Raw genomic sequence first — 55,030 nt, forward strand, 5'->3', positions numbered from 1 at the left:
GAACAGCGTGGAGCGGATGCGCGACACGGTAACGACGACCCCTGAATCGCGCGCCCTCCCCGATCCCGATGGGAATCGCGGCCGGGCGCGGCATTTCCACGGCGACGGCCGGGGCGGTTTCGGGCTATGGCGAAGCCGCCGCGCCGTCGCGCGCAGGTTCCTTTAAACCTTTTCCGGCCTCACGCGAGCGGATCGATCGTTGCGCCTCACCGTCACCACCTGGAACATCAACTCGGTGCGCCTGCGCATCGACCTCGTCCTGCGCTTCCTCGCCGAAGTGCAGCCCGATGTCCTGTGCCTGCAGGAGACGAAGTGTCCCGATGACGCCTTCCCCCTCAAGGCCCTACGCGGGTCGGGCTACGAGAACGCTGTCTTCGCCGGGCAGAAGGGCTACAACGGCGTCGCGATCCTGTCGCGGTTTCCCCTGATCACCCGCGACTGCATGGCCTTCTGCGACCGCGCGGATGCGCGCCACATCTCGGCGGCGCTGGGGCCGGAGGCCGGCAAGGCCGCGGGAATCGTCCTGCACGATTTCTACGTGCCGGCCGGCGGCGACGTGCCCGACCGGGCCCTCAATCCAAAATTCGCCCACAAGCTCGATTTCCTCGCCGAACTGCGGGCCTGGGGCGGGCGGCGCCCGTCCGGTCCGGCGATCCTGGTCGGCGACCTCAACGTCGCCCCCCTCGAACACGACGTGTGGTCGCACAAGCAACTCCTCGACGTGGTGAGTCACACACCCATCGAGACGGAAGCCTTTGAGACCCTGCGGGGCGAGGCGGGCTGGATCGACACGGCCCGCCTGCTCGTGCCCGAGCCCGAGAAGATCTACACGTGGTGGAGCTATCGCTCGCCCGATTGGGCCGCGGCGAACAAGGGGCGGCGCCTCGACCACGCCTGGGTCTCGCCCGACCTCGCCGGAACCGTGCGCGATCTCACCGTGGCTCGGCACGCGCGTGGGTGGGAACGTCCCTCCGACCATGCGCCGGTGACCCTGACCCTGGAGCTTTAGGCTCGAACCACGGAACGGGAGCCGTCTCACGCGCATTGGTCCTGCGAAATGCCGCGCCCGCGCGGCCAACCCGGAGTTCCCATGCGCAAGCTGCTCGTCGCTTTCCTCCTGCCCAAGCTCGTGTCGTACCTCCGTCGCCGCTATTCCGGTGCGCCGAACCGCCGCTCCATCTGAGGCGTCCGCCCGGTCACCCGGGCAGCGCAACCAACACGAGACGATCGAACGGGTCCTGAGGGGCCCGTTCTGCTGTTCGGCCGAGGGCAGGCCGGAAGGTCCCGCCCAGGTTGTGGGGCGGTCGCGGCTCTGTTAAATTCCGATCCGCATCAAGAGTCGGGCCGACGCCTGACGCCAACCTGCTCCCGGGCAAGGTGGCGCTCTCCCGATCCGGGAGGGGATGTGGCCGGACCGGCAACAAACGGGTTTCGCCACACGTCGTCGTCCCGCTCACCCTGCGGCCTCAACGACGATAGGCGAATCCAGCGATGCCCCTCGATCCACCCTCCGCGTCGCCCCAGCAATTCGCGAGCGACAACTACGCTGGCATCTGCCCGGAAGCCTGGGCGGCGACGCAGGCCGCCAATGCCGGTTCGATGCCGGCCTATGGCGAGGACCCCTGGACGGCCCGCGCGGCGGACGCGTTTCGGACCCTGTTCGACAAGCCCGATGCCCAGGTGTTCTTCGCCTTCAACGGCACCGCCGCCAACGCCCTGGCGCTGGCCTCCCTGTGCCAGTCGTATCACAGCGTCATCTGCGCGGCCTCGGCCCATGTCGAGACCGACGAGTGCGGGGCGCCGGAATTCTTCTCGAACGGCTCGAAGCTTCTCGTCGCCCCCACGGAGAACGGCAAGCTCACCCCGGCCGCCGTGCGTGCGCTCGCCACCGGCCGCTCGGACATCCACTTCCCGAAGGTCCGGGTGGTGACCATCACGCAGCCCACCGAGACGGGGCAGGTCTATACGCTTCCCGAGATCCGCGCCCTGTCGGCCACCTGCCGGGATCTCGGCTTGCGCCTCCACATGGATGGGGCGCGCTTCTCCAACGCCTGCGCGAGCCTCGGCTGCGCACCGGCCGACATGACCTGGCGGGCGGGCGTCGATCTCCTGTGCTTCGGCGGCACCAAGAACGGCATGGCCGCCGGTGAGGCGATCCTGTTCTTCGATCCGGTGATGGCTGAGGATTTCGGTTATCGCTGCAAGCAGGCGGGGCAGCTCGCCTCGAAGATGCGGTTCCTCTCCGCGCCCTGGGTCGGGATGCTCGAAGGCGGCGCCTGGCTCGTCCATGCCCGGCACGCCAATGCCTGCGCCCAGCGGTTGGCCGCCGCGGTGTCCGGCCTGCCCGACTGGTCCGCGATGTTCCCCGTCGAGGCCAACGCGGTGTTTCTCAGGGCGCCCGCCGACCGTTTGGAGGCGCTGCGCGACAGGGGCTGGCGCTTCTACACCTTCATCGGCGGGGGCGCCCGGTTCATGTTCGCCTGGGATTCCGACCCCAAACGGGTCGACGCCCTCGCGCAGGATATCCGGAGCCTCGGCCGACGCGCGGCCTGAGGCGCGCCAATGAAGAAGGGCCAGCCTCGCGGCTGGCCCTTCTTCGTTCTCGTGCCGAGTCGGTCGCTTATACCAATTCTCAGTGAGACCGACCCATAGGTCGGTCTCACTGAGGTCCGGCGGACGACCGCCGCCGCGCCGTCGCGCGGACAGGCCTCGATGAGTCGGGCTCATCAAGGTCAGGTATTACTCGGCCGCGCTCATCTCGGGGGTGAAGTGACCGCACCAATCGGCGGCGCCCACCACCGGCCACAGGCCGTGACCCTGCGGCTCCGGCTGGCTCACCGGGGGGTTGAACCGGCACAGACCCTCGTCGGCGGCCGCAGCCGCGCCATTGACCTTGTGCTCGTCGAAGAACTTGCAGCTCTCACACTTGGCGTTCGCCATGACGGTCGCTCCTGATCGAAATCGGCAGCGTCGCTGCCCGCAGTTGAGAATTAGAACAGATCCAATCTGGCAGTCAACGGGCTTGTTGACGGGCGGTTCCCATGAGGGGATTGGGGGCGGCATCCTCGTTCGGTATTCATCGCGCAGGCGGCCGAATCCCCTCGCCGGAGCGGTGCGACGCAACCCCGACGCGGCCACGATGGCATCCTGCACGGGGTGGCCTGCCAGGGTCGGGAATCCAGGGGGTATGGCGAGGGGTGGCACGGCCTGCGCTTTCGTGTATGTTGCGCGCGCTTCGACCCGTGTGAACGGGGCCGGGGCACAAGCTGCTTGTGGACTGACCGTGCTGGACGACATCCCGGCACCGGCCTCCCGCAAGTGTTCGCGGCCCCCTGGTTCGCCGGGGCCCGCACGATCCGAAAAACCCACCGAAAGGGATAGCGATGTCGATCACGGCAGAGCGCAAGACCGCGCTCATCAAGGAATACGCGAACGGCGGCAAGGACACCGGATCTCCGGAGGTCCAGGTGGCGATCCTCACCGAGCGGATCACCAACCTCACCGGCCACTTCAAGACCCACGGCAAGGACAACCATTCCCGCCGCGGCCTCCTGAAGATGGTTTCGCAGCGCCGCTCGCTGCTCGACTACGTCAAGGGCAAGGACGAGGCCCGCTACCGCAGCCTCATCGAGCGACTCGGCATCCGCCGCTAAGCCGGCGTTCTCCACGCGGTTCCGGGCCCGGCCCGGGGCCGCGTTTCCATAGATCGGGATGCCGGAATGGGTCCGGCCCCCCGAAACCCGGGTGACTTGAAGGCGTGCCGGCCGGGGACAGGATCGCGAGGGGCTTTTCGGACACCGAGAAAGCCCCTCGCCATCTTGCCCCTGGCGGCGCCGGGTCCGCCCGACCGCATGATGGCAAGGACAAAAGAATGTTCGACGTACAACGCGAAGAGCTGATGTGGGGCGACCGCAAGCTCGTCCTCGAGACGGGCAAGGTCGCCCGCCAGGCCGACGGCGCCGTGATGGCGACGTACGGCGAGACCTCGGTGCTCGCCACCGTCGTTTCGGGCAAGGAGCCCAAGGCCGGTATCGACTTCCTGCCGCTCACCGTGAACTACCAGGAGCGTGCCTACGCCGCCGGCCGCATTCCCGGCGGCTACTTCAAGCGCGAGGGCCGGCCCTCCGAGAAGGAGACCCTGGTCTCCCGCCTCATCGACCGCCCGATCCGCCCCCTCTTCGTCGAGGGCTGGCGCAACGACACCCAGGTGGTGGTCACCGTCCTGACCCACGACCTCGAGAACGATCCCGACATCCTCGCCATGGTGGCGGCGTCCGCGGCGCTCACGCTCTCGGGCGTGCCGTTCATGGGCCCCATCGGCGCCGCCCGCGTCGGCTACGCCAACGGCCAGTACAGCCTGAATCCCCTGGTGGCCGATCTCGAGGCCTCCTCCCTCGACCTCGTCGTCGCCGGCACCACCGACGCCGTCCTGATGGTCGAGTCCGAGGCCAAGGAGCTGAGCGAAGAGGTTCTGCTCGGCGCCGTGATGTTCGGCCACAAGCACTTCCAGCCGGTCATCGAGGCCATCGTGCGCCTCGCCGAGAAGGCCGCCAAGGAGCCGCGCAACTTCTCCGCGCCCGAGAACGGCGATGTCGAGGCCGCCGTGCTCGGCGTCTGCGAGGCCGAGCTGCGCGAGGCCTACAAGAACACGGTCAAGCAGGAGCGCTACGCCGCCGTCGACGCCGTGAAGGCGAAGGTGATCGCCGCCCTGTGCCCGGCGGACGGCGAGCAGAAGTTCGCGCCCGAGAAGGTCAAGGCCGCGTTCAAGGAAGCGCAGTCGAAGGTCGTGCGCTGGAACATCCTCGACACCGGCTCGCGCATCGACGGACGCGACGTGCGCACCGTGCGCCCCATCGAGTCCCAGGTCGGCGTGCTGCCCCGCGCCCACGGTTCGTCGCTGTTCACCCGCGGCGAGACCCAGGCCCTCGTGGTCGCCACCCTCGGCACCGGCGAGGACGAGCAGTTCATCGACGCGCTGGAAGGCACCTACAAGGAGACCTTCCTGCTGCACTACAACTTCCCTCCCTACTCGGTGGGCGAGACCGGCCGCATGGGCTCCCCGGGCCGCCGCGAGATCGGCCACGGCAAGCTCGCCTGGCGCGCCATCCACCCGATCCTGCCCCCGGCCCACGAGTTCCCGTACACGATCCGCGTCGTGTCCGAGATCACCGAGTCCAACGGCTCGTCCTCCATGGCCTCCGTCTGCGGCGCCTCGCTGTCGCTGATGGATGCCGGCGTGCCGCTCCGCCGTCCGGTGGCGGGCATCGCCATGGGCCTCATCCTCGAGGGTGAGCGCTACGCCGTGCTGTCCGACATCCTCGGCGACGAGGATCACTTGGGCGACATGGACTTCAAGGTGGCGGGCACGGAAGCCGGCATCACCTCGCTGCAGATGGACATCAAGATCGCGGGCATCACCGAGGAGATCATGAAGGTCGCCCTGCATCAGGCGCAGGAAGGCCGCGTCCACATCCTGGGCGAGATGTCCAAGGCCCTGACCGATGCCCGTCCCGAGCTCGGCGAGTACGCGCCGCGCATCGAGACCATGCAGATCCCCACCGACAAGATCCGGGAAGTGATCGGCACCGGCGGCAAGGTGATCCGCGAGATCGTCGAGAAGACCGGCGCCAAGATCAACATCGACGACACCGGTACGGTGAAGATCGCCTCCGCCGACGGCAAGGCCATCAAGGCGGCCTACAACTGGATCCGGTCGATCGTGGCGGAAGCCGAGGTCGGCATGATCTACGACGGCACCGTCGTGAAGTGCATGGAGTTCGGCGCCTTCGTGAACTTCTTCGGCGCCAAGGACGGCCTCGTCCACATCTCGGAGCTCGCCGCTAGCCGAGTCGCCAAGGTGACCGACGTGGTCAAGGACGGCCAGAAGGTGAAGGTCAAGTTCCTCGGCGCGGACGATCGCGGCAAGATCCGCCTGTCCATGAAGGTCGTCGACCAGGAGACCGGCGAGGACCTCACCGAGAAGCTCAAGGCCGAGCGCAACGCCGAGCAGGACCGCGCCCGCGCCCCGCGCCAGGACGCGTAAACGAGCGTCGCCCGGGTGCGCCACGGCGCATCCGGTCACCGAACGAAGGGCGCGGCTTCAGCGGGAGCCGCGCCCTTTTTCGTCTGCGCCGGCCGATCCCGGATCAGACTCCCGGCTGCCTGCGCCTGCGGCGGACCCGCTCCGCGCTCGGAAGGGCGTCGGGCACCAGCGTCGCGCTGACGGGGTTGGGCGTATGGACCATGGCCGCGCCCGTATAGGCATCGACACCGACGCCGATGAGGCCGCCGGCCAGGAGGTTGCCGGCCATGCCGGCGGCTCCGGCGCCTGCCACCTTGGTCCGCACGGGGACCATCGCCGGCCGGTAACCCGGCTTGAGGAAGGTGACGTCGAACTCGTCCGAACGCTCCACGTCGAGGGAGCATGGGGTCGCCGGGCAGGCATAGCCCTTGGTGGTGGTCATCGCCGCCCCCGAAGGCTCGGACAGGAAGGCCATCTTCTCGGTGGTGCCACGCGTGATGCTTCCGCACGCGCCGACGCCCGCGGCGCACAGCACCGCCACGGACGAGCCCAGGATCTTCATCGAAATGGCTCCCCTGCCGCGTTCTCCGGCGGCGGAGACGTTGTGGGCGTAGGGCGGGAATTCGACAAGGTCGACGCAATCAAGGCGTGTGATCCGACCGCCGCATGCGTGAGACAATCGCCGTCGCGGAGGTGTGCGCCGTCCCGGAGGTGTGCCGTCCTGCCCGGGGGTGGGCGGGGCACGGCGATTCGCTTCGCGCGGAACGCCAGCCCTCACACGGCGTTCGCCTCGCGACGCACCATGAGCACGTCGCAGGAGCACATTCCAGAATGTCCGATCCGATGATCCCGAGCCTCTTCGAAGGTGAAGCCAACCTGACCACCACCGAGCGGGCCGTGTCCGTTGTCCTCGGCCTCGGCATCGCCGCCGCCGCGGCCCAGCCGCGCCCGAACAAGTTCCTGAGTCTCGCCGCCCTCATCATCGGCGCCGGCCTCGCCATCCGTGGGGCCACGGGCCATTGCCCGGTCAAGCAGCTGAGCCACACGGCCTGAACGAAGAAAGGGGCGCCCGAGGGCGCCCCTTCCACGTTCCGGCCCGGAAGGATCGGATATCAGAACGTGTTGGTGGTGCGGCGGCCGGCGATGAAGCCGTAGATGGCGAGCACCACGATGGCACCGACGACGGCGCCGATGAACCCTGCGCCCTGGTTCGGGCCGTACCAGCCCAGCGCTTGGCCGAGGAAGGTGGCGACGAAGGCGCCGACGATGCCGAGGATCGTCGTCATGATGAAGCCTGCGGGCTCCTTGTCGCCCGGCATGATGAACTTCGCGACGACACCGGCGACGAAGCCGATGATGATGGTCCAGATGATACCCATGGTGTGATCCTCGATACGCCGACGCCCAGACTTGGCCGTTCTGTGATCATGAAACGCCGCACCGCAGCACTGGTTGCGCCGGGAGTGGCAAGATTGTCGCAACGCGACCGTGCGGAGGCCGTCGCCCCCTTTACGGTCGCCCCCGGGACGCGGCACAACGCAGGCCCGTGGCCCGCGATGGATGGGCCGGCAGCCAAGGCATCTCGCTCAGCATGACGATCCAGCGCTTCGAATCCGGCCCGCGCATGAGCCAGGCGGTCACCTACGGCGACATGGTGTATCTCGCCGGCCAGACGGCCAACACCACTGTCGGCGCCGGCGTCACCGCGCAGACCCAGGAGATCCTTTCCAACATCGACCGGCTCCTGGCGCTGGCCGGCAGCGACAAGAGCCGCATCCTGCAGGCGACGATCTACCTCTCCGACATCGCGACCTTCGCGGAGATGAACGCGGCCTGGGAGCCCTGGGTCTCGCCCGACGACAAGCCGGCCCGTGCCACGGTGGAAGCCCGCCTCGCCGGCCCCGAATACCTCGTCGAGATCGTCGTCGTCGCCGTCAAGGCCGCCGCGTGATCCGCGCGCGCACCCGCCGCAGCCTCGTCGCCGGGACGCTGATGGCCCTGGCGGCGGGCTGGGGCGGTCCTGCGCGCGCGCAGACCGCACCCCCCGAGCGCGTGATCAACATCTACAACTGGTCGGACTACATCGACCCGAAGATGCTCGATGCCTTCACGAAGGAGACGGGCATCAAGGTCGTGTACGACACCTACGACAACAACGAGATTCTCGAGACCAAGCTGCTGGCCGGCCGCTCCGGATACGACCTCGTGGTGCCGTCGGGCCCGTTCCTGCAGCGCCTGATCCGGGCGGGGGTGTTCCAGCCCCTCGACAAGGCCAAGATCCCGAACCTCGTCCACGCCTGGCCCGAGATCACGGGACGGCTCGCCGCCTACGATCCCGGCAACGCCTACGCCGTCGACTACATGTGGGGCACCACTGGGATCGGGGTGAATCTCGGCCTCGTGCGCGAACGCCTCGGTGCGGCCCAGCCCCTCAACACCTGGAATCTCGTCCTCAACGGCGGCCTGCTGAACAAGCTCAAGGATTGCGGGGTCATGCTCCTCGATTCGCCCGAGGATCTGATCCCGAGCCTGCTGCCGGCCTACGGCCTCAAGCCCGACACCCGGCGCTGGGACGACATCACCCAGGTCACCGACGCCCTGTTCAAGGTGCGCGGCGCCGTGCGCAAGTTCCACTCGTCGGAATACATCAACGGCCTCGCCAACGGCGACCTGTGCTTCGCGGTGGGCTATTCCGGCGACGTGATGCAGGCCAAGAAGCGCGCCGAAGAGGCCAAGAACGACGTCGAAATCGCCTATTACGTGCCGCGCGAGGGGTCGCTCATGTGGTTCGACGCGTTCGCGATCCCCAAGGACGCCCCCCATGCGGCGGATGCCCACGCCTTCATCGACTACATGATGCGGCCCGAGGTGGCGGCAGCCAACACCAACTTCGTTTCCTATGCCAGCGGCAACGCCGCCGCGAAGAAGTTCGTCAAGGCGGAGATCCTGGGCAATCCCGGCATCTACCCGGACGACGCCACCCTGCAGCGCCTGTTCGTCAACACCGCCTGGGACGACCGGACCCAGCGCTTCGTCACCCGGGCCTGGACCCGGGTGCGCACGGGGCGCTGACGCGCCGCTACGCGACGGCCGGCGGCTCGTCGGCCTCCGGACCCGTCGGTGAATTCAGGATGTCCTCGAGTTCGTCCACGAGCCGATCGATCTGATCGGGCGTCGCCAGGACCTTGAGGGTCTGGCCGTCCTGCGTCGCGAAGGCGAGTTCGATGTCCTCGCCCGAACGGGCGGCGAGGATGCGGGCGAGGCGGTGGGTGGCGCTCATTGGGATCTCCGGGGGTGAGGCGTTATCGGACGAGGAGGGCCACGGCCACGGCCGGGCCGCAGGTGGAGGCCCAATCGGCCCCCGTCGCGGGAAGCCGGTCGGCGATGAGGTCGGTGAGCGCCACGGCCGGACGGCCGAGGCGGGTCGCCAGACGCTCGGCGACGAACCGCCCGGCGCCGCAGACCACCAGGGGGGCGTCCGCCGGCAGGTCGCTGCGCGACAGCAGCAGCGCCGCCGCATCGTGGAGCGGGCGCAGCTGCGCCTCCGCGAAGTGGGCGGCGAGCGCCCGCCAGTCCGCGGGATCGCCCTCGCCGTGGTCGCGGCCGATGATGCGGGCGAGCCGGATCTCGCTCTCGGCCAGGGATTTGCCCTTGCCGTCGGCGCTCTGCTGCTGATCGGCGGCGTCGGGCAGGTCGCCGGTGATGCGGTAGACATCCGCCATCGTGGCGAAGGTCTCGGCCATGAGCCGGGTGCGTCGGCCCCGGAACGGGGCATGGTCGCAGAGCGCGATGAGGTGGGAGCGCACCACCCCCGTGTAGACGAGTTCGCCCGTCTCCAGGCGCTCGGCATCGCTGTAGCCCGATGCCGCCGGCGTCCCCCCGACGACGGGGATCAGGTCGGCGGTGGTGGAGCCGATATCCACGAGGAGCGCGTGGGCGTGGTGCCGGCCGACCAGGGCGGCCGTGGCGTGCCAGTTGGCCGACGCGATGTCGGCGGCGGCCGTGCGGGCGTATTCCGGCGCGAGGAGACCGGCGCGGCCGCCGTAGATCCGTACGGACCCTTTGAGATGGGCGGCGGCCCAGCCGGCGAGTTGCGCCACGCCGTCGGCCCGATCGGAAAAACAGTCGGTGAGTTCGCCCGTCATGGTGACGACGTGGTCGGCGGGAGCCCGCGCCCAGTCGGGGAGCTGGGCGAACGTCTCGTCGAGGGCCGGCAGGCCGCGCCACAGGCGGCACGGCGCCTGCACCACGGTCTCGACCCGGCCGCCGCACACGAGGGCCGCCTTGACATGGACCCCGCCGAGATCCCAGCCGATGACGGGCGTTTGTGCGGGGGCGGATGCTGCTGACACGGAGGCGGGCCTGGGAACGGAGAGCGGGATGGCGGACGGATTCGAGATCATTCCGGTGATCGACCTGCGCCACGGGCAGGTGGTGCGGGCACGGGCCGGCGAGCGCGCCTCCTATGCCCCGATCGTGACGCCGTTGGCAAAGGAATCGTCGCCCGGGGCCGTGGCGCGCGGACTCATGGCAGCGGTGCGAGCGACCCGCCTCTACGTCGCCGACCTCGATGCGATCATCGACGGCACCCCGCCCGACCGGGAGAGCCTGGAGGCGATCCGGTGTGCCTGCCCGGATGCGCGGCTCTGGGTCGATGCGGGCTTTTCGCACGCCGCCGGGGTGGACGCGTTTCTCACCGCCGGCCTCGGGCGGCCGGTGATCGGCAGCGAGAGCCAGACGGATGCCGGCTTGGTGCGGGCGCTCGGCGGGCGGGCCGTGTTCTCCCTCGACACGCGGGGGAGCGAGCGGCTCGGGCCGGATGCGCTTCACGACGAACCGGCCCACTGGCCGCGCGACGTGATCGTGATGACCCTGGGCCGGGTCGGTGCCGGGGCCGGGCCGGATCTTGACCGGCTTGCCGCCCTGCGGGCTTCGAGCCCGGCGACCCGCCTCTATGCGGCGGGGGGCGTACGCGGCCCGGCGGATGTGGCGGCCCTGGCGGGGATCGGCGTCGCCGGCGCCCTCGTCGCCTCCGCGATCCACGATGGTTCGCTCGGGGCGTAGTGCAAAAAGAAGGGGCGGCCGAAGCCGCCCCATCCGAAGAGTTCATCGTCCGAGGAAGATGGATGCCAGTCGCTGGATCAGGCCCCGCGGTGCGGGCGGAGGCTCACTCTGCCCAGGACTGCCCCCAATCTAAGCGTTCGACGCGAAGGGGTGCGAAGCCGAGTTGCGCTGCTCGGTGGCCTGAGCGGCGGTGGGCTCGCCCTTGACGGCGCGCTGGATGGACAGCTTGACGGCGTCGTAGTTGTACTTCTGGATCTTGGCGTCGTCGGCCGCTTCCCAGTGAATGAACACGCCGACCAGGATGAACAGGTCGTCGGCCTCGTCGGCGGGGATGATACCCTCGGCGACGGCGTCCTGCACGGCCTTGGCGACGCCGTGCTGGGCGGGGCCGAACATCTGGACGGCCTGACGGGCGTCGTTGATGGTGACCTTGTTGAACATCAGGGTGTTCGGCTTGCAGGGCAGGTTCGGCGCGATGACCGCGAGCAGGCTGGTGAAGCCGTGCTTGTTGTTCACGAGGCCGTTGCAGAAAGCCGTCTCGGCCGGCGAACCGCGCGGTCCGATGATGAGATCGATGTGGGCGACCTCGTTGCCATCGCCGACGAGAGCCTCGCCGACCAGAACCTTGTTGATCTTCGCCATGTGGGGTTTCTCCCAGGAGTCTTGAAAAGACGTGACCGCCCTCGAAGACGAGCGCGGCCGAAAGCTATCCTTGTTCACGGCGTCCAGCCCCCGAAAGGGCGGACCGGTTAGCCCGGATCGCGGCGCGGACCCTACTCTGGGCGTTTGCCCGGAACAACCCTGCGCGAAGCGTGGTTTCCGGCAAATTATTTGATCTGGGCCGGAACAAACGCTGACGATGGTGAATCCGCAGTCAGTGTTTCGTCGGCGCAGGTCAGACGAGCAGATGATCGAGGAACAGGGTCGCCACGGTGAAATCGGCGCTGGTGCCGGGGTTGAGTCCGGCCGCCTTCCAGGCCCGGTCCTTCGCCATCAGAGCGTCCACGGGCAGGACCGCGAGATCGAGGTCGAGGAGATCCACGGCCTCCGCGCGCAGGGCCTCGGCGACGGGCAGCCCGTGCTTGCGCGTCACGTGACTGTCCGGCACGCCGGCGAGGTAGGCGAGGAAGACGGCCGTCGTGGTCCACGGCGCCGACAGCTCCCGTGCCCGCGCCGCCGCCAGGGCCGGCAGGCCGATGTCGAAGAGATCGGCGAACCCGGTGACGTACGCGCGGGCGATGGCGTCGCGCGGGGCCGCCTCCGCCATGCCCGTCAGCAGGGCGGGCGGGGTCCCGGAGCCGGTCACGTCGTGGCGCTCGACCGTGCCGAGGCCACCGGGATTGGCCAGCCGGATGGCGGCGTAGACTTCCTCCGCGTCCCGTCCGTCGAGGCCGTCGAGCACCCCGGCCAGGGCGGCGCGCAGCGGCGTGCCGGCCTCGGCCGCCAGCGCCAGGGGCGCGCAGAGGAGCAGGATTCCCAGATTGGTGTTCTGGCCCACCGCCGCCAGGGTCGCCTCCATGGCGGTGCGGACCCGTGGTCCCACCCGCGTGCCGGTTCGTGCCAGATGCGGGGCCGAGACCTCGGCACTGATGACGAAATCGCGGGTGGCCATGCGATGGCCGTCGGCGAAGGCATGGACGTTGCCGGGTTTCAGGGCGTCGAGCTCGGCGAGGCAGCTCGCCCGGTAGGCTTCGCCGATGGCCGTGAGGCGGGTCATGCGCGCGGCCCTATCCCCGGAGCCCTCATCCCAGGGCCGAGACGAGGCGCGGGGGCCGCGCCGTCCGCACGGCGGCGAGGAAGCCGCGCGCGACCGCGAGCGCGATGTCGACCTCGACGACCTTCTGCAGGCCCGACCAGGCCGGCATCGAGTTGACCTCGAGGACGAGGAAGCCGCCCTCCCCGTCCTCGACGAGATCGATTCCGGTGTAGTCGACCCCCACCGCCGCCGCGGCACGCTCGGCGAGCTCGGCCGCCGCGGGCGGCATGGTCCAGGGCAGCGGCCGACCCCCGCGGTGGACATTGGTGATCCAGCCGTCGCCCTCGCGGATCATCGCCGCGATGGCGCGGCCCTCGCAGACGAACACCCGGTAGTCGCGCCACAGGCCGTCGCTGCGGGCGACGTAGCGCTGGAGATAGTAGACCCGGGACACCGCGTCCTCGCCCGGCAGATCGTCGGGGGTCTCGATGAGCTGGAGCCCCTCCCCTTGCGAGCCGAACAGGGGCTTCAGCACCAGGGGCCGGCCGGGACCGGCCTCGCGGGCCACGATCTCGGCCGCCGCCGCGCGCTTGGAGACCACGAAGGTGTCGGGCGTCGGCAGGCCGGCGCGGTCGATGAGCAGGCTCGTCATCGCCTTGTCGACGGAGCGCTCGATGGAAGCGGGCGAGTTCCACACGGTGGTGCCCGAGGCGACGAGGGCGTGGAGCACGCCCAGCCGCATGGTGGTGGCCTCGAAGGTGCCGCCGGCCACGGTCCGCAGCAGGACGCCGTCCGGCAGGGCGTCGGGAAAACCCGGCACCCGCAGGGGCTCCCGTCCGCCCGTCCGGATGGCGACGTCGGCCAGGGAGAACAGCACCGGCTCCGCACCGAGATGCTCCAGGGCGGCCTTCAAGCGCGCCTTGTGCCAATTGCCGTTGTCGGCCGCGAGCCCGATCCGCATTGTCTTGTTCTCACACGATATCCGGATTGATCCGGCCGGGCTGCCGCGCAGTCCCCTCGTCCCGCTTGCGGGGAGTGGACCGTGCCGATCCTGTCGTCGTCACGGCGAGGCGGCAGTCGAGGGTGAGGGGGCGTCAGCGAAGGAGTCTCGTCCGGAGACACCCCCTCACCCTCGCTTCGGCTGGCGCCGTCGCTGGCCGCCGGGGTCCATGCGGCCCTCTCCCCGCCCGGCGGGGAGAGGGGGCAGGCGCCCTGCCCCCGTGATCCACGTCAGCCGAACGAGGCTTCCACCAGCTCCGGCATCAGCCGGCCGCCGCGAAAACTCTTGCCCGTGGTGACGGAGGTGACGATGACCTCGGCCGGGCTGAACAGGGCCCCGTCGATCTTGTAGAAATCGCCGTTCACCCGGCCGAAGATGTCGGCGAAGGGCGCGCCGTGGTCGGCCGAGGTGGTCGACGGCAGCTGCTCGGCGAGTTGGCGGGCGTCCGCCTCGTCGGCCTCGACGTAGAGGTGAACCCGGCCGCCGTAGATGATGGCGTCGTTGGTGCGGCCCATGGCCTGGATGAAGTCCGGGTGCTGGGGCGACAGCGGCGCCGAGCCGAGCCCGTCGACGATCTTGTGCAGGTCGAACCCGACGGTGTGAGCCTTGTGCAGAGCGACTTCGAGGACGCGGGCGACCACCTGGGTCGCGCCCGCGAGACTCTGGGTCGGGGCGTAGATGAAGGTGAGCTGCGCCGGGCTGAGGCCCGTGGCCTCGGCCACCTTGGCGATCACGGAGGCCGGCGGGCCGCCGGCGGCTTCGAGCACCAGGGCGGTCTGGGTGGCGGTGTCCTTGTAGCCGAGCTCGGCGTAGAGGTCCTCCACCACGGCGACGGCGCGGCCTGGGCCGGAGCCGAGGGCGAAGAAGCCGGAATCCCCGGTCTCGTCGGCGAGCGACCAGCCCGCATACTGGCTGCCGAGGCAGGCGATGACCGGATCGGACGAGTGCACCACCACGGAGTACGGCCAGGCCGCGACGGGGCCGGACGGCGCGATGGTGACGGTGCCGAGGCCGCCGAGGCAGATCTCGGCAATGCGGCGGCCGGCCTCGATGGAGCCGCGCACGGAGGCGCCGGCATCGACCATGCGGGCGCCGTCCTGCGTGGTCACGGCGAGGCGCAGCAGGCCGGCATCGGCGACGAGGCGCTCGACCAGGGGAGCGGTGAGCGCATTGACGCTCGGATAGGGGCTTTTGGGCGCGGTCGGACGCGTGGTCATGGGTGTTCCTCCGTCAGATCGAGCAGGGTCCGCAATCGGGCAGCCCGGCCTCGCAACATCTCTCTCGTGGCGGCCGAGTCCGTCCCCGTTGCGAACAGGGTACACAGGGGCGCGTCGCGCGCCACCGTGCTGCCGGATCTTGGGCGATCGCGCACGAAATCCGGCCAGTCGAGCGGCGGCATCGGCGCGTAGCCGGTGGCCGCGTAACAGATTTCCGTGGCCGCCGCATCCACCGGCGCTTCCTCCACGGCAGGCAGGCGGCCGAGGCTCGCCGCGATGTGATGGGCGAGCAGCGGCGTCGGGCGCCGGTCGAGGACGTCGAGGGTGGCGCCGGGGCGCGGGTTGATCTCGGTGAGCCACCAGTGTTCATCGGACACGAGCAGGTCGGCGCTGGCGAGGCCCCGCAGCCCGGTTTCCAAGACGATGCGTTCGACCGCCTCGGCGATCCGGTCGACCATGCGCGGGGCGAGGGCCGGCCCCTCGTGGCGCGCACGCTCCACGGCGCCGGCATAGCGGAACGGGCGCAGGGGCGTGGGTGCGCTCCACTGCTCCGTGACGCCGACGACGGCGATGTTCCGGCCGTCCGCCAGGAAGGCCAGGGCATGGGCCCGGCCCGGTACGCGGGCCTGGAAATAGGCGCCGGGTGGCGCCGGCCCGGCGGTCGCCGCCCGGATATGGGTGCCGCCCGAGCCGCCGGCCCGCTTCAGGAGCCATCCGGCCCGGTCGGGCACGGGATCGCGGGTGACGGCGGGATGGGGCACGCCGAGATGGGCGCACAGGCCCGCGAAGCCGAGCGGGTCCTTGAGGCGCGCGACCGTGTCGGGCGCTGCGCCGAGGAGGCGGAAGCGCGCCGCGAGGGCGGCCATGAGATCGGGCGTACCCTCGAAACCGCTGCCGAGGACGAGCCCGACCGGTGGCCGGTCGGCCAGGGCGGACAGGGCATCGAGGTCCGCGCTCACATCCCGCCCGCCGAGGCGCCCGTCGCCGAACCGGCCCGATGCGCGGCGGTGGTGCTCGGCGAGGTCGAGGGTGTCGTCGTCGCCGAACAGGTCGAGGACCAGCGGGCGAAACCCCGCCCGTCGCGCCGCCTGAGCGAGGGCACGACCGGATTGGGCGGCGACGAGGAGCGTGTCGCCCGTCGCAGCGCCTGCGGGACCGGACAGGGCGCGCGCCTCGCCGATGGGGACGGGCCGAACCGGTTAGCCCGCGACCTCGACGGCCACCGTGTAGGCATCGCGAAAATCGAGGCAGAGGGGCTCCTTGGCCTCGAGCATGCGGCGGAACAGGCGCGACTGGGTCTGGTACTTCACGTTGCCCACCGCCAGCGCGCCGATGCCGACGCCCTTGCCCACCGGCAGGGGCACGTCGACGGCGTTGACGTCGATCCCGGCGATGCCGGCCGGGGGGACGGCGTTGACGTCGGAGGCCACGAGGAGGTTCGGCGCGGATTCGAGATCCTCTGCCGTGAGGATCGAGACCCCGGCGGGGCCGGCCGAGAGGATCACGTCGGCCTTCGTGATGGCGGCGCGCCGGGCCTCCACGGTGGACCCGTCCACGGACCCGACCTCGACGCCGAAGCGCCAGCGCATGGTGTGGGCGATCTTGCTGACGCGCTCCTCGCCGTCATGGCCGACGATGGTGGTCTCGGCCCCGTTGAGCGCCCCGATCACCGCCGCCACGTAGGCGACGACGCCGGCCCCGCCGAAGATCACGATGCGCTTGCCGGCGAGCTCCGTGTCGAACTTCGCCTTCAGGGCGCGGGTCACCTCGGCGACCATGGCCGCCCCCGTTGTGAAGGAGCCGGCCGGGTCGGCGAAGATGTGGTTGGCGAACGGCGGCACCAGGGCCTTCTTGGCCCGGTCGACCATGTCGAGGGCCTCCTCGGCGTTCTTGCCGGCGATGAAGATGCCCGTGCGCGTCCCGTCCTGGGGCGAGCGCGAAAAGATCGAATCCTGCACCAGGGACGTGACGTCGGGCAGGCTCGCGCCCGTGTAGGTCGCGATGGTCTCGAACCCGGCATCGACGGCCATGTTCACGTCGAACGGGCTCATGTGCTTGAGGGGCGTGATCATGTGCAGGATCGAGCGGGCCATGGCGGGTTTCCCTCCGTGCGGTCGCAGTCAGTTCCAGAAGACTTGCCCCGAGCGTGCGCCGGGGTGGTGAAATGTCAAAGCCGGTCGTTGCGACGCCGGTCAAGGATCGGAGTAGGCCGCCCGCCTTAAAGCGGCGTCACCGTGGCGCCGGTGTTTCGCCCGCGTGCGATGAGGAAGCGCAACGGGCCGGGCTGCTCCAGGGACGCGACGAGGCGGCGCGCCACGTCCTCCGACGGCACCAGGGCGAAGCCCGTCGGCCCCCACGAACTCTGCCCATAGCCGCTGATCCCCTGCGCCGCGACGGCGGAGAGCGCCTCGGCCACGGCGGGGCTGGCGTAGCGCCCCCCCTGGTGGGGGGCGAAATGGTCGCCGATGAGGCGCTGGATCCGGGTGATGCCGGCGCCGAATCCTTCGGGTTCGGCGGTGGCGGCGGCGGGCAGCACCTGCATGAGGACGAGGCGGCAGATCTCGGCGGCCTGAGCCTCGGGAAAGCGCGGCAGATCGCGAAAGGCCTCGGTCTCGTGGGTGCCGTGGACGCCGGTCATGCCGGTGTCGAGGATGAGGACGACGCGCCAGGCCTCTGGATAGTCGAGCCGCGCGATCACGGGTGGGGGCGTGCCGAGGCCGTCGCGGCCCCCGTCGACGATGAGTCCCCCTTGCGTGAACGCCGCTAGGCCGACGCCGGAGCGGTTGCCCCGGTCGAGGGCGTCGGCGAAGGCCTCCGGCGCGAAGGCCCGGCGGGCGAGGCGGGCCAGGGCCGCCGCGACGGCCAGCGCCAGCTGCGTGCCGGAACCGAAGCCCGCATGGGCGGGCATCGTCTCCTCGACGGTCAGTGCCGCGTGGCCCTCGATCCCGAGATGGCCGGCCGCCGCCAGGGCGTAGCCGTGCGCCCGCGCGGCTTCTGGGCCCGTCACCGTCAGGCTGGTCGCTGCGCGCGCCGTGAGGGTGACGGCCGGGGCGTCGAGGGCGAGGCCGAGGCTGCCGAAGCGTCGACCGAGCCCGCCGTGCAGGTCGAGGAAGCCGAAATGCAGGCGGCCCGGCGCGTGCACCCGCACGCCCCGCGTCGCCACGTCGTCCCCTGCCCCGTCCCCTGCCCCATCCGGGATCTGTGTCACGTCGATCCCTCTCGATCCTGCGGGCCGCATCATACGGCTCGGTCAATCGCGTCGCTGCGGAGCGGATTGCCCGGCAGCGGGCTTCTCCCACGGAGCGCGGACGCCTCGCAAGCGCCGCGAGCGCATCCATCCTCCGGCCTGCATCGCGCGGAGTCCGTCGGAAGTTTCGGTGCTGGGGCAAGTCAAAGCTCGGGCAAGCCAAAAAATTCCAGCCTCAATCGGTTCGGCGTCGGCCCCGGGACTTGCTTGGGGCGTCGCCCCGATGCAAACGTGCCGCCCGATCGTTCTGGACTGGCTCAGTCCCGCCGTGCGCGACCCCTGTTTTCGTGGTGTGTGCCGGGCTCTCGATTTTCCAAGGTGCAAAGTATGGCGGCCTGGGTGAAGGGTGGTGCGACGGATGCGGACGCAGCGGTGGAAGCCGCCGCGACCCTCCTCGCTGCGGCGCGCACGCCCATCGTGGCGGGCCTCTGTGCCGAGCTGAGCGCCGTGCGGGCGGCCTATCATCTCGCCGATGCCATCGGCGCTTCCGTCGATCCCGTGGCGGGCACGAGCCTCTACGCCGAACTGGGCTCCCTGAGCCGGACCGGCGGGATGCTGACCACACCGGCCGAGACCACGGGCCGGGCGGATGCTGTCCTCATCGTCGGCAACGCGCCGTGGGACCGGCCCATCGTCGGGGAGCTTGCTAAATCCGCGCCGACGCGGGGACGCGCCGCCGGGGCCGAGCGCACCCTCCTGTCGCTGGGCGGTCCGGGCAACGGCGCGACCCGGCACGTGGCCTATCCGGCCGAGGCCGGTGGTCTCGCGGTCTCCGTCGCGCATCTGCGCGCCTACCTGAAGGGGCATCTCGCGGGTGAGACCGCCTATGGCGATCTCGCCAAGCGTCTCGCCGCCGCCCAGTACGGCGTCGTCCTGTACGACGCGGCCGAGCTCGGCGAACTCGGCGTCGAGATGCTCCAAGGCATGGTCAAGGACCTCAACGAGGTCACGCGCTTCTTCGCCCTGCCCGTCTCCGACCCGTTCCAGGGCCGTGCCCTCCTCCAGCTCGCGGCCTGGATTACTGGCCAGGCCCCCCGCGTCGGGTTCGGCCGCCACGTGCCCGAGCACGATCCCTGGCGCTTCGACAGCGCCCGCCAGATCGCCGCCGGCGAGGCCGATGCCGCCCTGTGGCTCGCCTCCCTCCCCGCGCCCCGGCCGGACTGGCTGGGCACCCTGCCCGCCATCGCCATCGTCGGCGAGGGTAGCCCCGAGGCCACGGGCGACGCCGCCGAGATCGTCATCGCCGTCGGCGTGCCGGGCGAGAGCGCCGGCGGTGCCCTGTGGAACGACCGGCGGGCCACCGTCACGTACGCGCCGCCCACGGGCCCGTCGGCCGAACTGACGGCCGCCGGCGTGCTCGGCGCCATCCAGGACCGACTCGTAGAGATGAAGGCCGCCTCATGCTGATCCGCATCCAGGGGGGACGGGTCGTCGATCCGACGGCCGGACGCGACGCCGTCGGCGACGTCTGGATCGAGAACGGCCGGGTCGTCGCCGCCTCCGAACGCACGCCCGACCAGACCATAGACGCCACGGGCTGCGTGGTGATGGCCGGCGGCGTCGAGGTCCATTCGCACATAGCCGGCGGCAACGTGGTGATGAGCCGCCTGCTCCTGCCGGAGCTCTACACCAGCGAGGCGGCCCCCGAGGGCCATCCCTTCGCGCATGCGGGCGGCTCGGCCGCCTGGATCGGCGCGAACTATGCGCGGATGGGCTACACCATCGCGGTCGAGCCGGCGATGCCGCCGGCGAGCGCCCTCTCGACCCAGCTCGAACTCGCCGACATTCCGCTGCTCGATCGCGGCGCCCTCACGGTGATGGGCAACGACGACCACCTGCTCCAGCTCCTGCGCCAGCGCGAGGGCAAGGCGGCGGTGCGCGACCTCGTCGCGCTTGCGGTCGCCACCTCGCGGGGGCTGGGCGTCAAGTGCATCAACGCGGGCGGCGCCTCGGCCTTCAAGGACGGGATGCTGAAGCTCAGCCTCGACGAGGACATTCCCGTCTACGGCCTGTCCACCCGCAAGATCATGACGGCCCTGCTCGATGCGGTCGAGGAGATCGGCGTGCCGCACCCGCTGCACGTCCATTGCAACAACCTCGGCATTCCGGGCGCCGACGAGTCGTTCGTGGACACCCTCGAAGCGGCGGAAGGCCGGCGCATCCACTTCGCCCACGCCCAGTTCTACGCCTACGGCGTCGCCGATCCCGAGAATCCGGCCACCGGTGGATTCCGCTCGGCGGCCGAGCGCATCACCGAGGCGATGGAGAAGCACCCCAACGCCACCTTCGACGTCGGCCAAGTCGCCTTCGGCCAGACCGTGACCATCTCGCTCGACATCCTGCGCCAGTTCGCGGGCCGCAAGGGTGCCAATCCGAAGAAATGGATCCTCACGGCGGGGGACGCGGAAGGCGGCGGCGTCGTGCCGTTCCTCTACAAGCCGCGCGGCGCCGTCAGCTCCCTGCAATGGGCCATCGGCCTGGAGCTCATGCTGCTCTCCAAGGAGCCGGAGCGCACGATCCTGACGACGGACCATCCCAATGGCGGTCCGTTCACGGATTACCCGCACATCATCCATTTGCTGATGGACAAGGAGAAGCGCGACCGCGAGATCGCCGGCCTCCATAAAGTCATCGGCGAGCGCTCGGGCCTGTGCGCCATCGAGCGCGAGTACAGCTTCTCCGAGATCGCGCAGCTCACCCGCTCGGGCCCGGCCAAGCTCCTCGGGCTAATGGATCGCGGCCACCTGCGCGAGGGCGCGCGGGCCGACGTCGCCATCTATCGCGACGATCGGGATCGCACGGCGATGTTCGCCCGGGCGAAGTACGTGCTCAAGGACGGGGTGACCATCGTCGAGGACGGCGAGGTCGTGGCCTGGACCTCCGGGCACACCCTCGAACTCACCGTCGAGTCCGACAAGGCCATGGTCGCCCGCTCGGAGACTTACCTGCAGGACCGCTTCGGCGCGGGCCTGAGCTCCTTCAAGGTGCCGGACGAGGCCTTCCCGAAGGCGGACGTGTTCGAGGAGGTCGCATGTCTGGCTTGAAGGACATGTCCGGCTTGAAGGATGGGCGTCGCGTGAGGACCGGTGGCTGACATGACGGAACTCACCCTCAACGGGATCCCGGTGATCGACACCTTCGCCGAGGCGTTCGACGTCGCCGGCACGGCGATCATCATCACCAACGATACGGCGAAGTGGGCGATGATCGCCGCCGTCACCATGACGGGGTTCGCCACGTCCGTGATCGGCTGTGGCGCCGAGGCCGGCATCGATTGCGAACTGTCGCCCGAGGAGACGCCGGACGGGCGCCCCGGCGTGCGCGTCCTGCTGTTCGGCTTCGAACCGAACGGCCTGAAGGACCAGCTCCTCAAGCGCGTCGGCCAGTGCATCCTCACCTGCCCGGGCACCGCGTGCTACGCCGGCGTCGACGGCCCCACGAAAATAAAACTCGGCGGCGCCATCCGCTACTTCGGCGACGGGTTCGCCGTGGCCAAGCGCCTGCCCGATCCCATCACCGGCCAGTCGCGCCGCTACTGGCGCATCCCGGTCATGGACGGCGAGTTCCTGTGCGAGGACTTCGTCCGCGCCGTGGACGGGGCGGTCGGCGGCGGCAACCTGCTGTTCCTCGGCCGCAACCACGCCGAGACCCTGAAGGTCGCCGAGATCGCCGTCGATGCCGCCCGCACGGTCTCGGGCGCGATCCTGCCCTTCCCCGGCGGTATCGTCCGTTCGGGCTCGAAGGTCGGCGCGCGCACCAAGGGCATGATGGCCTCGACCAACGACGCCTATTGCCCGACCCTGAAGGGTCGGGCCGGCACCGAACTCTCGGCCGACGTCGGCGTGGTGCTGGAGATCGTCATCGACGCCCTGACCTCGCACGGGGTCGCCGAATCCATGCGCGCGGCCCTGCATGCGGCCACCGAGGCCGGCGCGGCCCACGGGCTCGTGGCGGTCACGGCCGGCAATTACGGCGGCAATCTCGGCCGCCATCACTACCACTTGAAGGACCTGCTCTCGAAGGAGCCGGCGAGCGAGGCTGGAGCGGCATGAGCACCCTCACCCTGCGCCAGGAGCCGCCGGAGCGGCTCGATTTCCTGCACGTCACCCCCCTGTCCCTCAGCGGACTCAGCGAGGCCGAGGCGGCGAAGCTCCCCGTCGGCACCAGCCGCCGGGGTCTGACCCTCGGCGACTGCTTCACCATCGCCCTCGACGGCTCCGAGGATCTCGTCATCGAGGGCGGCTCGTCGCGCCTCGACCGGGTCGGCGCTTCGCTGGACGGCGGCAGCATCCGGGTCGTCGGCGATGTCGGCCAGCGCCTCGGCGCGGGCATGCGGAACGGCACTGTCACGGTCACCGGCTCGGCCGGTCCATTCGCGGGGTCGGGGGCCACCGGCGGCACCATCACCATCGAGGGCGATGCGGGCGACCATGCCGGCGGGGCGGTCTACGCCGCCAAGGCCGGTCTCGACGGCGCCACCCTGATCATCAAGGGCGCGGCGGGGGATCACCTCGGAGACCGCATGCGGCGCGGCCTCATCCTCGTCGGGGCGGCCGGGGCCCATGCGGGCTCGCGGATGATCGCCGGCACCATCGCGGCGACCTCCGTGGGCGACCACCCGGGCTTCGGCATGCGCCGCGGCACGATCCTCACGGGCGGCGTCGGTGCCCTCAGCCCGAGCTTCGTCGAGACCGGGACCCACGACCTCGTGTTCCTGCGCCTCCTCGCCCGGTCGCTGCGGCCCCTGAGCCCGGCCCACGCCGACCTCGCCGCCGGGGCGCTCACCCGGTACTCGGGCGATCTCGCGACCCTGGGCAAGGGGGAGCTCTGGGTATTGGCCGCCTGACGGCGGCTGCGACAGTCGTTCAGCCCCGGAACGAGGGCTACTATATTGCGTAAATCTCCCGTGCGGGCGACCTTTCCGTCCCGCCGGGAAGCATCATCGTGCTGGCCCGCGCGTCCAGTCCGACGCATTCCAAGGCGCAGCCGATGCTCATCCTGCTCTCGATCTGTCTCCTGTCCGAGCCGACACGTTGCCGCGAGGACCGGATCGATCTCTCGTTCGAGGCCCGCAGCCCAGCCGTGTGTCTGCGCAACTCCCAGAGCGCGCTGGCCAAATGGCAGGCGGAGCATCCGGAATGGCAGGTGAACCGCTGGCGCTGCGCCGTACGGGGGACCGTTCCGCGCGATCTGTGATCGCGTCGCGAACCCCGTCCCTCGCCGGCTGAGCCGCTGCACTTGCGAAAACTGGCTTTCTGCGCCTAGACATCCGCCATGCGCGACGATGATCTGCGGATCATCTGTCGTGCATGGGAGGAAGTGGCAAGAATTGGCCGAACAATGCGCTCGCTGAAGGTTCGGTTCGCCCTGCTCCTCGGCAGCACGGCCCTGCTCGTCGTCCTGGCGGCCCTCGGCGTGCTGTGGTCGATCGGGGCGGCGGAGCGCACCATCGACCGGACCCTGGCGGCACAGGGGCGTCTCGAACTCCTGGTCGAATTGTCGGGCCGCATGACCCAGTACGGTCTCGCCGCCCTGGAGGCGGTGAGCAATCCGGACGCGCAGCCGGAAGGCCTGTCGGTTGCCCGCACCAACGTCGATCGCGCCCTGGTCGCCGTCGACGAGGCCCTGGGACGCAGCATCGCGGTCAGCGACGATCCCCTCGACCGGACGCAGTACGCCGCCCGTTCGCGCCCCCTGGCGCAGCTCCGCTCGGCTCGTGCCGTCCTCGACCGGCAGGTCGCCCAGATCTTGCGCCGGTCCGAGGACGAGCAGCGCAAGGGCGCGATCCGCGGCGCCCTCAACGGCTTCGGCGCCATGACCGGCCAGCCCCTCTCCTTCCTTATCGAAGTGGAGCGCCGTTCGATGATCGCGGGGTCGGATGCCGCGCGCGACCTGTCCGCGACCCTGCGGGTGGCGTCCCTGGCGGCGGTGGCGGCGGCGCTGGCCATCGTGTTCGGACTGTACCGGGCGGTGACGCGCCCGACGCTCGCGCGCATCGCGGCGGTGCGTCAGGCGGCGAGCGCCGTCGGCCGGGGCGAACTCGACACCCGCCTGTCCGTGGCGACCCGGGACGAGCTCGGCCTGCTCGTCGCGAACTTCAACCGCATGGCCGCCCGGCTCGCCCGGCGCGAGGGACGCCTCGCCGCCGACCGGGCCGCCCTGGAGGATACGGTCGCGGCCCGCACCACGGACCTGCGCGCCGCCAACGCGCGCCTGGAGGCCGTGGACCGTTCGCGCCGGCGGTTCTTCGCCGATGTCAGCCACGAGCTGCGTACGCCGCTCACCGTGATCCTGGGCGAATGCGACATCGCTGCCCGATCGGCCGGACGCCCCGGCATCGACTACGCGCCGGTGTTCTCCACCATCCGCAAGCGTGCCCTGCGGCTTCAGCGCCGGGTCGAGGATCTGCTCCGGGTGGCCCGTTCGGAATCCGGTCAGATCGAGCTCGACCGGCGGCCGGTCCTCGCCTCGGCGATCCTCGCCGACGCCGTCGAGGGCATGGCCTCCGAGGCGGCCCGCCGCCGCGTCGGCCTCGTCCTGGAACCCATCGCCACCGATGCGGTTCTCCTGGCCGACCGGGAATGGCTCCGTCAGGTTCTGGAAAGCCTGGTCGACAACGCGCTGCGGCATGCCCGCGGCCTGACCCGCGTCACCCTCGCGCTTTCGGTTTCCCTCGACGGCGTGGCGACCGTCACCGTCACGGATGACGGCCCCGGCTTTCCGGAGACGGGCGACGCCCTGTTCGAGCGCTTCCGTCGCGAAAGCCCGTCCGGCGAGAGCGGGTTCGGCATCGGCCTGGCCCTGGCGCGCTGGGTCGTGGAGCGGCATGATGGTGCGATCCGCTTGGGGGCCGGGCCTCAGGATCGCGGGGCGCAGGTCGCCCTCGCACTTCCCGTTTCCGACGAAGCAGCGTCGGCCTCCCATCGGACAGAGAAGGAAACCACGGCATGACGCGGGTCTTGATCGTCGAGGATGACAGCGACATTCGCGCCATGCTCGCGCGTGGCCTCGAGGCGGAAGGGTTCTCCGTGGGGGTCGCCGGCTGCGTCGACGATGCCCTCATCGCGGCGCGCGACTCGGCGCCGGAGGCCGTCGTCCTCGACATCACCCTGCCGGACGGCTCGGGCCACGATGTCTGCCGCTCGCTCCGCGAAGGCGGCTACCCCGGTCCGATCCTGTTCCTGTCTGCCCGCGACGAGGTCCGCGACCGCGCCGAAGGCCTGGCGCTGGGCGCCGACGACTACATCGTCAAGCCGTTCGTGTTCGACGAGCTCCTCGCCCGCCTGCAGACGCATCTCCTGCGCCGCAAGGAATCCGACGAGCCCCGCACCATCGTCACCGCCGGCCGCCTCGTCCTCGACCTCAACATCCGGCAGGTCGGCTTCGCGGATGCGACGGCGCGCCTCACCCCGCGCGAGGCCGAGCTCCTGGCGCTCCTCATGGACAAGGCCAACCAGCCGGTGTCGCGCGGCGACATCTTCGACAAGCTCTGGGCGGGCCAGGGTGGCCTGTCGCTGAATGTCGTCGATGTCTACGTGGGTTACCTGCGCACCAAGCTGTCGGACTTCGTTCGCTTGGGCGGCCCGGTCATCGTGACGGTCCGCGGACGCGGCTTCATGCTGGACCTCAAGGGACAGGATTTCCGGCACTGAGGGCGCGCCGCGTAAGCGCTTTCTGAGAGGATAGCGGGAGAAACCGGCAATTTAACGCTTGCCCTGCCGGGCGGAATTGTCGATATAGCTCCCGCGACAGAAACCACTGCGCCGTCAGTGTCTTACGATCTTCTTAAGGTCGATCGGGGCGCTGCTGTTCAAAAGAAACTCTGGAGAAACACCATGACCTGGGCTGCCCCCGTCGTTTCCGAGATCTGCGTTGGCATGGAAGTCACGAGCTACGAGTCGGCTGAGATCGATACCTTCAACTAAGGTTGTCGGAGCGAGCCTGAGGAGCGGGACAGCGTCGGTTCAGCCATGCATGTCGTGATCCTCGGCTCCGCCGCGGGCGGCGGCCTTCCCCAGTGGAATTGCCGCTGCCCCATCTGCTCCCTCGCCCGCGAGGATTCCACCCGCGTGAGGCCGCGGACCCAGTCGAGCATCGCTGTGTCCCCCGATGGGGATCGCTGGCTCCTGGTGAACGCCTCCCCCGATATCCGCCAGCAACTGTTCGACACTCCGGTGCTGCACCCGCGCGAGGGGCTGCGCCACTCGCCGATCCATGCCGTGCTGCTCACCAACGGCGACGTCGATCACGTCGCCGGCCTGCTGACCCTGCGCGAGGGCCAGCCCTTCACCCTCTACGGGACGGCCGGCATCCTCGATTCGGTGAACGCCAACCGGGTGTTCGACGTGATGGCCGACGGGGTCGTCGCGCGCGAATCCATCGGCCTCGATGCGGCCTTCGAGCCGGTGCCCGGGCTCACCGTCACCCTGTTCTCCGTGCCCGGCAAGGTGCCCCTCTGGCTCGAGGGGGAGACCGTGGACCTCGGCGCCGAGACCGAGACCACCGTCGGCGCGATGATCGAGGCGGGGGGCAAGCGGCTCGCCTACATTCCCGGCTGCGCCCGCGTCACCGACCGCCTCAAGGCCCAGATCACGGGCGTCGAGGCCCTGTTGTTCGACGGCACCGTTCTGCTCGACGACGACATGATCCGCGCCGGCGTCGGCACCAAGACCGGCTGGCGCATGGGCCATGTGCCGATGACGGGCGAGAACGGCTCCATCGCGGCGCTCGCCGACATCGAAATTGGCCATCGCGTCTTCGTGCACATCAACAACACCAATCCGGTGCTGGTCGAGGATTCGGCCGAGCGCGCCTCCGTCGAAGCCGAGGGCTGGACCGTGGCCCACGACGGTCTGAGCCTGTCCCTCTGACGGCCCGCGGCGGCCTGCACCGGACCCGGTCGCACCGATTGTCGGGTGGGACACGCTGGCAATTTACTGCCCCAGCACCTATGTGGTGCGCAATATAATTGCGTTCGTGGTGTCGTTGGCCTGACAGGGATCACGACACCATCTAGAAGAAGCGCCCAGGAAACGCCCACCGTTGGAGCCGGACAACGCCCATGACCGCGCCTTTCCCCACGCCCGTCGCCGATGAGACCCAGCGCCTCCTGAGCTCCGAGGAACTCGCGGCGGCCCTGCGCGACATCGGCGCGAAGCGCTACCACAACCTGCATCCGTTCCACCGCCTGCTGCACGACGGCGAATTGAACAAGGATCAGGTCCGCGCCTGGGCGCTCAACCGCTACTATTACCAAGCCATGATCCCCATCAAGGACGCGGCCGTGCTGGCGCGGATGGAGGATGCGAGTCTTCGCCGGATCTGGCGCCAGCGCATCGTCGATCACGACGGTGATGCGCCCGGCGACGGCGGCATCGAGCGTTGGCTCAGGCTCGCCGAGGGCGTCGGTTTTTCGCGAGCCTATGTGGAATCGACCGAAGGCATCCTCTCGGCGACCCGGTTCTCCGTGGACGCCTACGTCCACTTCGTGAAGGAGCGCTCGCTGCTGGAAGCCATCGCCTCCTCGCTCACCGAGATGTTCTCGCCGACCATCATTTCCGAGCGCGTCGCCGGGATGCTGAAGAACTACGACTTCATCACCAAGGACACCCTGGCCTACTTCGACAAGCGCCTCACCCAAGCGCCCCGCGACGCCGACTTCGCCCTCGACTACGTGCAGAAGCACGCCACCACCCCCGAGTTGCAGCGACAGGCGATGGCGGCGCTCACCTTCAAGTGCAACGTGCTGTGGACGCAGCTCGACGCCCTGTATTTCGCCTATGTCGCCCCAGGCCTCACCCCGCCCGACGCCTGGACCCCCGGCACCGGTCTCGTCCCCGAGACCGTGACCGCGCAGGCGGCCGGTACCGGCACGCTGGGTCCGCACGACGTGCCGCGCCTGCCGCGCGGCGTGCGCCTGCGCCACGACACCGTGCGCGGCGAGCACGTGCTGCTCGCCCCCGAGCGCACCTTCGACCTCGATGCCAACGCCGTGGCGGTGCTCGAATTCGTCGATGGGACCCGCACCGTGCGCGACATCGCCGGCCTGCTGGCGGAGAAATTCACCGCCGACCGCGCGGTGATCGAGGCCGATATCCTCGTCATGCTGAACGACCTCGCCACCAAACGGGTTCTTGAGCGATGAACGCGATCACGCCGACCGCCCCCGTCCTGCTGGCGCCCGTCGGGCTCCTGGCCGAACTGACGCATCGCTGCCCCCTGCGCTGTCCGTACTGCTCGAACCCGCTCGAACTCGACCGGCGCTCGGGCGAACTCGACACGGCGACGTGGCAGCGGGTGTTGACGGAGGCGGCGGCTTTGGGCGTGCTCCACGTCCACCTCTCCGGCGGCGAGCCGACGGCCCGCAACGACATCGTCGAGATCACTCAGACCTGCGCGAAGCTCGGCCTGTACTCGAACCTCATCACGTCCGGCGTCGGCGGAGCCCTGGCCAAGCTCGACGCCCTCTACGACGTCGGCCTCGACCACGTGCAGCTGTCGGTGCAAGGGGTCGATGCGGCCAATGCAGAAAAAATCGGCGGGTTGAAGAACGCGCAGCCGCAGAAAATGGCGTTCGCCGAGCGGGTGACCCAGCTCGGCCTGCCGCTGACGCTCAATTCCGTCATCCATCGCGGCAACATCCACGAGGTCGAGGGCTTCATCGATCTCGCCGTGAAGCTCGGGGCCAAGCGCCTGGAAGTGGCCCACACCCAGTATTACGGCTGGGCCTACGTCAACCGCGCCGCTCTGATGCCGAACAAGGCCGAGGTCGATCGCTCGATCCGCATCGTCGAGGCGGCGCGCGAGCGCCTCAAGGGCCAGCTCGTCATCGACCTCGTGGTGCCGGACTACTACGCGAAGTACCCCAAGGCCTGCGCCGGCGGCTGGGGACGCAAGCTCATGAACGTGACGCCGGCCGGCAAGGTGCTGCCGTGCCACGCCGCCGAGACCATCAAGCAGCTCGAGTTCTGGTACGTCACCGACCACTCGCTCGGCGACATCTGGGCGAACTCGCCGGCCTTCACCGCCTATCGCGGCACCGACTGGATGCAGGAGCCCTGTCGCTCGTGCGACCGGCGCGAGAAGGATTGGGGCGGCTGCCGCTGCCAGGCGTTGGCGCTCGCCGGCGACGCCGCCGCCACCGACCCGGCCTGCTCGCTCTCGCCGCTCCACGCCAAGGTGCGTGATCTCGCCACGGAAGAAGCGGCCGAGACCCCGCCCGACTACACCTACCGGACCATCGGCAGTAACGTGCAGCCCCACGTGCGTACGCCGCTCAACGAGGACGTGTCCCTTTGAAGTCTGCGACCCTTGCCGCACTGCTGATGCTGGCGGCCACCTCCGCCCTGGCCCAGAGCACGCCCCCGACCGAGGCTCCGGCCGTCGCCAAGGCCAGCACGGGCGCTCCGAACGCCTCCGACCTGCTGTTCGAGCGACCGCAGATGCAGAACGTGCCCCCCGGCACGAAGCTCACTTACGGCTACATCCGCCGCAGCGGGATCTCGAAGGGCCCGTTCGGGCCGCCCCTGGACGATACGATCAAGCTGGGCGTCGAGGCCGGACAGAGCGCGGACAGCCGTGATATCCGGGTCGAGATGTTCTCGGGTGCCAACCGCTTTCCCGCCGGCCCGTTCGAGAACATGCCGGGCAACCCCGTGATGACCCTGTTCCTGGAGCATCACCTCATCGACATGGCACGGGTGCTTTCGGCCAACCCCCGCTACATCAAGAATGCCATCCGCAAGGGGCTTCGCGACAACGCGACGGTGACGCCGACCACCATCGACTACAAGGGGCGGACCGTGTCCGCTTGGCGCATCGAGACGCAGCCTTTTCTGGACGATCGGATGAAGGAGCGCATGCGCGGGATGGAAAACATCCGCTATACTTTCGTGACGTCCGATTCCGTACCCGGCGAACTCGTCTCCATCGAGGCGCAGTCGAAGAACGCCGAGGGTGGCGAACTCCTGGAAGAGAACCTGACCTATGTTCCGAACGCTGGTTGAGCGTCTCGCCCTCCCCGCCCTTCTCGTCGCCGGCCTCGCCGGTCCGTTGCAGGCGACGGAGCTAGAGAACGACTATCCGACCGAGACCCGGGCCGATTACATCTTCGGCTGCATGGCGGCGAACGGCCAGTCCCGCGAATCCCTGTCGCGCTGCTCGTGCTCCCTCGATGCCCTAGCGTCGATCCTGCCCTACGACCGTTACGTCCAGGCCAGCACCGTGCTGTCCATGCGTCAGGGCATCGGTCAGCGCGCCAACGAGTTCAAGTCGACCAAGGTCTTCGACGACAAGGTCGCCGAGCTCCGCCGGGCGCAGGCCGAGGCCGAGATCCGCTGCTACCGCGGCGGCGCCTGACGATCCACACAGCGGGAACGCCCGGACCCGACGCCATCCATGGGGATCGCCGCCGTCCCGGGCATTAACGCGAGCCTGCCCCCAGATACGCCCCGTGGACCCCTACCGGTCGGTCCACGGGGCGTTCTCCTGAGTGGTTCAGCTCTCGCCGCGCGCCACCCGGGCTTCGTATTCCGGCAACTCGATCTGGCCTTCCTTGGCGACGCGCGCCTTGTCTTCCTCGGGGATCACGTCGGCCACCATGTCGAGGCGCTTCCAGAGGGCCAGCGGGGTCTCCTTGTCGGGCGTCGGCACGTACTTGTTCTGTGCCACCTTCTGGTACTTGTGGATGTAGCGCGGGCAGTTGACCCACGCCTTGGTGACCTCGACCCGCACGAGATACTTGGCCTCGGTGTACTCGGCCATCAGGGGGTCGTCGCGCAGCATCCGGGCATGACCCTGGACGCGGACCCGATGCGGGGTCTCGAAGTCGATGAACAGCAGGCCGACCTTGGACTGACCCTCGATGTTGCCCATCGAGTACCACATGCCGTTTCCGTCGAAGCCCGGGAAGACGAGGGTGTTGTCGTCCAGCACCTTCACGAAGCCAGGGCTGCCGCCCTTGTAGGAAACGGTGGGCATGCCGTCCGGATCGACGGTGGATAGGAAGAACATGTCCCGGCTGTTGATGAAGGCGGCCTCGTCCTTGCCGATCCCGTCATGCACCCAGCCGGTGTCGAGGCGCTCGGCGAGCTTGACGGTGTTGTACTCTTCCTGAAGCGCGCGATGCGCGTCGTAGTAGAGCGATGCCATGGGTGTCCTCCGTGTGTCGGCCGCTCTCGAGGTGGGCGGCCGTTGCGGAGATGATTGCCGGGATTTTCGGTAGATCACAACAGCGGGGCGCGCCCTTCTCCCCTCCGCGGGAGAAGGTGGCACGCGAAGCGGGTCGGACGAGGGGGGCTACGATGGCGAACGTGGCGCTGCTCCTCTCCCGGTCGCTCCGCGACCACCCTCCCCCACGAAGGGGGGAGGGTTTCGCGCACGAAAAAGCCGGCGCCGCTGTCGCGACGCCGGCTTCATACATGGGGCGCAGCCGAGCAGAGCACGGCTGCGCCATCCCGAAAAGAATCAGTTCTTGGCCTTGTCGACGAGGGCCTTCTCGGAGATCCACGGCATCATGCCGCGCAGCTTGGCGCCGACTTCCTCGATGGGGTGGGCGGCGAGCTTGGCGCGGGTGGCCTTGAACGAGGTCTGGCCGACCTTGTTCTCCAGCATCCAGTCGCGGGTGAACTTGCCCGACTGGATGTCGTTGAGGACGCGCTTCATCTCGGCCTTGGTCTCCGGCGTCACGATGCGCGGGCCGGTGACGTACTCGCCGTACTCGGCGGTGTTGGAGATCGAGTAGTTCATGTTGGCGATGCCGCCCTCGTAGATGAGGTCAACGATGAGCTTCACCTCGTGGAGGCACTCGAAATAGGCCATCTCGGGAGCGTAGCCGCCCTCGACCAGGGTCTCGAAGCCGGCCTTGATCAGCTCGACGAGGCCGCCGCAGAGGACGGCCTGCTCGCCGAACAGGTCGGTCTCGCACTCTTCCTTGAAGGTGGTCTCGATGATGCCGGCGCGGCCGCCGCCATTGGCCGAAGCGTAGGACAGGCCGAGGTCGTGGGCGTTGCCGGAGGCGTCCTGCGCGATGGCGATCAGGGTCGGCACGCCGCCGCCCTTGAGGTACTCGCCGCGCACGGTGTGGCCGGGGCCCTTGGGGGCGACCATCAGCACGTCGAGGTCCTTGCGCGGCTCGATGAGGTTGAAGTGCACGTTGAGGCCGTGGGCGAACAGGAGGGCGGCGCCCTGCTTCATGTTCGGCTCCAGGGACTCCTTGTAGATGTCGCCCTGGAGTTCGTCCGGGGTGAGCATCATGACGACGTCGGCCTGCTTGGCGGCGTCGGCGACGTTCATCACCGTGAAGCCCTCGTGCTCCGCCTTCTTGGCGGTGGCCGAGCCCTCGCGCAGCGCGATGACGATGCCCTGCACGCCGGAATCGCGCAGGTTGAGCGCGTGGGCATGGCCCTGGCTGCCGTAGCCGACGATGACGACCTTCTTGCCCTTGATCAGGTTCAGGTCGGCGTCACGATCGTAATAGACCCGCATGGCGGTACCTTCTCTTTTCTCTCGATTGAGCATGAGTGCGCTCCGGCGCCCTCATCTGAAACAGCATCCGCGCGGCCGTGCGATCCGGGCAGCTTTTAGCGAGACGATTCCCTTGACGAAAGGGGAATCGTCATCCGAGCGGCGTTCTACGGGCCTTACGCGGGCAGGCGCACCCCTTCGCGGGCAAAGACGGCCCGCACGGCGGGGCGCGCCGCCATGGCGCGGGCATGCGCCGTCCAGTGGGGAAAGCGCTCCGCCATGTCGAAGCCGAGGGCCGGGCCACGGCCCCAGGTCCAGAACAGCAGCAGGTAGGGATCGACCACGCTGTAGCGGTGCCCCAAGGCCCAGCCGCCGTTCGAGAGCTTCACGTCCGTCATGGTGAACAGGTCGCCACACGTATCGGCGCCCTTGGCCGCGATGGCCGGAAACGCGTCCTCGTCGGCGGTGTAGCGCTCCGGCCGCCGGACATGGGCGTAGGCGATGTGATGGTTCGTCGAGAGCCATGCGAGCCACTCGTCGGCGCGTGCCTGATCGCGCGAATCCTCCGGCCATAGGCCCGCCTCCGGATGGAGGCGCGCGACGTGGCGCAGGATCGCCGTGTTCTCGGTCAGCACCCAGCCCTCCTGCAAGCCCTCCTGCAAGCCCCCCTGCACGAGAGCCGGCACGCGCCCGCGCTCGTTGACGGCGAGGTACTCCGCCGCACGCTGATCGCCCTTGGCCAGATCGAGCCGAACGGTCTCGAACGGCGTGCCGGTCTCCTCCAGGGCGATGTGCGAGGCCAGCGAGCAGGCGCCGGGGGCGTAGTAGAGGGTGGTCATGCCGATCTTCGTTTCCACGCATTGAGAGATCGAGGTGCAGACCAAGAAGGTTTGCGACTGTGCCTCGGACATCCTTCAGGACATCCGCGGGGACTTTCCCGATCGGTCGGAAGCCACGCATCGTGCGATCCACGCGACGGATCTGATCGCACAACACGGCGCCGCTCACGGCGAGTCCGTCCGGCAGGATGACTTTGGTCGGCCAGGGAGCCACATTCGACGTCACCGCACAGATGATCGCGGTGGCGTTTCGCTGGTGGAAGCCCCGGTTGGTGAGAACGAGCGCCGGCCGCACACCGGATTGCTCGCGGCCCAGAGTCGGGCACAGGTCGACCCAGACGAGATCCCGGGCATCCGGCAGGGCCGCCTCAGTGGCTCCAATCGTCATGGACGATCTCCGTGCCGACGTCCGGCCCCCAATCAACGAGCTCCGGCCGATTATTCGGGCCGAGACGATCCATCTCCGCCAACATCTCGTCGAGTGTGGGGACACGGCCGCGTGGGCTGATCTCTACGATCTGCCCATCGCTCAATCCGTTCTCGCGACCCACCTTCGCGGGAATCCGGATCACGAACTCATCCCCTGTCCGGTTGAGCTTGGCCTTCATGACGAGAGCCCCTTCCTCCGGAGGCAGGACAGTACCACCGTCGAGAGAAAAGCCTCACATCGCCTCCGACCCACGTCCCATGGCGGCGATGCCCGTGCGCGAAATCTCGACGAGGCCGATCACCGTCATCAGGCCGATGAAGCGGTCGATTTCCTCGGTGGTGCCGGTGACCTCGAACACGAAGGAATTCAGGGTCGCGTCGAGGGTCTTGGCCCCGAAGGCGGCCGCGAGGGTCAGGGATTCCGTGCGGTGCTCGCCGGTCCCGGCCACCTTCACGAGGCAGAGTTCGCGCTCGAGGGACTGGCCCTGAAGCGTCAGGTCGACCACGCGGTGCACGGGGACGAGGCGGTCGAGCTGTGACTTGATCTGCTGGATCACCGCATCGGTGCCCGTGGTGACGATGGTGATGCGCGAGATGTGGCGCGCGACCTCGGTCTCCGAGACGGTCAGGCTCTCGATGTTGTAGCCGCGGCCCGAGAACATGCCCGAGATGCGGGCGAGCACGCCGGGCTCGTTGTCGACGATGACCGCGAGGGTGTGCCGGTTGATGGGCTCGACCCGGCCGGCGTCGGGGTAGTGGGTATTCATCGCATTCATGGCTTGCCCCAGTTCCAACTCTTCGCTTCTTCGCCCATCCGGGTCCATGCTGGACCCGTTCCAGACGTCATGATACCGCGCCGCCATGGACAGTCGCCAGCGCACGCTCGCCGCCGTGAGGCCCCACGGCCGGACCGGCGTCGAACTCGGTCCCCTCGACCGGCCCCTCGTGCACCGCGGCGACGGCGACATCCTCTACGCCGACCATCTTTCGACGGACGACCTCGCCCGGAAATACGCCGGCCATGCCGCCGCCGGCCCGCGGGCCCGCGGCGCCCTGGTGGAGGTCGATCTCGTCCTCGACCGCCAGACCCTCGCCCAAGCCCTCGGGGACCGTGGTTCCGTGGACTACATCGTCGCCTCGCACGTCATCGAGCATCTGCCCGACCCCGTCGGTTGGCTGAGGGATTGCGCCGAGGCCCTGCACGAGGATGGCCTCCTGTTCCTGGCCGTCCCGGATATGCGCTTCACCTTCGATCGCGGCCGCACGCTCACCACCGTCGGCGACCTCGTCGGCGCCTCCCTCACCCGCCCCACGGGCCCGAGCCCGACCCAGGTCTACGAGCATTTTTCCCGCGCGGTGCAGGTGGATGCCAAGGCCGTCTGGGCGGGACGCGAGACCCGCTTCCCCCTGTTCACGGGACACGGGCCCGAGGCCGGCCTGGAGCATGCGCGGCGTATCCACGAGTCGGGTGGCACGATCGATGTGCATTGCAGTGTCTTCACTCCCGACAGCTTCGTGTCCGTCCTCGGCGAGGTGATCGCCATCGGTCTGGTGCCGTTCGCCTTCGCCGAGTTCACGCCGACGCAGCCCGGCGAGATCGAGTTCTTCGCGCTGCTTCGCAAATGCGAAGGACTCGCCCCGGCCAAGCGAGCGGCGTTCACCCCTCGGTCCGATCGGCCGGCCCCGCGTCCGGCCGCGCCGGGCTGGCGCAGCCGCCTGTCCAGCGCGCGCCGCCTCGGCGACCCGCGCTAGGGACCGGGACACGGGAGACGCCCGGCGGGATGCGGGTCAGACCAGCATCTTGCCCTCTTCCGAGATGATGTCGCCGATCTCGGCGCCGGTCTCACCGAGGTAATCCGACAGGATCATCTCGTTGTGCGCCTTGCCCGACGGGATCATGGGGAAGCAGTTTTCCTTCTTGTCGACGACGCAGTCGAAGATCACCGGGCCGTCGTAGTCCAGCATCTCCTGGATCGCCGCGTCGAGGTCGCCGGGCTTCTCGCAGCGGATGCCCTTGGCCCCGTAGGCTTCCGCCAGCTTGACGAAGTCCGGCAGGCTCTCGGAGTAGCTCTGCGAGTAGCGCGAGCCGTGCAGCAGCTCCTGCCACTGGCGCACCATGCCCATGTACTCGTTGTTCAGGATGAAGATCTTGACCGGCAGGCGATACTGCACCGCCGTGGACATCTCCTGGATGTTCATCAGGATCGACGCCTCGCCGGCGATGTCGATGACGAGCCCGTCCGGATGGGCGAGCTGCGTCCCGATGGCGGCGGGCAGGCCGTAGCCCATGGTGCCAAGGCCGCCCGAGGTCATCCAGCGGTTCGGCTCCTCGAACTTGAAGTACTGCGCCGCCCACATCTGGTGCTGGCCGACCTCGGTGGTGACGTAGGTCTCGCGGTCCTTGCACGCCTCGTAGAGACGCTGCACCGCGTATTGCGGCTTGATGATCGTGCCCGACGGCCAGTAGGCGAGGCAGTCGCGCGCCTTCCAGGTGCGGATCTTGCCCATCCAGGCGTCGAAGCGCTCCGGGTCCGGCCGGGTCGGCAGGGCCTTCCAGGCGGCGAGCATGTCTTCCAGCACCGAGCCGCAATCGCCGACGATCCCGACATCGACTTTGACGACCTTGTTGATCGAGGAGGCATCGATGTCGATGTGGATCTTCTTGGAGAACGGCGAGAACGCATCCAGGCGCCCGGTGATCCGGTCGTCGAAGCGGGCACCGACGCAGACCATCACGTCGCACTCGTGCATGGCGAGGTTGGCCTCGTAGGTCCCGTGCATGCCGAGCATGCCGAGGAAGTTCTCGTCCGAGGCCGGGAAGGCACCGAGACCCATCAGGGTCGAGGTCACGGGAAATCCGGTCTCGGCCGCGAGTTCGCGCAGCAGGGTCGAGGCGTGCGGGCCGGCGTTGATGACGCCGCCGCCGGTATAGAGGATCGGCCGGCGCGCGTTCGCCATCAGCTCGACGGCCGCCTGGATCTGGCCTGCGTCACCCTTGAACGCCGGCTTGTAGGTCTTGTGGCCGTTCTGGGTCGGACGCTCGTAGAGTCCGCTGGCGAACTGGATGTCCTTCGGCAGATCGACGACGACGGGGCCCGGCCGCCCGTGCGAGGCGACGTAGAACGCTTCGTGCAGGATGCGCGGCAGGTCGGCGATGGATTTGACCAGATAGTTGTGCTTCGTGCAGTGGCGCGTGATGCCAACCGTGTCGCACTCCTGGAACGCATCGGTGCCGATGAGGTGCGTCGGCACCTGTCCGGTGATGCAGACCAGCGGGATCGAGTCGAGCAGGGCGTCGGTGAGGCCGGTGATGATGTTGGTGGCGCCCGGTCCCGAGGTGACGAGGACGCACCCGACCTTGCCGGACGAGCGTGCGTAACCTTCCGCCGCGTGGACCGCGCCCTGCTCGTGGCGCACGAGAACGTGCTTCAGGGTGTCCTGATGGTAGAGCGCGTCGTAGATCGGCAGCACCGCGCCGCCGGGATATCCGAACAGGGTGTCGACACCCTGATCCTGAAACGCCCGGATGACCATTTCGGCCCCAGTCATGACCTCGCCGCCCATCGTCCTGCTCCTCGAACTCTGTTCTGAAATCCGTGTCGTCTCTCGTCGCGGCAACAAAAAAGGGCCCCGAAGGACCCTGCATGCGCCACCATCCGGATCGCGGTCCCTGGTATCAGGACCGCCCCGTCGGTGGCGCTTTCGTTACGATGAGGATGGCACGCATCGGAATGACCGTCTGATCTCTTCACCCGCCAAACCGGCGGATCGAATTTCGTGTCGCGTGTCGTAGCCGATCCGCCCCTCAGGGTCAACGCGGATCTACTCGGCGGGAACTTCGCCCAGGACGGCGCCGGTCCTCGGATCGGCATCGAACTTCATCCGGCGCCCGTTCTTGATGCCCTCGCCGTCCCAATGGCCATCGTCGGCTTCTAGTTTGATGATCTCCGAATAGCCGGCGGCCTTCAGGGCCTGCTTGGTCTGTGCCGGCGTGAGCCAATCCGCACCAGGCGTCTCCGCGAAGGCGACGCGGGGGCCGAGGGCGAGGGTCACCATGAGGGTGAGGCGCGTCAACCGTCGCATGCGAGATCCTGTCCTGTGTGGGAGCGCGTCCCCGTCCGACGCACGATCCATCTAGGGCGCTCTCCGCCGAAGTGGATGCCGGTTCGGCGGAAAAGAGCGCGGCTCCAGGCCGGTGGCGTTCGGGGGCATGGGGACCTCGAAAACACACGACCTTGGGCCTGAAGTGTTTGCCCGCCCGGCCCTGGCCGTCCTATCTGAGACGTGCTGAATGCCAGCGCGTCGAACCTCGCCCCGCCCGCGATGCCATCATCGGAAAATTCCCTGTCGACCACAACGGCCCTGCTCCTCCTCGACGTCGCCGGAAGTCCCTGCGCCCTGGTGCGGACCTCCGTGCGCGAGGTGCTGCCTCTGCCGGACCTGCATGCACCCCCGGCGACGGGCGGTCCACTGGCGGGCTTCCTCGACCTCGGCGGCGTGCCTGTGCCGGTGGTCGATCTCGCCCGTCTCCTCGGCCTCCCGGCCCGGGACGGCGCGGAAGCGGACGACCCCTATAGCCACCTCGTCCTCGCGGCGGACGCGACCGCGGCCTTCCTGGTGGATCGGGTCGAGGATCTCGTCGTCGTTCCGAGCACGGCGATCCAGCCCGTGGCCGAGACCCGCACCCTCAACGGCTGCGTCACGGCCGAGATCACCCTCGGCGACCGCATGGTGCATGTCCTGGACCTGGCCCGTCTGCTCACCGCCGAAGAGCGCCAGCGCCTGGACGACCTCACCCGCGCCGCGGCCGGACGCCTCGCCGCATTCGGGCGGATCCCTGCATGAAGCGGCCCGACCGGTTCGGCCCGCAATCCGACCCGGCCTTCCCGGCCCTCAAGGCTCGGATCATCGCGCGAACCGGCCACCACTACTACGCCGATAAGGACGACCTCCTGCTGGATCGCCTGCGCAAGCGGTTCAAGGCCAACGGCCTGCCGGACTGCGCCGCCTACGCGGCTCTGTTGAACGACAGGGCCCTGGGCGAGGCCGAATGGGCGGCCCTCGAGGCCGAGATCACCATCGGCGAGACCTTCTTCTTCCGCTACGCCGAGCAGTTCGCCGCCCTGCGCGGCACCATTCTGCCCGGCCTGATCGCGGCGCGGGCGCATGAGCGTTCCCTGAAGATCTGGAGCGCCGGCTGCTCGACGGGGGCCGAGCCGTATTCCCTCGCGATTCTCCTCCACGAGCTCCTCGGTCCCGCCCTGCCCGATTGGCGCATCGCCATCACCGGCAGCGACATCAGCACCGCGGCCCTGGCGACGGCGCAGGCCGGCCTCTACGGCCGCTGGGCCCTTCGAACCCTGCCGCCCGAGGAGCGGCTGCGCTACTTCACGTCCGGCCCGGTCCTGCCGGGTCCGGGCCGGGAGGGAACCTACACCCTGCGCACCGACTACCGCCGGATGGTCCGCTTCGAGCGCCGCAACCTGATGGAGCTCGTCGACGGCACCGCGCCGCCGCACCTCGCCGACTTCGATCTGATCCTGTGCCGCAACGTGCTGATCTACTTCGAGGCCGAAATCGTGCTGGGGATCGTGCGCGGTCTCGGGCGGCGCCTGCTGCCGGACGGTTGGCTTCTCATCGGCCACGCCGAGCCCAATCCCGCCTTCGCCCAGACCCTCGAACCGGTGAACCTGCCCGGCACCGTGGCCTATCGCCCCCGGGGGGCCGGCGAGCCGGTGATGGTGCAGCCGCCCGTCCCCTCCGCCCCGTGGGAACCCACCCTTCCCTGGATCGGCGAAGGGGCGAGCGCAACCGATCTTCGGAGCGTGTCGGACCCGTTGCCGGTCTGCCCGACCGGTGGGACGCTGGAGGTGGGGGCAGATGCGGACGGGGCGGGGCGGGACGCTTCTCCTCGGAACGACATCGCTCCACCGGTGACCCTAGACGACGATCTCACTCGGATCCGCACCCTGAGCGATGCCGGCGAGACCGGCCAGGCTTGGCGCAGGGTCCGGGCGGCCCTTCGTGCCGCTCCGATGGCGGCGGTCCTGCACTATTACGATGGGCTCCTCGCCCGGACCCTCGGGCGCGACGCGGAGGCCGAAGCGGCGCTGCGACGGGCTCTCTACCTCGATCCCGGCTTCGTCATGGCGCATTATCAGCTCGGCCTGCTTCTGATCGCCATGACGCGGCCGGCGGAGGGCTGCCGTTTCCTCGACAATGCCATCCGCCTCGGCGAGACCCTGCCGGCCGTGGCGCATCTCGCCGAAGCCGACGGGATCGGCCCGCGGGAACTGGCGCAGAGCGCGGCCCTGGCGCGTTCCACCCTGGAGGATCTTGCCGAATGAAGGCCATCCCAAGAACGTCCGCCATGAACGTCACCCCATGAACGGAGCCGCCGAAGCCGCCCGCCGACGGGCCCTGCGGGAGGCCCGCACGCGCGCCCTCGCGGGGCGGGATCGGACGGCGAGGCAGCGGGTGACCCTGCGCTCGTTCCTCGTGTGCGCGTGCGGCGAGGATCGCTACGGCCTGCCCCTCGCCCAGGTCGCCCAGGTCCTGCCCGCTCGCCCCGTCACGGCGGTGCCGGACGCGCCCGATGCCCTCCTCGGCGTCGTCGCCCTGTCGGGCCGGGTGGTGAGCCTGCTCGGGCTTGCGCGTGCGCTGGGACGCCCCGGTGCCGCCGAGCCCGGAGCCGGTCATATCGTGGTCCTGCGCGGTGGTGCGGCGGCCGTGGCCCTGGCCGTGGACCGGGTGGAAGGCGTCGTCGCCATCGCGGCGTCCGACCCGGACCTTCCGAACGCCACCGAAAGCCTCCTCGATCCGGCCGTCGCGGGATTGGGTCCCGGGGCGGTTTCGGGCTATGCCCCGGCGGGAACCCATGCGGGCGACGGCTTCGTCGCCGTCGATCTGCCGCGCCTCCTCAGGCGCTACCTGTCCTGAGTGTCCCTCGGAGAACGCCCGCCGCACCGTCGCGCTCGGAACGAGAGCCGACGGTGATCGGGCGTTCCGGAAGGCACTCCGGCGCCACCTGCCCGGTGTGCGTCGGTTTCGTGGAGCCTTGAGCCAGCCTGTGTCGATCTCCATCGGAAAACGCATCCTCCTCGGCTTCGTCGCCATCACCGTGGTGATCGTGGCGCTGGGCCTCTACGCCCTCGACCAGATCAGCGCCGTGCGCGACAACATGAACACCATCGTCAAGCGGGACCTGACGGTGGCGCGCCAGCTCGACGACCTCGGCAACAAGGCCCGCGACATGGGGCTCTTGCGGCGCAACGCCGTGATGGCGGCGCTCATGCGCAACCGCCCGGAGGCGGAGCTGATCCAGATCGTCGAGACCTGGCGGCGCATGGGCCAGGAGGCCGATGCGCTCTTCGGCGAGGTGGTCCGGACGGCCAACGGGTATTCCGCCACGGCGCCGGCTCCGGCGCGCGCCGCGGCCTGGAAGAAACTCGCCGAGACCGCCGAGGCGGCGGCCGGCGACTTCCGGCAGTTGCGCGCGGTCAGCGAGCCGCAATTCACCGCCATCGCGGCCAGGGACGCCGAGGCCATCGAGGCGCGCAACGAGCCGATCAACCGGATGCAGGAGGTGCTCCTGGCCGACATCGAGCGCACCCGCGAGGCCCTCGACGCCGGGATCGCCGCCGGCCAGCAGCGCGCCGCGGAAATCTACGACCGCAGCCTGTGGTCCGTCATCCTGACCCTGGCCGCCAGCGTGCTGCTCAGCATTCTCATCACCGCCCTCATCCGGCGGGGCGTGGTCAAGCCCTTGGAGGACGTGATGCAATTCGCCGAGCGCGTCGGCGGCGGCGACCTGTCCGGCACCCTGGCGACGAAGGGCGACGACGAGATCGCCCGGCTCGGGCGCACCCTCAACGGCATGGTGGCGGGGCTCGCCGATCTGGCGCGCACCAACCGCGCCGCGACGGCGGATCTCAACGCGGCGGCGGCGGAGATCCGCGCCTCGGCCCAGGAGCAGGCGGCCTCCGTCGAGGAGCAGTTCGCCGCCGTCCAGGAGACCGCCGCCACCGTCGACGAGATCACCCATTCGGGCGCCCAGATCGGCAAGCGCGCCGGCGAGGTCATCGCCACGGCGCAATCCACCGCCCAGACCTCGCGGGCGGGCCTGCGCGCGGTGGCCGACACCGCCAAGGCCATGGAGGCGATCCGCGAGCAGGCCGAGGCGGTGGCGGGCAACATCGTCGCCCTGTCCGAGAAGACCCAGGCCATCGGCGACATCATCACCACCGTCAACGACATCTCGGAGCGCACCCATCTCCTGGCGCTGAACGCCGCCATCGAGGCGGCGGCGGCGGGCGATAGCGGGCGGAGCTTCGCCGTCGTCGCCTCGGAGATGAAGCTGCTCGCCGATCAGGCCAAGGCGGCGACGGGGCAGGTCCGCACGATCCTGGGCGAGATCCAGCGCGGTATCAACACCTCGGTGATGCTGACCGAGGAGGCGGTCAAGCGCGCCGCCGCCGGCAAGGCCCGCTCGGACACCACCCAGCGGACCATCGAGGAGATCACCGCGAGGGTCGAGGAGAGCGTCCAGACCTTCCAGCAAATCGTCGCCTCGACCAACCAGCAGCAGCTCGGCATCGAGCAGGTGATGGGCGCCCTCCAGAACATCCGCCAGGCGAGCCAGCAGACGGCAGCCGGCACCCGCGAGGTCGAGGCCGCCTCGGCCAATCTCACCGAGCTGGCCCAGGCCCTGATGACCCTGGCCGAGCGCTACCGGCACTGAGACGCGGGAGGCCGAGGCCATGAAACGAACCCGCTTCCCGAAGGGCTCAGGCCCGCTTCCGCACGTGCGTTCGCACCTGCGGAAGCGGGCCTGAGCGGCGAGCCGAACCGGATGGACATTCGCCAACTCCTCCTCGCGGCCTTCGAGGTCGAACATCGCGAGCATATCGACGCCATCCGCGCGGCCCTGGCCGGGGCGGCGGAGTCCCGCGACTGGAACGACGTGTTCCGCCGGGCGCACAGCCTGAAGGGGGCGTCGCGGGCCGTCGACCTGCCGGCGGTGGAGGCCGTGGCCCATCGGTTGGAGACCCTGTTCGACCGCATCGTCGAAGGCGGCGGCACCCTCGACCGGGGGGCGGAGGCCGCTGTCCAGCTCGCGCTCGACCGGATCGAGGCCTATGTCGGCGGCCTTACCGACGGGGTCGGTGCGCCGATGCCGGACGATGCGCTGCAGGCCCTCGACCGCTGCCTCGACCCCGGATCCCCCGTGGCAGCCGCGCCGGATCCGGCGCTCCGGTCGGCCGAAGCGCCGCCGGCCGTTCCACCCGCCGCCCCTGCGCCGACCGCGCCCGAGCCGGCGCCCGAGGCCGGCGCGCTGCTGCGCGTCCCGGCCGAGGCCATCGATGCCCTGACCCGGGCGAGTCACGAGCTCGCGAGTGCCCTCGGGGGCGAGGTGGTCCTGGCCGAGGGGCTCGCCCGATTGACCCGGCGGGCGGGCGACCTCGGCCTCATGGCCGAGCGGTTGCGCGGGACGGCGACGGCCGCGACGTCCCTGCGCGACCTCGAGACCGGTCTGCTCGCCCTGGCCCGCGAGGCCGCCGACCTGTCGCGGGTGCGCCTCACCGTCGCCTCCGCCGTCGAGGCGGCCGCGGCCCGGGTGGCCGAGCACGCCGAGCGCCTCGCCCTCGTGCCGGCCGAGACGGTGTTCGGCGGGTTTCCCCGCGCCCTGCGCGAACTCGCCCGCGAGGGCGGGCAGGAGATCGCCGTCCAGACCACCGGCCTCGATCTTCCGGTGGAGCGCTCAATGCTCCAGGCCCTCAAGGACCCGGTGCTGCATGCCCTGCGCAACGCCCTGAGCCACGGGGCCGAAGCCTCGGAGGCGCGCGCCCGCAGCGGCAAGCCGCCGGCCCTCGCCATCGGCCTCGACGTCGCCGTCCGGACCGGGCGCCTCGTCGTCACGGTCCACGACGACGGGCGCGGGCCGGATCTGCGCGCCATCGCCGAGGCCGCGCGGCGGCGGGGGCTGGCGGCGACGGAGGACGATCCCGAGGCGCTCCTCGCCCTGGTGTTCGAGGCGGGGCTCTCGACGGCGGCCGAGGTCGACACCCTGTCGGGGCGCGGCATCGGCCTGTCCGTGGTGGCCGACGCCGTCCGCCGCCTCGGCGGCCAGGTCCGCCTGAGTCCCCGAGCGCCCTGGGGTACGGAGCTCGCCATGACCCTGCCCCTGCAGGCGGCGCGGCGCGCGATGCTCCTCGTCGAAGCGGGGCAGGCGACTTACGCCGTGCCGAGCGCCGCCGTGGAGCGGGTGATCCGGTTCGATCCGCGCGACCTCGACCGGGCCATGGGCCGGCCGGTCCTCAGGGTCGTGTCGGAGGGCGGCGCAGGCGCCACCCTGCCGGTCCTGGCGCTGGCCGATCTGCTCGGTCGTCCCGGCGGCCGGTCGCCCGAGGCGGGGACCGCCGTCGTCCTGCGGGCCGGGGGCCGGCGCGTGGTCCTCGTCGTCGAGACCTTGCGCGAGGTCCGCACCCACCTCGTCCTGCCGGCGCCGCCCATCGGCGCCGACCCGCGCCTCGTCTCCGGCACGGTGATCCTGGGCGACCGCCCCGTCCTCGTCCTCGAACCGGACGGCCTCGTCGCCCGGGCGGCGGAGGCCGGATTTCAGGCCGGACCGGATGCCGCGCTCCTCCCTGGGGCGGAGCGCGGAACGATCGGTTCGGCCTCACGTTCGAACAACCTCGCGAACAACATCGCCGCCACCCCGACGACCATCCTGGTCGTCGACGATTCCATCACCACCCGCACCCTGGAGAAGGGCATCTTGGAAGCGGCCGGTTACCGCGTCGTCGTCTGCGTCGACGGGCAGGACGCCATCGAGCGCCTGCGCGCCGGGATCGAGCCCATCCGGCTGGTGCTGGCCGATGTCGAGATGCCGCGCCTCGACGGGTTCGGCCTGCTGAAGGCCATCCGGGCGGAGGAATCCGTCGCGCGCCTGCCGGTCATCCTGATGACCTCGCGGGGCGATCCCGAGCACGTGGCGCGCGGCCTCGACCTTGGGGCCGACGCCTACCTGACCAAGCAGAGCTTCGACCAGCGCCGTCTCCTCGAGACCATCGGGCAATTGCTGTGACCGGACCCGCGACCCCCGACACGCCCCGCGTGCGGGTGATGCTCGTCGAGGATTCCCTCGTCGTGCGCCAGCTCCTCATCCACATCGTCGGGCGCGATCCGCGCCTCGAGGTCGTGGCCGCCGTCGCCTCGGGCGAGGAGGCGCTCGCCACCCTCGCGTCCGCCCGGCCCGACGTCATTTCCATGGACATCCGCCTGCCGGGCATCGACGGCCTGGAGACCACCCGCCGGATCATGGCCGAGCGGCCGACGCCCATCGTGGTGGTGGCCGACGCCATCGAGGATTCGTCCCTGCGCATCTCCATGAACGCCCTGCGGGCCGGCGCCCTCTCGGTGGTGGAGAAGCCGGTGGCCACCACCCATGCGGGCTACGAGACCGTGGCTACGGAGATCTGCACGCAACTGCGCATCATGGCCGCCGTGCCGGTGATCCGCCGCCGGCCCATCGGTGCGGAATGGGCGGGCCGGCCCCGCGACCTGCGTGCCCTGATCCCCGCCATCGCGTCCGAGGCACCGAGCGTGGTCGCCATCGCGGCGTCCACGGGCGGCCCTCCGGCCCTCGCCCGGGTCATCGGGGCGCTGCCCGAAGATTTCCCCCTGCCGGTCCTCGTGGTCCAGCACATGGGTGCGGCCTTCATGGAAGGCTTCGCCGCCTGGCTGAACGGCGTCGTCGCCCTGCCCGTCGCCGTGGCGCGCGACGGCGAGCGCGCGGCCCCCGGCCGGGTCTACGTCGCGCCCGGCGACCGCCACCTCGAACTGGCGCCCGGCGGGGGCCTGCGCCTGACCGACGCCGACCCCGTGGGCGGGCAGCGCCCGGCCGCCACCGCCCTGTTCCGCTCCCTCGCCCGCCATGCCGGTCCGCGCGGGGTCGGCGTGCTGCTGACCGGCATGGGCGAGGACGGCGCCGTTGGGCTCCTCGACATGCGCCGTGCCGGGGGCGCCACCATCGCGGAGGACGAGAGCACCGCGGTGGTGTTCGGCATGCCGGCCGCCGCGATCCGCATGGGAGGCGCCGGCACGGTGCTGCCGCTGGACCGGGTGGCTTCCCATCTTGCCAGGATCGTCGCTGGGGGGAGCATGCCGTGAGCGACCCGGCCCGCCTGCTCCTCGTCGAGGATTCCGAGACCCAGGCCCTCGAATTGCGGCTGCTGCTCGAAGGGCACGGCTTCTCCGTCGAGCGCTGCGCCACGGCGGAAGCGGCCCTCGACCACCTCAACACCCGCCTGCCCGACCTCGTGGTGGCCGACCACCACCTGCCCGGCATGAACGGCGACGAGTTCGCCCGCCAGCTCCGCCTGTCCCTGCGCACCCGCGCCCTCCCGCTTCTCATGCTGACGGGCGCGCGCGACGGCGAGCGCCAGGGTCTGGAGAGCGGCGCCGACGCCTACGTGGCCAAATCCGCCGACCGCGACATCCTGATCCTGCGCATCCGCGCCCTCCTGCGCGAGCGCCTGGGCGGCGGCTCGGAGGCGCCCGGCGCCTCGGGGTTCCGGCGCGGGCGCGTCCTCGTCGTCGACGGAAGCGCCACCTACCGCACCTTCCTCGCCGGGCTGCTGGCCCACGAGGGCCACCTCGTCAGCGTCGCCGACACCGCCGAGGCCACCCTCGCCGCCCTCGACGCCGACGGCGCCGCCTTCGACTGCGTCACCATCGATCTCCTCGGCACCGCCTATGACGGCCTCGGCCTATGCCGGGCCGTCGACGCCCGCCGGGCCGCCGACATCGCCGCCCGCGAGGCCGGCACGCCCACCTTCCACGTGGTCGGCATCGCGGGCAGCACGCCGGCCAAGGATTTCCTCGTCCAGGCCTTCGCGGCCGGTGCCGACGACGTGGTGTCCAAGGTCGACGGCGACGTGCTGGTGATGCGGGTGCGCAGCCTGGTGCGGCGCAAGCTCCTGGAGGAGGACAACCGTCGCATCGCCGGCGAATTCGGCGCCCGCGAACGCGCCCTGGAACGGGCCCGGGCCGAGGCCGAGGCGGCGGAGGCCCGCGCCGCCCTCGCGGGCGCCCTGGAGCAGGCGAATTCGGATCTCGCCACCGCCAACCGCAAGCTCACGGATGCCCAGGCCAAGCTGGTGCAGGCCGCCAAGATGGCCTCGCTGGGCGAACTCGTCGCCGGCATCGCCCACGAGATCAACAACCCGCTCGCCTTCATCCTCGCCCACCAGGGCACCGTGGAGCGCCTGCTGAACGAGGTCGTCGCGGACCCCGCCCCCGCCGACGCCCCGCGCCTCCTGAAGAAGTGCGGCGACCGGGTCGGCGCCATGCGGATGGGCCTGACCCGGATTCAGGACCTCGTCCTGAACCTCCGGAAATTCTCGCGCCTGGACGAGGGCGAGCGGGCCCTCGTGAACGTGCCGGATGCCATAGAGACGGTTCTGGCCCTGATCCAGCACAAGCTCGGCGACCGGATCGCCGTGGTCCGCGACTTTTCCGGCCGGCCGGAGATCCACTGCACCCCGGCGCTCCTCAACCAGGTGGTGATGAACATCCTCGGCAACGCCGCCGACGCCATGCCGGAGGCCGGCACCATCACGATCCTCACCGCCAGTACCGACGAGATCGACGAGATCCGCATCTCGGATACCGGGCCGGGCATTCCCGAACCATTGCGCGAGCGGATCTTCGAGCCGTTCTTCACGACGAAACCTGTCGGCGCGGGCACCGGCCTCGGTCTCGCGATTGCCTACTCGGTGGTACAGGCGCATAGCGGCACGCTCACGGTCGAGGCCGCCCCGGGCGGCGGAGCCTGTTTCATCATCGGCATCCCCCGGCAGGCGCGGTGAGCATGTCCAAAGCTACGATCCTCGCCGTCGACGACGAACCCGACATCCTCATCGCCCTCGAGGACCTGTTCGAGGACGAGTACCGGGTCCTGACCACCAGCCGTCCGGCCGAGGCCCTGGAGATCCTGGCGGCCGAGCCCGACATCGCCGTCATCGTGTCGGACCAGCGCATGCCGGGGATGACCGGCGACGCCATGCTGGCCCAGGCCCGCGGCCTGCACGACGCCCAGGCGATCCTGCTCACGGGCTACGCCGACATGAGCGCCGTCATCAGTGCCCTCAACCAGGGCGGCATCACCGGCTACGCCACCAAGCCCTGGGACGCCGATCTCCTGCGCGGCGCCGTGCGCCAGGCCTACGAGCGCCACCGCCTCGGGCGCGAACTCGCCACGGAGCGCGCCCTGCTCATGGGCCTCCTGGATCACTCCGAGGATGCGATCTCGTTCAAGGACGGACAGGGCCGGTTCGTCCGCCTCAATGCCCGCAAGGCCGAGCGCCTCGGGCGAACGACCGCCGAGTGCCTCGGGCGCACGGAGGCGGCGCTCCGGGACGACCCCGCGAGCACGGACCACGCCGGCACCGAAACCGACGGGGCGGCGGAGGCCGACGCCCAGGCCATCGCGGCGGGCCGGCCGACGGAGACCGAGATCACCGAGGGGCCGGAGGGGGCGGAGCGCTGGAGCCACGTCGCCCGGGTGCCGATCCGCGGCGCCTCGGGCGCGGTGGTGCATCTCGCCACCATCGAGCGCGACGTGACCGAGCACCGGCTTCTCGAAGCGCGCCTGCGCCAGTCGGACAAGATGCAGGCGCTGGGCACCCTCGCGGGCGGCATCGCCCACGACTTCAACAACCTCCTCACGGCGATTCTCGGCAGCCTCGAACTCGCGACCCCCAAGATCGCGGACCAGCCCCGCGTGCTGCGCCTCGTCACCAACGCGACGCAGGCGGCCCAGCGCGGGGCGACCCTGACGAAGCGCCTCCTCGGCTTCAGCCGCTCGCGCGACCTCCGGCCCCGGGCCGTCGACCTCAACCACGTCATCGCCGGCATGGGCGAGTTGCTGGGGGGGAGCCTCGGCGGCCTCGTGGGGCTGACCCTGCGGCTCGACCCGGCCGCACCCGCCGCCCGGGTCGATCCCGATCAGCTCGAACTCGCGGTGCTCAACCTGTGCATCAACAGCCGCGACGCCATGCCGGAGGGGGGGAGCATCACCGTCTCGACCCGGATTTTGGCCCTGCGGGACGATCCCGACCTGCCGGATGGCGACTACGCCGCCATCGAGGTTGCGGACACCGGCACCGGCATCCCGCCGGCGATCCTGCAACGGGTGTGCGAGCCGTTCTTCACCACCAAGGCCGTCGGCCAGGGCACGGGGCTCGGCCTCGCCATGGTGTTCGGCCTCGCCCAGCAATCGGCCGGGCGCCTGCGCATCGCCAGCGAGGTCGGCGAGGGCACCCGCGTCGAACTGCTGCTGCCCCGCACCGAGGCCGAGATCGTGGGGGAGGCCGCACCCGAGCCGGCCCCGGCGGCGCCCGTCCAGGCCGCCCGCATCCTCGTGGTGGACGACGACCCCGAGGTGCGTCACGTGACGGCCTCGTTCCTCGCCACCTTCGGCTACGCCGAGAGCGAGGCGTCGGACGGGCCCTCGGCCGTGACCCTGCTGGAACGGGACCGCTTCGACCTCGTGGTGGCGGATCTGGCCATGCCGGGCATGACCGGCGTCGAACTCGCCGCCATCGTGCGCGCGCGATGGGCCGGCGTGCCGGTGCTCATCCTCACGGGTCACGCCGAGGCGATCCCGATCCCGGCCGACCTGCCGGTGCTGCGCAAGCCCTTCGAATCCGGCGATCTCGCGGCCGAGGTGTCCCGCCTCCTCGTCCCCGGGCCTTGACGGCGACGCAGACCGGCCGGGCAGGCGTTGCTCCCCGGGCGTAATCGCGCCAAAGCAGTCCGAACCGTCATCCCATCCGACAGAGCCCCCGTGCCCCCTCCTCCCTCGAAGCTGCAGACCCTGCTGCCCGATCTCGGGCAACGCGTGCTCGTGATGGGCATCCTCAACGTCACGCCGGATTCGTTCTCCGACGGGGGGCGCTTCGCCGATCCCGGGCCCGCCCGCGCCCAGGCCGAGACCCTGGTGGCCGAGGGGGCGGCGCTGATCGACATCGGCGGGGAATCGACCCGGCCGGGGCATACCCCCGTCTCGGCCGAGGAGGAGCAGGCCCGCATCCTGCCGGTGATCCGCGACCTCGCGTCCCGCCTGCCCGTGCCGATCTCCGTCGACACCTACAAGGCCGCCACCGCCCGCGTCGCCCTGGAGGCGGGTGCGCGCATCGTCAACGACGTCTGGGGCCTGCAGCGCGAGCCCGATATCGCCCACGTCGCCGCCGATCACGGCGCGCCCGTGATGGTGATGCACAACCGCGAGACCATCGAGCCCGGGATCGACATCGTCGCCGACATGCTGCGCTTCTTCGAGCGCTCCCTCGCCATCGCTCGGCAGGCCGGCATCCGCGACGCCGACATCGTCCTCGATCCGGGCATCGGCTTCGGCAAGAGCTGGGAGCAGCACCTGGACGCCCTGCGGCGGCTGCCCGAGATCGTCGCCCTCGGCTTTCCCGTCCTCGTCGGCGTCTCGCGAAAGTCCCTGCTGGGGCGCCTGCACAACATCGAGACGAAGCCCGTCGACCGCCTGTTCGGCTCGCTGGCGAGCCACGTGCTGGCCGCGACCCTCGGCGCCGGAATCGTGCGCGTCCACGACGTCGCGCCCCATGTCGATGCCCTCCGGGTGGTGGATGCCGTGATGAGGCCGGAGCGATGACCCTGTCCCATCCCCGCGATCGCATCCTCGTCCAGCGCATCGCGGTCTTCGCCTATCACGGGCTCCTCGCGGAGGAGGCGCGCCTCGGCCAGCGCTTCTACATCTCCCTCGAATGCCGCCTCGACCTGGCGCCGGCGGGCCGCTCCGACGAGGTCGCCCATACGGTGAGCTACGCGGACCTCACCGAGATCGTCATCCGGATCGCGACCCAGCGGCGCTTCGCCCTCATCGAGGCCCTGGCCGAGGCCATCGCGGCCGAGATCCTGTCGGCGCACGAACCCATCCGGTCCGTGAGCGTGCGGGTCGACAAGCCGAGCGCGCCGGTACCGGCGGTGATCGAGGGCGTCGCCATCGAGATCGTCCGCCACCGGGCCGGAGACGCGTCGTGAACGCCGCCTATCTCGGCCTCGGCTCCAACATCGGCGACAAGGCCGCGACCCTCGCCGAGGCGGTGGCGCGCCTCGCCGTGACGCCGGGCATCCGCATCACCGCCCGCTCGGCCGATTACCGCACCCCGCCCTGGGGCGACACCGACCAGGATTGGTTCCTCAACGCGGCCTTGGGGCTGGAGACGAACCTGTCGCCGCACGACCTCTTGGAGGCGGGCCTCGCCATCGAGACCGCCATGGGCCGGGTGCGCGAGCGCCGCTGGGGGCCGCGGGTCATCGACATCGACGTGCTGCACTATGCCGGCGCCACCATCGACGACGCCCGCTTGGTCCTGCCGCACCGGTTCGTCCGCGAGCGCGCCTTCGTGCTCGTGCCGCTGGCCGAGATCGCCCCCGACCTGGTCATCGGCCCCGAGACCGTGGCGCAGGCGCTCGCCAAGCTCGACACCGCGGGCATCGAGCCGGTCTGATCAGGGGCGGATCTCCACGGGCGTGCCGACATCGACCCGGGCGTAGATGTCCGCCATCTCGCCATTGGTCACGCCGACGCAGCCGTTGGTCCAGTCGACGAAGCGGTGTAGGGGGCCGAACCACGAGAAGCCGTTGAGCAGGCCGTGGATCATGATGTCGCCACCGGGCTCCCGGCCCTCCGCCGCCGCCACGGCCGCCTGCTCCGGCGTCGGATAGGACACCTTGAGCGACAGGTGGGCGACGCTGCGCGGGTTGCGATACGCGATCGCATAGAGCCCCTCCGGCGTGCGCCCGTCGCCCTCGCGGGCCTTCTGGCCGACGGGCGCGAAGCCGAGGGAGACCGGATAAGTGGCGAGCACCCGTCCCTCCCGCAGGAGGGTGAGGCGCCGCGCGGCCTTCTCGACGAGGACGGCGTCGGCCCGGTCCGAGACCGGCACGAGGTCCGGCTCGACGCGAGTCCATTGCTGCCGATCAGCCACGACGGCGACCGTCCCGAGACCCACGACGGCGGCGGCGAGCCACCATCGCCGGGTCCGGGGCGGACGTGCGTCCGTCATCTCAAGGGGATGCCGGGGCGAGGAGCTTGTTGCCCTCTTCCTCCAGCAGCGGCACGTCGAAGTCCCGCAGGACCTTCTCGATGTCGGTGCGACGCTTGCGCAGGATGGTGTTGAGGCTGCGCTTCCAGTCGTTCTCCTCCATCCGCACGCCGAGGGCGATGCGGAAGGTGAGCGGTGGCCGGTCGGGCTCTTCCAGCAGCGGCACCACCGCCATGGGCACGCCGCTCTGTTTCGCCAGCCAGCCGGCGGCCGGCCCCCACAGGATCGCCGCGTCGATCCGCTTCTCGGCGAGATCCGCGATCACCTCGGCCGCGATGGTCTGGTGTTTGCGCGCCGGGTCGAGCTGGTAGGGCGCGTAGGCCTTCATGGTGCTGACGAGGCCGAGTTCACCCATGCGGTTCACCGGGGGCGTGCCGCCGATGACGCCGATGGCCTTGCCCTTGAGGCGCGGATCGTCGAGGCGCGTCACCCCGTCGAGGTCGCCCTTTCGGGTGACCAGCGTATAGGCCGAGCGGTAGTACGGGTTGGTGTGCTGCACGAGTTCCCCGCCGGACGCCGACCCCATGATGAGGTCGCACAGGCCGGTGCCCAGGGTGTTGCGCACGAAGCCGGGTCCCTGCGTCAGCCAGTAGTAGCGGACCTTGACCTTCAGCTCCTCGGCGATGATCGCCGCGATGCGGTTCTCGAACCCGTCCTCCTTGCGCTGGGAGAACGGCATGTTGCCCGGATCGCCACAGACCCGAAGGGTGTCCGTGGTGACGAGGTCGGGCAGCGATTGCGCCAACGCGGGTCGCGCCCCTGCTGCGGCGAGCAGGAGCGCGAGGACGAGGCCGGTGGTCGAGCCTGTGCGGGTCATCAGCCGCCCAGGCACTCCTTCTCGGCCTTCTTGGCGGCCTCGGGCTTCTCTTCCTTGTCCGTCGGGCGGACGCGCGGCATGGCGCCGGAGGCACGGGCCTTCAGGTAGGTGTAGAGATCGTCAGCGTAGCACATGACGTTCTTGTTGTCGCCGAAGGCAGGCATGACGTTGGTGCCGGCCGCGCTGACATCCTGTTTGCCGCCGGCGATGACGCCGATGAACTCCTCGTACGACAGGCGCTTGAGCGAATCCTTGAGGGCGGGCGCGTAGGTCGAGCCCATGGCGTCGGGGCCGTGGCAGACGTGGCACTCGGCGTGATAGCGGCGGTAGCCGGAATAGGCGTACCAGTCGAACTTCTTGCCATCGTTGCTGATGTGATAGGTCGGAGCGCCGTCCTTGTCGAAATACTTGCCGTCCTCGACCTTCACCGCCTGATACTTGTCGAGCAGCTTGGCGTCCTTCTCGGGCGCATTGGGATCGAGTTGGTTGACCAGGGCCGCATCGGTGGGCTTGGCGTCCGCGGTCTTGGCGTCCGCGGTCTTGGCATCAGCCGGCTTGGCGTCCTGCGCCTGGACGGCAGCAGTGGATGCGAGCGCGAGAACGAGGGCGGCCACGAGCGGACGGATGGCGGCTTTGCTTTGGTACTGCAACGACGTTTCTCCCAGGAGCATCCATCGGCCCGTTCGACCGATGTTCGAATTGTTCTTGATAATGACCTAATCATAAAGATGCCGGCGCGGAAACCCGCGCCGGCACCCTAACCTTCAAAGCTTCGTGCGACCGATTAGTTCGGGAGCGCGAACACGGTCAGCTGACCGCCGAGGTTGGTGTAGTTCGAGAGGGCGGCGTAGCCACCCACCGCGCCGAGACCGGCGTTCGGGTCGGTCAGGCCGGCCGCGAGGCCGATGCCGGCCCAGCCACCGACACCCGACAGGATGCCGACGAACTGCTTGCCCTTGTGCTGGTAGGTCATCACGTTGCCGATGATGCCCGACGGGGTCTTGAACTTGTAGAGCTCCTTGCCGGTCTTGGCGTCTACGGCCTTCAGGTAGCCCTCGAGGGTGCCGTAGAACACCACGTCACCGGCGGTGGCAAGAGCGCCAGACCAGACCGAGAACTGCTCGGAGTTCGACCACTTGATCTTACCCGCGATGTTGTCCCAGGCGATGAAGTTGCCCATGCCGCCGTGGCTGTTGGGGGCCGGGTACATGGCCAGCGTCGCGCCGACGTAGGGCTGACCGGGGGTGTAGGACACCCGGAACGGCTCGTAGTCCATGCAGACGTGGTTGGTGGGCACGTAGAACAGCTGGGTCTTCGGCGAGAACGCCGCAGGCTGCTGGTCCTTGGTGCCGAGAGCGGCGGGGCAGATACCCTTGGAGTTGGTATCCTCACCGTTCTGCTCGGTGGAGTACTTGGCCTGGACGAGCGGACGACCGTAGGTCTTCGAGCCCTTGTCCATGTCGACCTTGGAGGCCCAGTTCACCACCGGATCGAACTTCTCGGCGACCAGGAGCTCGCCGGTGGCGCGATCGAGGGTGTAGCCGAAGCCGTTACGGTCGAAGTGTGTGAGGAGCGGACGATCCTTGCCATCGACCTTCTGATCCGTGAGGATCATCTCGTTGATGCCGTCGTAGTCCCACTCGTCGTGCGGGGTCATCTGGTAGACCCACTTGGTCATGCCGGTATCCGGGTTACGTGCCCAGATGGTCATGGACCACTTGTTGTCGCCCGGACGCTGCTTGGGGTTCCAGGTCGAGGGGTTGCCCGAGCCGTAGTAAACGAGGTCCAGCTTCGGATCGTAGGAGAACCAGCCCCAGGTGCAGCCGCCGCCGGTCTTCCACTGGTCGCCTTCCCAGCTCTTCAGCGAGGAATCCTTGCCGACCGGCTTGCCGAGCGAGGTGGTCTTCTCGGGATCGACGATCAGCTGGTCGTCGGGACCGACGGAGTAACCGCGCCAGGCCTTCTTGCCGGTCTTGGCATCGTAGGCCGTGACGTGGCACTGCACGCCGAACTCGCCGCCGGAGATGCCGACGATGATCTTGTCCTTCACGGGCAGAACGGTGGCGGTGTTGGTCTCACCCTTCTTGGGGTCG

57 protein-coding genes, 1 pseudogene and 1 riboswitch (2 of these 59 only partly in view) are annotated in these 55,030 nt (G+C 69.9%); of the genes and pseudogenes, 33 read left to right on the plus strand and 25 right to left on the minus strand.

Translation table 11 applies throughout. The features are described 5' to 3' along the window. Positions 1-27 carry the 5' portion of a lysophospholipid acyltransferase family protein gene (locus ASF22_RS03110; RefSeq protein WP_056261363.1) on the minus strand. Its footprint begins 729 nt before the window's first position, so 27 of the gene's 756 nt are visible here — the first part of the coding sequence; its start codon is at positions 25-27; its stop codon lies beyond the left edge, outside the window. Positions 28-199: 172 nt separating this feature from the next. On the opposite strand from ASF22_RS03110, the gene ASF22_RS03115 reads away from it, so the two are divergent. Together ASF22_RS03115 and ASF22_RS03120 are read left to right on the plus strand one after the other, a co-directional pair. Then, positions 200-1,009: an exodeoxyribonuclease III gene (locus ASF22_RS03115; RefSeq protein WP_056175127.1), complete on the plus strand. Its 810-nt coding sequence runs from the start codon at positions 200-202 to the stop codon at positions 1,007-1,009. A 315-nt stretch (positions 1,010-1,324) separates the two neighbouring features. Continuing rightward, positions 1,325-1,435: riboswitch (SAM-I-IV-variant riboswitch) on the plus strand. 56 nt (positions 1,436-1,491) lie between these two features. Further along, the gene (locus ASF22_RS03120; protein ID WP_056261365.1) at positions 1,492-2,553 is read left to right on the plus strand and encodes a low specificity L-threonine aldolase; all 1,062 of its coding nucleotides are present in this window, start codon (positions 1,492-1,494) and stop codon (positions 2,551-2,553) included. A gap of 186 nt (positions 2,554-2,739) precedes the next feature. Here ASF22_RS03120 and ASF22_RS03125 read toward each other — a convergent pair whose 3' ends face one another. Next, positions 2,740-2,940 carry a hypothetical protein gene (locus ASF22_RS03125; protein WP_056175135.1) on the minus strand — a complete coding sequence of 67 codons (201 nt, stop codon included), beginning with the start codon at positions 2,938-2,940 and terminating at the stop codon, positions 2,740-2,742. 443 nt (positions 2,941-3,383) lie between these two features. Here ASF22_RS03125 and rpsO point away from each other — a divergent pair, with 443 nt between their 5' ends. Further along, positions 3,384-3,653, plus strand: a complete 270-nt coding sequence (rpsO, locus tag ASF22_RS03130; RefSeq protein WP_056175138.1) for a 30S ribosomal protein S15 — start codon at positions 3,384-3,386, stop codon at positions 3,651-3,653. Between the two features lie 218 nt (positions 3,654-3,871). Further along, the gene (gene pnp, locus ASF22_RS03135; protein ID WP_056261368.1) at positions 3,872-6,043 is read left to right on the plus strand and encodes a polyribonucleotide nucleotidyltransferase; all 2,172 of its coding nucleotides are present in this window, start codon (positions 3,872-3,874) and stop codon (positions 6,041-6,043) included. Positions 6,044-6,146: 103 nt separating this feature from the next. Here the strand turns inward: pnp and ASF22_RS03140 are convergent, their stop codons facing one another. Further along, a complete protein-coding gene (locus ASF22_RS03140) occupies positions 6,147-6,584 on the minus strand; it encodes a hypothetical protein (RefSeq protein ID WP_056261371.1) in 438 nt (145 codons plus the stop codon). 269 nt (positions 6,585-6,853) lie between these two features. Here ASF22_RS03140 and ASF22_RS03145 point away from each other — a divergent pair, with 269 nt between their 5' ends. Continuing rightward, a complete protein-coding gene (locus tag ASF22_RS03145; protein ID WP_056175146.1) occupies positions 6,854-7,075 on the plus strand; it encodes a DUF2892 domain-containing protein in 222 nt (73 codons plus the stop codon). 59 nt (positions 7,076-7,134) lie between these two features. Here ASF22_RS03145 and ASF22_RS03150 read toward each other — a convergent pair whose 3' ends face one another. After that, the gene (locus tag ASF22_RS03150; RefSeq protein WP_056175147.1) at positions 7,135-7,401 is read right to left on the minus strand and encodes a GlsB/YeaQ/YmgE family stress response membrane protein; all 267 of its coding nucleotides are present in this window, start codon (positions 7,399-7,401) and stop codon (positions 7,135-7,137) included. Positions 7,402-7,613: 212 nt separating this feature from the next. Between ASF22_RS03150 and ASF22_RS03155 the strand changes: the two genes are divergently transcribed. Continuing rightward, entirely contained in the window at positions 7,614-7,973 is a 360-nt protein-coding gene (locus ASF22_RS03155) for a RidA family protein (RefSeq protein WP_056175150.1), read from the plus strand. A gap of 41 nt (positions 7,974-8,014) precedes the next feature. Beyond that, a complete protein-coding gene (locus ASF22_RS03160) occupies positions 8,015-9,094 on the plus strand; it encodes a polyamine ABC transporter substrate-binding protein (protein ID WP_056261615.1) in 1,080 nt (359 codons plus the stop codon). 7 nt (positions 9,095-9,101) lie between these two features. Here the strand turns inward: ASF22_RS03160 and ASF22_RS03165 are convergent, their stop codons facing one another. Together ASF22_RS03165 and ASF22_RS03170 are read right to left on the minus strand one after the other, a co-directional pair. Beyond that, complete coding sequence (locus tag ASF22_RS03165; RefSeq protein ID WP_056175151.1) at positions 9,102-9,302, minus strand: hypothetical protein; 201 nt, start codon at positions 9,300-9,302, stop codon at positions 9,102-9,104. Between the two features lie 22 nt (positions 9,303-9,324). Further along, positions 9,325-10,374 (minus strand): hydantoinase/oxoprolinase family protein, encoded by a 1,050-nt coding sequence (locus ASF22_RS03170; RefSeq protein ID WP_056261375.1) that lies wholly within the window; start codon positions 10,372-10,374, stop codon positions 9,325-9,327. Positions 10,375-10,402: 28 nt separating this feature from the next. On the opposite strand from ASF22_RS03170, the gene ASF22_RS03175 reads away from it, so the two are divergent. Next, a complete protein-coding gene (locus ASF22_RS03175) occupies positions 10,403-11,086 on the plus strand; it encodes a HisA/HisF-related TIM barrel protein (RefSeq protein ID WP_056261378.1) in 684 nt (227 codons plus the stop codon). A gap of 129 nt (positions 11,087-11,215) precedes the next feature. On the opposite strand, the gene fae is transcribed toward ASF22_RS03175, so the two are convergent. From fae to ASF22_RS03210, 7 genes are all read right to left on the minus strand, one after another. Continuing rightward, positions 11,216-11,728 carry a formaldehyde-activating enzyme gene (fae, locus tag ASF22_RS03180; RefSeq protein WP_056175161.1) on the minus strand — a complete coding sequence of 171 codons (513 nt, stop codon included), beginning with the start codon at positions 11,726-11,728 and terminating at the stop codon, positions 11,216-11,218. Positions 11,729-11,981: 253 nt separating this feature from the next. Then, positions 11,982-12,803 (minus strand): triphosphoribosyl-dephospho-CoA synthase, encoded by an 822-nt coding sequence (locus ASF22_RS03185; RefSeq protein ID WP_056261381.1) that lies wholly within the window; start codon positions 12,801-12,803, stop codon positions 11,982-11,984. Positions 12,804-12,828: 25 nt separating this feature from the next. Then, positions 12,829-13,743, minus strand: coding sequence for a RimK family alpha-L-glutamate ligase (locus ASF22_RS03190; RefSeq protein ID WP_056175168.1), 915 nt, complete (start codon positions 13,741-13,743; stop codon positions 12,829-12,831). Between the two features lie 269 nt (positions 13,744-14,012). Continuing rightward, on the minus strand, positions 14,013-14,999 hold the full coding sequence (gene mch, locus ASF22_RS03195; protein WP_056175171.1) for a methenyltetrahydromethanopterin cyclohydrolase: 987 nt from the start codon (positions 14,997-14,999) through the stop codon (positions 14,013-14,015). Further along, positions 14,996-16,162: an ATP-grasp domain-containing protein gene (locus ASF22_RS03200; RefSeq protein WP_056261382.1), complete on the minus strand. Its 1,167-nt coding sequence runs from the start codon at positions 16,160-16,162 to the stop codon at positions 14,996-14,998. The genes mch and ASF22_RS03200 overlap by 4 nt, the downstream gene beginning before the upstream one ends. A gap of 36 nt (positions 16,163-16,198) precedes the next feature. Further along, positions 16,199-17,092, minus strand: coding sequence for an NAD(P)-dependent methylenetetrahydromethanopterin dehydrogenase (locus ASF22_RS03205; protein WP_056175176.1), 894 nt, complete (start codon positions 17,090-17,092; stop codon positions 16,199-16,201). A 125-nt stretch (positions 17,093-17,217) separates the two neighbouring features. Next, positions 17,218-18,207 carry a beta-ribofuranosylaminobenzene 5'-phosphate synthase family protein gene (locus ASF22_RS03210; RefSeq protein WP_056261385.1) on the minus strand — a complete coding sequence of 330 codons (990 nt, stop codon included), beginning with the start codon at positions 18,205-18,207 and terminating at the stop codon, positions 17,218-17,220. Positions 18,208-18,573: 366 nt separating this feature from the next. On the opposite strand from ASF22_RS03210, the gene ASF22_RS03215 reads away from it, so the two are divergent. The 13 genes from ASF22_RS03215 (at position 18,574) to ASF22_RS03275 (ending at position 30,603) form a co-directional block, all read left to right on the plus strand. Then, entirely contained in the window at positions 18,574-19,653 is a 1,080-nt protein-coding gene (locus ASF22_RS03215; protein WP_056261387.1) for a hypothetical protein, read from the plus strand. Further along, a complete protein-coding gene (locus ASF22_RS03220) occupies positions 19,647-21,290 on the plus strand; it encodes a formylmethanofuran dehydrogenase subunit A (protein ID WP_056261392.1) in 1,644 nt (547 codons plus the stop codon). The genes ASF22_RS03215 and ASF22_RS03220 overlap by 7 nt, the downstream gene beginning before the upstream one ends. A gap of 51 nt (positions 21,291-21,341) precedes the next feature. Continuing rightward, positions 21,342-22,298: a formylmethanofuran--tetrahydromethanopterin N-formyltransferase gene (gene fhcD / locus ASF22_RS03225; RefSeq protein ID WP_056175188.1), complete on the plus strand. Its 957-nt coding sequence runs from the start codon at positions 21,342-21,344 to the stop codon at positions 22,296-22,298. Beyond that, complete coding sequence (locus ASF22_RS03230) at positions 22,295-23,092, plus strand: formylmethanofuran dehydrogenase subunit C (protein ID WP_056261396.1); 798 nt, start codon at positions 22,295-22,297, stop codon at positions 23,090-23,092. Before fhcD ends, ASF22_RS03230 begins: the two co-directional genes overlap by 4 nt. 98 nt (positions 23,093-23,190) lie before the next feature. Then, positions 23,191-23,442: a hypothetical protein gene (locus ASF22_RS03235; RefSeq protein WP_244473867.1), complete on the plus strand. Its 252-nt coding sequence runs from the start codon at positions 23,191-23,193 to the stop codon at positions 23,440-23,442. 144 nt (positions 23,443-23,586) lie between these two features. After that, the gene (locus ASF22_RS03240; RefSeq protein WP_056175193.1) at positions 23,587-25,197 is read left to right on the plus strand and encodes a HAMP domain-containing sensor histidine kinase; all 1,611 of its coding nucleotides are present in this window, start codon (positions 23,587-23,589) and stop codon (positions 25,195-25,197) included. Next, entirely contained in the window at positions 25,194-25,898 is a 705-nt protein-coding gene (locus tag ASF22_RS03245; RefSeq protein WP_056095386.1) for a response regulator transcription factor, read from the plus strand. The genes ASF22_RS03240 and ASF22_RS03245 overlap by 4 nt, the downstream gene beginning before the upstream one ends. Before the next feature lie 183 nt (positions 25,899-26,081). Beyond that, positions 26,082-26,171, plus strand: coding sequence for a pyrroloquinoline quinone precursor peptide PqqA (gene pqqA, locus ASF22_RS03250; RefSeq protein WP_018043604.1), 90 nt, complete (start codon positions 26,082-26,084; stop codon positions 26,169-26,171). A 45-nt stretch (positions 26,172-26,216) separates the two neighbouring features. After that, positions 26,217-27,116, plus strand: coding sequence for a pyrroloquinoline quinone biosynthesis protein PqqB (gene pqqB, locus ASF22_RS03255; protein ID WP_056261400.1), 900 nt, complete (start codon positions 26,217-26,219; stop codon positions 27,114-27,116). Between the two features lie 191 nt (positions 27,117-27,307). Then, entirely contained in the window at positions 27,308-28,390 is a 1,083-nt protein-coding gene (pqqC, locus tag ASF22_RS03260) for a pyrroloquinoline-quinone synthase PqqC (protein ID WP_056261404.1), read from the plus strand. After that, entirely contained in the window at positions 28,387-29,544 is a 1,158-nt protein-coding gene (gene pqqE / locus ASF22_RS03265) for a pyrroloquinoline quinone biosynthesis protein PqqE (protein WP_056261407.1), read from the plus strand. The genes pqqC and pqqE overlap by 4 nt, the downstream gene beginning before the upstream one ends. After that, positions 29,541-30,251: a hypothetical protein gene (locus ASF22_RS03270; RefSeq protein ID WP_244474190.1), complete on the plus strand. Its 711-nt coding sequence runs from the start codon at positions 29,541-29,543 to the stop codon at positions 30,249-30,251. Before pqqE ends, ASF22_RS03270 begins: the two co-directional genes overlap by 4 nt. Next, on the plus strand, positions 30,232-30,603 hold the full coding sequence (locus tag ASF22_RS03275) for a hypothetical protein (RefSeq protein ID WP_056261413.1): 372 nt from the start codon (positions 30,232-30,234) through the stop codon (positions 30,601-30,603). Before ASF22_RS03270 ends, ASF22_RS03275 begins: the two co-directional genes overlap by 20 nt. A gap of 138 nt (positions 30,604-30,741) precedes the next feature. On the opposite strand, the gene ASF22_RS03280 is transcribed toward ASF22_RS03275, so the two are convergent. The 6 genes and pseudogenes from ASF22_RS03280 to ilvN form a co-directional block, all read right to left on the minus strand. After that, a complete protein-coding gene (locus tag ASF22_RS03280) occupies positions 30,742-31,395 on the minus strand; it encodes a pyridoxamine 5'-phosphate oxidase family protein (RefSeq protein ID WP_056175212.1) in 654 nt (217 codons plus the stop codon). A 315-nt stretch (positions 31,396-31,710) separates the two neighbouring features. Continuing rightward, positions 31,711-32,730 carry a ketol-acid reductoisomerase gene (gene ilvC / locus ASF22_RS03285; protein WP_056175215.1) on the minus strand — a complete coding sequence of 340 codons (1,020 nt, stop codon included), beginning with the start codon at positions 32,728-32,730 and terminating at the stop codon, positions 31,711-31,713. Between the two features lie 155 nt (positions 32,731-32,885). After that, positions 32,886-33,548: a glutathione S-transferase N-terminal domain-containing protein gene (locus tag ASF22_RS03290; protein ID WP_056261617.1), complete on the minus strand. Its 663-nt coding sequence runs from the start codon at positions 33,546-33,548 to the stop codon at positions 32,886-32,888. A gap of 58 nt (positions 33,549-33,606) precedes the next feature. After that, a pseudogene (locus ASF22_RS22785) lies at positions 33,607-33,936 on the minus strand (type II toxin-antitoxin system PemK/MazF family toxin); the annotation flags it as partial. Next, the gene (locus tag ASF22_RS03295) at positions 33,917-34,156 is read right to left on the minus strand and encodes a hypothetical protein (protein ID WP_056175219.1); all 240 of its coding nucleotides are present in this window, start codon (positions 34,154-34,156) and stop codon (positions 33,917-33,919) included. The gene ASF22_RS03295 and the pseudogene ASF22_RS22785, both read right to left, overlap by 20 nt. Before the next feature lie 54 nt (positions 34,157-34,210). After that, positions 34,211-34,753 carry an acetolactate synthase small subunit gene (ilvN, locus tag ASF22_RS03300; protein WP_056175221.1) on the minus strand — a complete coding sequence of 181 codons (543 nt, stop codon included), beginning with the start codon at positions 34,751-34,753 and terminating at the stop codon, positions 34,211-34,213. 85 nt (positions 34,754-34,838) lie between these two features. Here ilvN and ASF22_RS03305 point away from each other — a divergent pair, with 85 nt between their 5' ends. After that, a complete protein-coding gene (locus ASF22_RS03305; protein WP_056261416.1) occupies positions 34,839-35,729 on the plus strand; it encodes a methyltransferase domain-containing protein in 891 nt (296 codons plus the stop codon). A 36-nt stretch (positions 35,730-35,765) separates the two neighbouring features. Here the strand turns inward: ASF22_RS03305 and ASF22_RS03310 are convergent, their stop codons facing one another. Together ASF22_RS03310 and ASF22_RS03315 are read right to left on the minus strand one after the other, a co-directional pair. After that, positions 35,766-37,541 (minus strand): acetolactate synthase 3 large subunit, encoded by a 1,776-nt coding sequence (locus ASF22_RS03310; RefSeq protein ID WP_056261420.1) that lies wholly within the window; start codon positions 37,539-37,541, stop codon positions 35,766-35,768. A 258-nt stretch (positions 37,542-37,799) separates the two neighbouring features. Then, positions 37,800-38,060 (minus strand): PepSY domain-containing protein, encoded by a 261-nt coding sequence (locus tag ASF22_RS03315; protein WP_056261423.1) that lies wholly within the window; start codon positions 38,058-38,060, stop codon positions 37,800-37,802. 240 nt (positions 38,061-38,300) lie between these two features. Between ASF22_RS03315 and ASF22_RS03320 the strand changes: the two genes are divergently transcribed. The 11 genes from ASF22_RS03320 to folK all read left to right on the plus strand — a co-directional run bounded on the left by ASF22_RS03320 (position 38,301) and on the right by folK (position 51,523). Further along, positions 38,301-38,822: a chemotaxis protein CheW gene (locus tag ASF22_RS03320; RefSeq protein WP_056261426.1), complete on the plus strand. Its 522-nt coding sequence runs from the start codon at positions 38,301-38,303 to the stop codon at positions 38,820-38,822. After that, positions 38,819-40,324 (plus strand): protein-glutamate O-methyltransferase CheR, encoded by a 1,506-nt coding sequence (locus ASF22_RS03325; RefSeq protein WP_056261430.1) that lies wholly within the window; start codon positions 38,819-38,821, stop codon positions 40,322-40,324. Before ASF22_RS03320 ends, ASF22_RS03325 begins: the two co-directional genes overlap by 4 nt. A 37-nt stretch (positions 40,325-40,361) precedes the next feature. Next, complete coding sequence (locus tag ASF22_RS03330) at positions 40,362-40,916, plus strand: chemotaxis protein CheW (protein ID WP_056175237.1); 555 nt, start codon at positions 40,362-40,364, stop codon at positions 40,914-40,916. A 130-nt stretch (positions 40,917-41,046) separates the two neighbouring features. Next, complete coding sequence (locus tag ASF22_RS03335; RefSeq protein WP_056175240.1) at positions 41,047-42,717, plus strand: methyl-accepting chemotaxis protein; 1,671 nt, start codon at positions 41,047-41,049, stop codon at positions 42,715-42,717. A 111-nt stretch (positions 42,718-42,828) separates the two neighbouring features. Continuing rightward, the gene (locus ASF22_RS03340) at positions 42,829-45,063 is read left to right on the plus strand and encodes a response regulator (RefSeq protein WP_056261434.1); all 2,235 of its coding nucleotides are present in this window, start codon (positions 42,829-42,831) and stop codon (positions 45,061-45,063) included. A 38-nt stretch (positions 45,064-45,101) separates the two neighbouring features. Then, positions 45,102-46,148, plus strand: a complete 1,047-nt coding sequence (gene cheB, locus ASF22_RS03345; protein ID WP_056261622.1) for a chemotaxis-specific protein-glutamate methyltransferase CheB — start codon at positions 45,102-45,104, stop codon at positions 46,146-46,148. Further along, positions 46,145-47,848: a response regulator gene (locus ASF22_RS03350; RefSeq protein ID WP_056261436.1), complete on the plus strand. Its 1,704-nt coding sequence runs from the start codon at positions 46,145-46,147 to the stop codon at positions 47,846-47,848. The genes cheB and ASF22_RS03350 overlap by 4 nt, the downstream gene beginning before the upstream one ends. A gap of 2 nt (positions 47,849-47,850) precedes the next feature. Next, positions 47,851-49,737, plus strand: coding sequence for a response regulator (locus ASF22_RS03355; RefSeq protein WP_056261440.1), 1,887 nt, complete (start codon positions 47,851-47,853; stop codon positions 49,735-49,737). Positions 49,738-49,890: 153 nt separating this feature from the next. Beyond that, positions 49,891-50,664, plus strand: coding sequence for a dihydropteroate synthase (gene folP / locus ASF22_RS03360; RefSeq protein WP_200927083.1), 774 nt, complete (start codon positions 49,891-49,893; stop codon positions 50,662-50,664). Next, positions 50,661-51,053, plus strand: a complete 393-nt coding sequence (gene folB, locus ASF22_RS03365) for a dihydroneopterin aldolase (RefSeq protein WP_056261448.1) — start codon at positions 50,661-50,663, stop codon at positions 51,051-51,053. The genes folP and folB overlap by 4 nt, the downstream gene beginning before the upstream one ends. Then, the gene (folK, locus tag ASF22_RS03370; RefSeq protein WP_056175257.1) at positions 51,050-51,523 is read left to right on the plus strand and encodes a 2-amino-4-hydroxy-6-hydroxymethyldihydropteridine diphosphokinase; all 474 of its coding nucleotides are present in this window, start codon (positions 51,050-51,052) and stop codon (positions 51,521-51,523) included. Before folB ends, folK begins: the two co-directional genes overlap by 4 nt. Here folK and ASF22_RS03375 read toward each other — a convergent pair whose 3' ends face one another. From ASF22_RS03375 to xoxF1, 4 genes are all read right to left on the minus strand, one after another. Further along, positions 51,524-52,081: a L,D-transpeptidase family protein gene (locus tag ASF22_RS03375; RefSeq protein ID WP_056175259.1), complete on the minus strand. Its 558-nt coding sequence runs from the start codon at positions 52,079-52,081 to the stop codon at positions 51,524-51,526. It abuts the gene before it with no gap. Position 52,082: 1 nt separating this feature from the next. Then, the gene (gene xoxJ, locus ASF22_RS03380) at positions 52,083-52,937 is read right to left on the minus strand and encodes a rare earth element methanol dehydrogenase accessory protein XoxJ (protein WP_056175262.1); all 855 of its coding nucleotides are present in this window, start codon (positions 52,935-52,937) and stop codon (positions 52,083-52,085) included. Continuing rightward, complete coding sequence (locus tag ASF22_RS03385; RefSeq protein ID WP_056261624.1) at positions 52,937-53,587, minus strand: c-type cytochrome, methanol metabolism-related; 651 nt, start codon at positions 53,585-53,587, stop codon at positions 52,937-52,939. The genes xoxJ and ASF22_RS03385 overlap by 1 nt, the downstream gene beginning before the upstream one ends. A 134-nt stretch (positions 53,588-53,721) precedes the next feature. Continuing rightward, positions 53,722-55,030, minus strand: the 3' portion of a protein-coding gene (gene xoxF1, locus ASF22_RS03390) for a lanthanide-dependent methanol dehydrogenase XoxF1 (RefSeq protein WP_056175264.1). The gene runs 494 nt beyond the window's last position; 1,309 of the gene's 1,803 nt are visible here — the last part of the coding sequence; the start codon falls outside the window, past its right edge; the stop codon is at positions 53,722-53,724.

It is taken from the genome of Methylobacterium sp. Leaf87 (assembly GCF_001422775.1).
In the GTDB taxonomy this organism is placed as follows: domain Bacteria; phylum Pseudomonadota; class Alphaproteobacteria; order Rhizobiales; family Beijerinckiaceae; genus Methylobacterium.

What these genes read in the sequence shown, in the direction of transcription:
- ASF22_RS03120 (WP_056261365.1), top strand. Translation starts at nt 1,492, where the DNA reads ATGCCCCTCGATCCACCCTCCGCGTCGCCCCAGCAATTCGCGAGCGAC.
- ASF22_RS03125 (WP_056175135.1), bottom strand. Translation starts at nt 2,940, where the DNA reads ATGGCGAACGCCAAGTGTGAGAGCTGCAAGTTCTTCGACGAGCACAAG.
- rpsO (WP_056175138.1), top strand. Translation starts at nt 3,384, where the DNA reads ATGTCGATCACGGCAGAGCGCAAGACCGCGCTCATCAAGGAATACGCG.
- pnp (WP_056261368.1), top strand. Translation starts at nt 3,872, where the DNA reads ATGTTCGACGTACAACGCGAAGAGCTGATGTGGGGCGACCGCAAGCTC.
- ASF22_RS03140 (WP_056261371.1), bottom strand. Translation starts at nt 6,584, where the DNA reads ATGAAGATCCTGGGCTCGTCCGTGGCGGTGCTGTGCGCCGCGGGCGTC.
- ASF22_RS03145 (WP_056175146.1), top strand. Translation starts at nt 6,854, where the DNA reads ATGTCCGATCCGATGATCCCGAGCCTCTTCGAAGGTGAAGCCAACCTG.
- ASF22_RS03150 (WP_056175147.1), bottom strand. Translation starts at nt 7,401, where the DNA reads ATGGGTATCATCTGGACCATCATCATCGGCTTCGTCGCCGGTGTCGTC.
- ASF22_RS03155 (WP_056175150.1), top strand. Translation starts at nt 7,614, where the DNA reads ATGACGATCCAGCGCTTCGAATCCGGCCCGCGCATGAGCCAGGCGGTC.
- ASF22_RS03160 (WP_056261615.1), top strand. Translation starts at nt 8,015, where the DNA reads ATGGCCCTGGCGGCGGGCTGGGGCGGTCCTGCGCGCGCGCAGACCGCA.
- ASF22_RS03165 (WP_056175151.1), bottom strand. Translation starts at nt 9,302, where the DNA reads ATGAGCGCCACCCACCGCCTCGCCCGCATCCTCGCCGCCCGTTCGGGC.
- ASF22_RS03175 (WP_056261378.1), top strand. Translation starts at nt 10,403, where the DNA reads ATGGCGGACGGATTCGAGATCATTCCGGTGATCGACCTGCGCCACGGG.
- fae (WP_056175161.1), bottom strand. Translation starts at nt 11,728, where the DNA reads ATGGCGAAGATCAACAAGGTTCTGGTCGGCGAGGCTCTCGTCGGCGAT.
- ASF22_RS03185 (WP_056261381.1), bottom strand. Translation starts at nt 12,803, where the DNA reads ATGACCCGCCTCACGGCCATCGGCGAAGCCTACCGGGCGAGCTGCCTC.
- ASF22_RS03190 (WP_056175168.1), bottom strand. Translation starts at nt 13,743, where the DNA reads ATGCGGATCGGGCTCGCGGCCGACAACGGCAATTGGCACAAGGCGCGC.
- mch (WP_056175171.1), bottom strand. Translation starts at nt 14,999, where the DNA reads ATGACCACGCGTCCGACCGCGCCCAAAAGCCCCTATCCGAGCGTCAAT.
- ASF22_RS03205 (WP_056175176.1), bottom strand. Translation starts at nt 17,092, where the DNA reads ATGGCCCGCTCGATCCTGCACATGATCACGCCCCTCAAGCACATGAGC.
- ASF22_RS03215 (WP_056261387.1), top strand. Translation starts at nt 18,574, where the DNA reads ATGGCGGCCTGGGTGAAGGGTGGTGCGACGGATGCGGACGCAGCGGTG.
- ASF22_RS03220 (WP_056261392.1), top strand. Translation starts at nt 19,647, where the DNA reads ATGCTGATCCGCATCCAGGGGGGACGGGTCGTCGATCCGACGGCCGGA.
- fhcD (WP_056175188.1), top strand. Translation starts at nt 21,342, where the DNA reads ATGACGGAACTCACCCTCAACGGGATCCCGGTGATCGACACCTTCGCC.
- ASF22_RS03230 (WP_056261396.1), top strand. Translation starts at nt 22,295, where the DNA reads ATGAGCACCCTCACCCTGCGCCAGGAGCCGCCGGAGCGGCTCGATTTC.
- ASF22_RS03240 (WP_056175193.1), top strand. Translation starts at nt 23,587, where the DNA reads ATGCGCTCGCTGAAGGTTCGGTTCGCCCTGCTCCTCGGCAGCACGGCC.
- ASF22_RS03245 (WP_056095386.1), top strand. Translation starts at nt 25,194, where the DNA reads ATGACGCGGGTCTTGATCGTCGAGGATGACAGCGACATTCGCGCCATG.
- pqqA (WP_018043604.1), top strand. Translation starts at nt 26,082, where the DNA reads ATGACCTGGGCTGCCCCCGTCGTTTCCGAGATCTGCGTTGGCATGGAA.
- pqqB (WP_056261400.1), top strand. Translation starts at nt 26,217, where the DNA reads ATGCATGTCGTGATCCTCGGCTCCGCCGCGGGCGGCGGCCTTCCCCAG.
- pqqC (WP_056261404.1), top strand. Translation starts at nt 27,308, where the DNA reads ATGACCGCGCCTTTCCCCACGCCCGTCGCCGATGAGACCCAGCGCCTC.
- pqqE (WP_056261407.1), top strand. Translation starts at nt 28,387, where the DNA reads ATGAACGCGATCACGCCGACCGCCCCCGTCCTGCTGGCGCCCGTCGGG.
- ASF22_RS03275 (WP_056261413.1), top strand. Translation starts at nt 30,232, where the DNA reads ATGTTCCGAACGCTGGTTGAGCGTCTCGCCCTCCCCGCCCTTCTCGTC.
- ASF22_RS03280 (WP_056175212.1), bottom strand. Translation starts at nt 31,395, where the DNA reads ATGGCATCGCTCTACTACGACGCGCATCGCGCGCTTCAGGAAGAGTAC.
- ilvC (WP_056175215.1), bottom strand. Translation starts at nt 32,730, where the DNA reads ATGCGGGTCTATTACGATCGTGACGCCGACCTGAACCTGATCAAGGGC.
- ASF22_RS03290 (WP_056261617.1), bottom strand. Translation starts at nt 33,548, where the DNA reads ATGACCACCCTCTACTACGCCCCCGGCGCCTGCTCGCTGGCCTCGCAC.
- ASF22_RS03295 (WP_056175219.1), bottom strand. Translation starts at nt 34,156, where the DNA reads ATGAAGGCCAAGCTCAACCGGACAGGGGATGAGTTCGTGATCCGGATT.
- ilvN (WP_056175221.1), bottom strand. Translation starts at nt 34,753, where the DNA reads ATGAATGCGATGAATACCCACTACCCCGACGCCGGCCGGGTCGAGCCC.
- ASF22_RS03305 (WP_056261416.1), top strand. Translation starts at nt 34,839, where the DNA reads ATGGACAGTCGCCAGCGCACGCTCGCCGCCGTGAGGCCCCACGGCCGG.
- ASF22_RS03310 (WP_056261420.1), bottom strand. Translation starts at nt 37,541, where the DNA reads ATGGGCGGCGAGGTCATGACTGGGGCCGAAATGGTCATCCGGGCGTTT.
- ASF22_RS03315 (WP_056261423.1), bottom strand. Translation starts at nt 38,060, where the DNA reads ATGCGACGGTTGACGCGCCTCACCCTCATGGTGACCCTCGCCCTCGGC.
- ASF22_RS03320 (WP_056261426.1), top strand. Translation starts at nt 38,301, where the DNA reads ATGCCATCATCGGAAAATTCCCTGTCGACCACAACGGCCCTGCTCCTC.
- ASF22_RS03325 (WP_056261430.1), top strand. Translation starts at nt 38,819, where the DNA reads ATGAAGCGGCCCGACCGGTTCGGCCCGCAATCCGACCCGGCCTTCCCG.
- ASF22_RS03330 (WP_056175237.1), top strand. Translation starts at nt 40,362, where the DNA reads ATGAACGGAGCCGCCGAAGCCGCCCGCCGACGGGCCCTGCGGGAGGCC.
- ASF22_RS03340 (WP_056261434.1), top strand. Translation starts at nt 42,829, where the DNA reads ATGGACATTCGCCAACTCCTCCTCGCGGCCTTCGAGGTCGAACATCGC.
- cheB (WP_056261622.1), top strand. Translation starts at nt 45,102, where the DNA reads ATGCTCGTCGAGGATTCCCTCGTCGTGCGCCAGCTCCTCATCCACATC.
- ASF22_RS03355 (WP_056261440.1), top strand. Translation starts at nt 47,851, where the DNA reads ATGTCCAAAGCTACGATCCTCGCCGTCGACGACGAACCCGACATCCTC.
- folP (WP_200927083.1), top strand. Translation starts at nt 49,891, where the DNA reads ATGGGCATCCTCAACGTCACGCCGGATTCGTTCTCCGACGGGGGGCGC.
- folB (WP_056261448.1), top strand. Translation starts at nt 50,661, where the DNA reads ATGACCCTGTCCCATCCCCGCGATCGCATCCTCGTCCAGCGCATCGCG.
- ASF22_RS03375 (WP_056175259.1), bottom strand. Translation starts at nt 52,081, where the DNA reads ATGACGGACGCACGTCCGCCCCGGACCCGGCGATGGTGGCTCGCCGCC.
- xoxJ (WP_056175262.1), bottom strand. Translation starts at nt 52,937, where the DNA reads ATGACCCGCACAGGCTCGACCACCGGCCTCGTCCTCGCGCTCCTGCTC.